The organism is Serratia sp. YC16, assembly GCF_009707615.1.
Lineage (GTDB): Bacteria > Pseudomonadota > Gammaproteobacteria > Enterobacterales > Enterobacteriaceae > Serratia > Serratia surfactantfaciens.
On sequence record NZ_WLYN01000013.1, the window covers coordinates 53732 to 103378 of the forward strand.

At 59.9% G+C, this 49647-nt stretch carries 50 protein-coding genes and 1 tRNA gene (1 of these 51 running past the window's edge); 14 read left to right on the top strand and 37 right to left on the bottom strand.

What is annotated here, in order from left to right:
* The 4 genes from proB to gpt form a co-directional block, all read right to left on the bottom strand.
* Positions 1–838: the 5' portion of a glutamate 5-kinase gene (gene proB, locus GKN89_RS22215; RefSeq protein ID WP_033634090.1), read on the bottom strand. 266 nt of this gene lie to the left of the window's left edge; only the first 838 of its 1104 coding nucleotides appear in the window; the start codon lies at positions 836–838; its stop codon lies beyond the left edge, outside the window.
* Positions 839–954: 116 nt separating this feature from the next.
* Positions 955–1356, bottom strand: a complete 402-nt coding sequence (gene crl / locus GKN89_RS22220) for a sigma factor-binding protein Crl (RefSeq protein WP_025160082.1) — start codon at positions 1354–1356, stop codon at positions 955–957.
* Between the two features lie 60 nt (positions 1357–1416).
* The gene (gene frsA / locus GKN89_RS22225; RefSeq protein ID WP_019454299.1) at positions 1417–2664 is read right to left on the bottom strand and encodes an esterase FrsA; all 1248 of its coding nucleotides are present in this window, start codon (positions 2662–2664) and stop codon (positions 1417–1419) included.
* 302 nt (positions 2665–2966) lie between these two features.
* The gene (gene gpt / locus GKN89_RS22230) at positions 2967–3425 is read right to left on the bottom strand and encodes a xanthine phosphoribosyltransferase (protein ID WP_019454300.1); all 459 of its coding nucleotides are present in this window, start codon (positions 3423–3425) and stop codon (positions 2967–2969) included.
* 339 nt (positions 3426–3764) lie between these two features.
* On the opposite strand from gpt, the gene pepD reads away from it, so the two are divergent.
* On the top strand, positions 3765–5225 hold the full coding sequence (gene pepD / locus GKN89_RS22235; RefSeq protein WP_019454301.1) for a beta-Ala-His dipeptidase: 1461 nt from the start codon (positions 3765–3767) through the stop codon (positions 5223–5225).
* A gap of 42 nt (positions 5226–5267) precedes the next feature.
* Here pepD and dinB read toward each other — a convergent pair whose 3' ends face one another.
* A complete protein-coding gene (dinB, locus tag GKN89_RS22240; protein WP_154747790.1) occupies positions 5268–6329 on the bottom strand; it encodes a DNA polymerase IV in 1062 nt (353 codons plus the stop codon).
* Positions 6330–6512: 183 nt separating this feature from the next.
* Here dinB and GKN89_RS22245 point away from each other — a divergent pair, with 183 nt between their 5' ends.
* The gene (locus tag GKN89_RS22245; RefSeq protein ID WP_154747791.1) at positions 6513–7409 is read left to right on the top strand and encodes a glycerophosphodiester phosphodiesterase family protein; all 897 of its coding nucleotides are present in this window, start codon (positions 6513–6515) and stop codon (positions 7407–7409) included.
* A 109-nt stretch (positions 7410–7518) separates the two neighbouring features.
* On the opposite strand, the gene nqrM is transcribed toward GKN89_RS22245, so the two are convergent.
* Genes nqrM through GKN89_RS22285 form a run of 8 tightly spaced genes read right to left on the bottom strand, consistent with a single transcriptional unit; the run spans position 7519 to position 14628 of the window.
* Positions 7519–7746, bottom strand: coding sequence for a (Na+)-NQR maturation NqrM (nqrM, locus tag GKN89_RS22250; protein WP_004930244.1), 228 nt, complete (start codon positions 7744–7746; stop codon positions 7519–7521).
* Positions 7747–7753: 7 nt separating this feature from the next.
* On the bottom strand, positions 7754–8785 hold the full coding sequence (locus GKN89_RS22255; RefSeq protein WP_019454304.1) for an FAD:protein FMN transferase: 1032 nt from the start codon (positions 8783–8785) through the stop codon (positions 7754–7756).
* On the bottom strand, positions 8786–10009 hold the full coding sequence (gene nqrF / locus GKN89_RS22260) for an NADH:ubiquinone reductase (Na(+)-transporting) subunit F (protein ID WP_154747792.1): 1224 nt from the start codon (positions 10007–10009) through the stop codon (positions 8786–8788). It lies immediately after the preceding gene.
* Positions 10010–10024: 15 nt separating this feature from the next.
* Positions 10025–10621: an NADH:ubiquinone reductase (Na(+)-transporting) subunit E gene (gene nqrE, locus GKN89_RS22265; protein ID WP_015376732.1), complete on the bottom strand. Its 597-nt coding sequence runs from the start codon at positions 10619–10621 to the stop codon at positions 10025–10027.
* A 6-nt stretch (positions 10622–10627) separates the two neighbouring features.
* Entirely contained in the window at positions 10628–11257 is a 630-nt protein-coding gene (locus GKN89_RS22270; protein WP_004930232.1) for an NADH:ubiquinone reductase (Na(+)-transporting) subunit D, read from the bottom strand.
* Complete coding sequence (locus tag GKN89_RS22275; RefSeq protein WP_019454306.1) at positions 11250–12044, bottom strand: Na(+)-translocating NADH-quinone reductase subunit C; 795 nt, start codon at positions 12042–12044, stop codon at positions 11250–11252. The genes GKN89_RS22270 and GKN89_RS22275 overlap by 8 nt, the downstream gene beginning before the upstream one ends.
* A complete protein-coding gene (locus tag GKN89_RS22280) occupies positions 12034–13275 on the bottom strand; it encodes an NADH:ubiquinone reductase (Na(+)-transporting) subunit B (protein WP_154747793.1) in 1242 nt (413 codons plus the stop codon). The genes GKN89_RS22275 and GKN89_RS22280 overlap by 11 nt, the downstream gene beginning before the upstream one ends.
* A 3-nt stretch (positions 13276–13278) precedes the next feature.
* Positions 13279–14628 (bottom strand): Na(+)-translocating NADH-quinone reductase subunit A, encoded by a 1350-nt coding sequence (locus GKN89_RS22285; protein WP_074053627.1) that lies wholly within the window; start codon positions 14626–14628, stop codon positions 13279–13281.
* A 553-nt stretch (positions 14629–15181) separates the two neighbouring features.
* On the opposite strand from GKN89_RS22285, the gene dpaA reads away from it, so the two are divergent.
* A complete protein-coding gene (dpaA, locus tag GKN89_RS22290; RefSeq protein ID WP_019454309.1) occupies positions 15182–15949 on the top strand; it encodes a peptidoglycan meso-diaminopimelic acid protein amidase in 768 nt (255 codons plus the stop codon).
* Here dpaA and GKN89_RS22295 read toward each other — a convergent pair.
* The gene (locus GKN89_RS22295; RefSeq protein WP_019454310.1) at positions 15884–16687 is read right to left on the bottom strand and encodes a class II glutamine amidotransferase; all 804 of its coding nucleotides are present in this window, start codon (positions 16685–16687) and stop codon (positions 15884–15886) included. The genes dpaA and GKN89_RS22295 overlap by 66 nt on opposite strands.
* Positions 16688–16784: 97 nt before the next feature.
* Complete coding sequence (lpcA, locus tag GKN89_RS22300) at positions 16785–17366, bottom strand: D-sedoheptulose 7-phosphate isomerase (protein WP_004930220.1); 582 nt, start codon at positions 17364–17366, stop codon at positions 16785–16787.
* Positions 17367–17612: 246 nt separating this feature from the next.
* Here lpcA and fadE point away from each other — a divergent pair, with 246 nt between their 5' ends.
* Together fadE and GKN89_RS22310 are read left to right on the top strand one after the other, a co-directional pair.
* Positions 17613–20069 carry an acyl-CoA dehydrogenase FadE gene (gene fadE / locus GKN89_RS22305; protein WP_154747794.1) on the top strand — a complete coding sequence of 819 codons (2457 nt, stop codon included), beginning with the start codon at positions 17613–17615 and terminating at the stop codon, positions 20067–20069.
* Between the two features lie 289 nt (positions 20070–20358).
* Positions 20359–20511, top strand: coding sequence for a Hok/Gef family protein (locus GKN89_RS22310; protein ID WP_004930217.1), 153 nt, complete (start codon positions 20359–20361; stop codon positions 20509–20511).
* Positions 20512–20584: 73 nt separating this feature from the next.
* Here the strand turns inward: GKN89_RS22310 and GKN89_RS22315 are convergent, their stop codons facing one another.
* From GKN89_RS22315 to mtnK, 10 genes are all read right to left on the bottom strand, one after another.
* Complete coding sequence (locus tag GKN89_RS22315) at positions 20585–21628, bottom strand: HoxN/HupN/NixA family nickel/cobalt transporter (RefSeq protein WP_019454313.1); 1044 nt, start codon at positions 21626–21628, stop codon at positions 20585–20587.
* 40 nt (positions 21629–21668) lie between these two features.
* Positions 21669–22646, bottom strand: coding sequence for an urea transporter (yut, locus tag GKN89_RS22320; RefSeq protein ID WP_154747795.1), 978 nt, complete (start codon positions 22644–22646; stop codon positions 21669–21671).
* A gap of 19 nt (positions 22647–22665) precedes the next feature.
* Positions 22666–23613, bottom strand: coding sequence for an urease accessory protein UreD (locus GKN89_RS22325; RefSeq protein ID WP_154747796.1), 948 nt, complete (start codon positions 23611–23613; stop codon positions 22666–22668).
* A complete protein-coding gene (ureG, locus tag GKN89_RS22330; RefSeq protein ID WP_370520285.1) occupies positions 23610–24251 on the bottom strand; it encodes an urease accessory protein UreG in 642 nt (213 codons plus the stop codon). Before ureG ends, GKN89_RS22325 begins: the two co-directional genes overlap by 4 nt.
* Positions 24252–24264: 13 nt before the next feature.
* Positions 24265–24951, bottom strand: coding sequence for an urease accessory protein UreF (locus tag GKN89_RS22335; RefSeq protein WP_063918766.1), 687 nt, complete (start codon positions 24949–24951; stop codon positions 24265–24267).
* Positions 24948–25544 carry an urease accessory protein UreE gene (gene ureE, locus GKN89_RS22340; protein ID WP_154747797.1) on the bottom strand — a complete coding sequence of 199 codons (597 nt, stop codon included), beginning with the start codon at positions 25542–25544 and terminating at the stop codon, positions 24948–24950. Before ureE ends, GKN89_RS22335 begins: the two co-directional genes overlap by 4 nt.
* 12 nt (positions 25545–25556) lie before the next feature.
* Positions 25557–27272 carry an urease subunit alpha gene (locus GKN89_RS22345; protein ID WP_154747798.1) on the bottom strand — a complete coding sequence of 572 codons (1716 nt, stop codon included), beginning with the start codon at positions 27270–27272 and terminating at the stop codon, positions 25557–25559.
* 3 nt (positions 27273–27275) lie between these two features.
* Positions 27276–27722, bottom strand: a complete 447-nt coding sequence (locus GKN89_RS22350; protein ID WP_154747799.1) for an urease subunit beta — start codon at positions 27720–27722, stop codon at positions 27276–27278.
* A 50-nt stretch (positions 27723–27772) separates the two neighbouring features.
* A complete protein-coding gene (locus GKN89_RS22355; RefSeq protein WP_025160087.1) occupies positions 27773–28075 on the bottom strand; it encodes an urease subunit gamma in 303 nt (100 codons plus the stop codon).
* A gap of 509 nt (positions 28076–28584) precedes the next feature.
* Positions 28585–29784: an S-methyl-5-thioribose kinase gene (gene mtnK, locus GKN89_RS22360; RefSeq protein WP_063918764.1), complete on the bottom strand. Its 1200-nt coding sequence runs from the start codon at positions 29782–29784 to the stop codon at positions 28585–28587.
* A gap of 146 nt (positions 29785–29930) precedes the next feature.
* On the opposite strand from mtnK, the gene mtnA reads away from it, so the two are divergent.
* Entirely contained in the window at positions 29931–30959 is a 1029-nt protein-coding gene (gene mtnA, locus GKN89_RS22365; RefSeq protein ID WP_154747800.1) for an S-methyl-5-thioribose-1-phosphate isomerase, read from the top strand.
* A gap of 17 nt (positions 30960–30976) precedes the next feature.
* Here the strand turns inward: mtnA and GKN89_RS22370 are convergent, their stop codons facing one another.
* From GKN89_RS22370 to GKN89_RS22380, 3 genes are read right to left on the bottom strand one after another with little or no spacing between them, the layout of a single operon-like run.
* A complete protein-coding gene (locus tag GKN89_RS22370; protein WP_063918763.1) occupies positions 30977–31519 on the bottom strand; it encodes an acireductone dioxygenase in 543 nt (180 codons plus the stop codon).
* The gene (mtnC, locus tag GKN89_RS22375) at positions 31516–32205 is read right to left on the bottom strand and encodes an acireductone synthase (protein ID WP_063918762.1); all 690 of its coding nucleotides are present in this window, start codon (positions 32203–32205) and stop codon (positions 31516–31518) included. The genes GKN89_RS22370 and mtnC overlap by 4 nt, the downstream gene beginning before the upstream one ends.
* On the bottom strand, positions 32202–32816 hold the full coding sequence (locus GKN89_RS22380; RefSeq protein ID WP_063918761.1) for a methylthioribulose 1-phosphate dehydratase: 615 nt from the start codon (positions 32814–32816) through the stop codon (positions 32202–32204). Before GKN89_RS22380 ends, mtnC begins: the two co-directional genes overlap by 4 nt.
* Before the next feature lie 142 nt (positions 32817–32958).
* Between GKN89_RS22380 and GKN89_RS22385 the strand changes: the two genes are divergently transcribed.
* Both GKN89_RS22385 and GKN89_RS22390 read left to right on the top strand, forming a co-directional pair.
* Complete coding sequence (locus tag GKN89_RS22385) at positions 32959–34119, top strand: pyridoxal phosphate-dependent aminotransferase (RefSeq protein WP_154747801.1); 1161 nt, start codon at positions 32959–32961, stop codon at positions 34117–34119.
* Positions 34107–34880 (top strand): amidohydrolase, encoded by a 774-nt coding sequence (locus GKN89_RS22390; protein WP_154747802.1) that lies wholly within the window; start codon positions 34107–34109, stop codon positions 34878–34880. The genes GKN89_RS22385 and GKN89_RS22390 overlap by 13 nt, the downstream gene beginning before the upstream one ends.
* On the opposite strand, the gene hpxK is transcribed toward GKN89_RS22390, so the two are convergent.
* The 4 genes from hpxK to GKN89_RS22410 all read right to left on the bottom strand — a co-directional run bounded on the left by hpxK (position 34881) and on the right by GKN89_RS22410 (position 39430).
* Positions 34881–36125, bottom strand: a complete 1245-nt coding sequence (gene hpxK, locus GKN89_RS22395) for an allantoate amidohydrolase (RefSeq protein ID WP_154747803.1) — start codon at positions 36123–36125, stop codon at positions 34881–34883. It abuts the gene before it with no gap.
* Complete coding sequence (locus tag GKN89_RS22400) at positions 36122–37366, bottom strand: alanine--glyoxylate aminotransferase family protein (RefSeq protein WP_025160089.1); 1245 nt, start codon at positions 37364–37366, stop codon at positions 36122–36124. The genes hpxK and GKN89_RS22400 overlap by 4 nt, the downstream gene beginning before the upstream one ends.
* Before the next feature lie 209 nt (positions 37367–37575).
* A complete protein-coding gene (locus GKN89_RS22405; protein WP_019454331.1) occupies positions 37576–38415 on the bottom strand; it encodes a MurR/RpiR family transcriptional regulator in 840 nt (279 codons plus the stop codon).
* Between the two features lie 136 nt (positions 38416–38551).
* Positions 38552–39430 (bottom strand): siderophore-interacting protein, encoded by an 879-nt coding sequence (locus tag GKN89_RS22410; protein WP_019454332.1) that lies wholly within the window; start codon positions 39428–39430, stop codon positions 38552–38554.
* Between the two features lie 234 nt (positions 39431–39664).
* Between GKN89_RS22410 and GKN89_RS22415 the strand changes: the two genes are divergently transcribed.
* Positions 39665–41905 carry a TonB-dependent siderophore receptor gene (locus GKN89_RS22415; RefSeq protein WP_154747804.1) on the top strand — a complete coding sequence of 747 codons (2241 nt, stop codon included), beginning with the start codon at positions 39665–39667 and terminating at the stop codon, positions 41903–41905.
* A gap of 105 nt (positions 41906–42010) precedes the next feature.
* Here the strand turns inward: GKN89_RS22415 and GKN89_RS22420 are convergent.
* Together GKN89_RS22420 and dnaQ are read right to left on the bottom strand one after the other, a co-directional pair.
* Positions 42011–42087: transfer RNA gene (locus GKN89_RS22420), tRNA-Asp, on the bottom strand.
* Between the two features lie 144 nt (positions 42088–42231).
* Complete coding sequence (gene dnaQ, locus GKN89_RS22425) at positions 42232–42975, bottom strand: DNA polymerase III subunit epsilon (RefSeq protein WP_025160090.1); 744 nt, start codon at positions 42973–42975, stop codon at positions 42232–42234.
* Positions 42976–43047: 72 nt separating this feature from the next.
* On the opposite strand from dnaQ, the gene rnhA reads away from it, so the two are divergent.
* Positions 43048–43515 carry a ribonuclease HI gene (gene rnhA / locus GKN89_RS22430; protein WP_019454335.1) on the top strand — a complete coding sequence of 156 codons (468 nt, stop codon included), beginning with the start codon at positions 43048–43050 and terminating at the stop codon, positions 43513–43515.
* Here rnhA and GKN89_RS22435 read toward each other — a convergent pair.
* Positions 43512–44231: a class I SAM-dependent methyltransferase gene (locus tag GKN89_RS22435; protein ID WP_019454336.1), complete on the bottom strand. Its 720-nt coding sequence runs from the start codon at positions 44229–44231 to the stop codon at positions 43512–43514. The genes rnhA and GKN89_RS22435 overlap by 4 nt on opposite strands.
* 44 nt (positions 44232–44275) lie before the next feature.
* On the opposite strand from GKN89_RS22435, the gene gloB reads away from it, so the two are divergent.
* Positions 44276–45031, top strand: coding sequence for a hydroxyacylglutathione hydrolase (gene gloB, locus GKN89_RS22440; RefSeq protein ID WP_019454337.1), 756 nt, complete (start codon positions 44276–44278; stop codon positions 45029–45031).
* 71 nt (positions 45032–45102) lie between these two features.
* A complete protein-coding gene (gene mltD / locus GKN89_RS22445; protein ID WP_139285506.1) occupies positions 45103–46485 on the top strand; it encodes a murein transglycosylase D in 1383 nt (460 codons plus the stop codon).
* Between the two features lie 52 nt (positions 46486–46537).
* On the opposite strand, the gene GKN89_RS22450 is transcribed toward mltD, so the two are convergent.
* A complete protein-coding gene (locus GKN89_RS22450; RefSeq protein WP_025160092.1) occupies positions 46538–47332 on the bottom strand; it encodes an endonuclease/exonuclease/phosphatase family protein in 795 nt (264 codons plus the stop codon).
* 347 nt (positions 47333–47679) lie between these two features.
* Here GKN89_RS22450 and yafC point away from each other — a divergent pair, with 347 nt between their 5' ends.
* Positions 47680–48567 carry a DNA-binding transcriptional regulator YafC gene (gene yafC / locus GKN89_RS22455; RefSeq protein ID WP_019454339.1) on the top strand — a complete coding sequence of 296 codons (888 nt, stop codon included), beginning with the start codon at positions 47680–47682 and terminating at the stop codon, positions 48565–48567.
* 46 nt (positions 48568–48613) lie between these two features.
* On the opposite strand, the gene dkgB is transcribed toward yafC, so the two are convergent.
* A complete protein-coding gene (dkgB, locus tag GKN89_RS22460) occupies positions 48614–49417 on the bottom strand; it encodes a 2,5-didehydrogluconate reductase DkgB (protein WP_154747805.1) in 804 nt (267 codons plus the stop codon).
* A gap of 25 nt (positions 49418–49442) precedes the next feature.
* On the opposite strand from dkgB, the gene GKN89_RS24430 reads away from it, so the two are divergent.
* On the top strand, positions 49443–49647 hold a 205-nt coding region (locus tag GKN89_RS24430), incomplete at its 3' end, for a hypothetical protein (protein ID WP_230329025.1).

A 49647-nucleotide genomic window follows, 5' to 3' on the forward strand; every position in this document is an offset into this window, starting at 1 on the left:
CGGTGATCTCACCGGCCGGCGGCGCGCCGAAGATCCAGCGCTTGCGGTTTTCCAGCGGGGTTTCCAGCGCGTGGAAACGGGTGCCCACCGGCTTGCCTTCGATCACGTCCGCCACCACGCCCGGCTTGCTGCCGGCGGCGATCACGACGTCGATGCCGGCGCGGCAGGCCACGTCGGCCGCCTGCAGTTTGGTGCCCATGCCGCCAGTGCCCAGACCGGAAACGCTGTCGCCGGCGATGGCGCGCAGCGCGTCGTCGATGCCGTGCACTTCACGGATCAGTTCGGCCTGCGGGTTGTTGCGCGGATCGGCGGTGTAGAGGCCCTGCTGATCGGTCAGCAGCAACAGTTTGTCGGCCCCGGCCAAAATGGCCGCCAGCGCCGACAGGTTATCGTTGTCGCCCACCTTGATTTCGGCGGTGGCGACGGCGTCGTTCTCATTGATTACCGGCACGATGCGGTTGTCCAGCAGCGCCGTCATGGTGTCGCGCGCGTTGAGGAAGCGCTCGCGGTCTTCCAGATCGGCGCGCGTCAGCAGCATCTGCCCGACGTGGATGCCGTAAATGGAGAACAGCTGTTCCCACAGCTGGATCAGTCGGCTCTGCCCCACCGCCGCCAGCAGCTGCTTGGAAGCGATGGTGGCGGGCAGCTCGGGGTAGCCCAGGTGCTCGCGCCCGGCGGCGATCGCGCCGGAGGTGACGATGACGATGCGGTGGCCCGCGGCGTGTTGCTGCGCGCACTGGCGCACCAATTCGACGATGTGGGCGCGGTTCAGACGCAGCGATCCGCCGGTCAACACGCTGGTGCCCAATTTCACAACCAATGTCTGGCTGCCGTTCATAGTATTTCTGCCGTGTGTAATGATGAGAAGAAGAGTGCAAAGGTCTTTGTAACAGGAGAGACGCGTTATGCCAACAGGCACAACGCGAAATCAGCACAATACGTGGTCAAACGGGGTCAGGCGGAGAGTTTGATCAGTTTTTCTTTGAAATCGTCGGCGGGTTCCAGCCCCAGATCCATGGTCGCCAGCAGCTCGCCCAGGCGGCGATGGAAGTCGCGCAGAGTGTCTTCCAGCTTGGCGCTCACTTCATCATCCTTAATGTTTTGCGCCGTCCAGTCGCCTTCTTTGTCGAACAGGCCGAATTGGTAAGAATAGGTGAAGCGCGCCTCTTCCGCCTGCAGCTCCATCCACCAGCCCCAGAACTCACGCTTCTCCGGAGCGGGCTTTACATTGACGCAGACGGCCAAACAATCAAAGAAAAAACGGTCGTTTTCACATTGCCCTTCACGCAGGTACGGCCCCAAGCTGGCAAAACGTTTCATTAGTCGGCTTTTAGGGTGACCACTCGGTAACGTCATTCTCTAACCTCCTCAATGTAGACCACTCTTTTTAACAAACTGTTAAAATTTAGCAACTAATTAACGCATTTTGTCCTTCAGCCAGCCGGACATCTGCAGCAACGCCCGGTGGAAGCTGTCGTAGACCGGGGTGCGCGGGATGGCGATCAGCTTGCCGCTCACCGAGGAGGTGACGATCAGCTGCGACTCCTCTTTCGGGCTGAGCGTATCGCGCTCCCAGTAGCCGGAGATCATCGGCGTCGGGCAACGGCGCCCCAACAGCCCCTGCATTTTCAGCGAGTAGCTGTTCAGCTCCACCTTCAGCACGTTGTCGGAAGCGTTAGCCATGCCCATGCGGCTGGCCAGCACATCCATATACATGTCCGGCACGTTCAGCTGGGTGCTGCCGTCGCACAGCAGGCGATGCACCACCGGGCCCAGGCAGGCCACGCCGCGCAGCCGCTGCGGCTCCAGATAGGCCAGTCGCACCGCCACGTTAGCGCCGAAGCGGAAGCCGAAAGCGCTCACCCGCTGATGATCCACCCACGGCACCGAGGCCAGCTGGATCAGCACCTGCTGATGCAGGTAGCTGGAATCCTGCGTCAGCTTCCATTTGCAGGAGGAGCCGATCGACGGCATGTCGAGCGTCAGCATGGCGATGCCGTGCGGCGCCAGGTAGTCGCGGAACAGGCGGTGGTAGTCGGTCTGCAGCGTATCGAGGCTGCCGCACATCAGCACCGTCGGGAACGGCGCCTCGCCCTTCTCCGGCATGTGCAGGAAACCGGTGACGCTGCCGCCGCCTTCGATGCGAAACTCCAGCTCTTTCAGCTGATACGGCAGCAGCAGCGCCGCCTCTTCGTAAGCGCGGTTAGCCAGCATCTCCGCCTGTTCGGCCAGCTCGTCGCCCTTCAGGTGCGGGTAACCGGCGATGCTGTACAGGCTCGCGGCCTTCAGCCAGTACTCGCCGCCGAGCAGCGGATCCTGCTGCTCCGTCGCCCGCTGCTGCCACTGCATGCCCTGATGGATCCACTCGTAGATCCAGTTGCCGTTGCGGTAGCCCACCACGGTATCCAGCCGTTGCGGATTGCTGCGCTCGGCGTCCGAGGCGGCGATGCGCGCCAGCACTTCGTGGATTTCGATCGGGCTGACGCCGCGCCAGGCCCACAGCAGCGGATTCAGCATGCGGTACCAGCTGCCGGTGGTGTCGCCTTCCAATGCGGAATGCATGGCGGCGCTCACTTTGTTGCGCGCGCGCAGCACCAGCGTCGAGGTTTCAGGGTGTTTGAATTTAGGCTTGAAAAGAATTTCAGAAAGGTTGGCCTGTGCCATGGTAACAACAGCCTCCGTAAATCTGGCGATAGGCCGCAACAGGCCTACTTAACTGGAGGTAGTGTACCTAACTCTGGCGGGATAAACCAAGATAACGCAAACGCCCGGCATAACCGGGCGTCAGGCGGCTGACAAAGAAGGAAACGCGTGGTTTTTCCTCCTTTGTGGACAACGGCCGAAAATCAATAAATTGATTTCCCTTATTTTTTATATTTTGCCTTCGGCAAGCCTGACAACGCCATCACGTTTATCATTAAACAAACGCCCGGCATAACCGGGCGTTGATTTGGAACTGGCTGGGCTTAGCGACCGCCGATAGGGGGAACGAAGCTGACGCCCATGTCCCACGGCTGCTCGATCCAGGTGTCCTGCGGGATGTCGACCACATAGTCGTCCACCAGTGGACGGCCCGCCGGCTTGGCGAAGATGGTGACGAAATGCGCTTTCGGGTACATATCGCGGATCGCTTTTGCGGTACCGCCGGTATCCACCAGATCGTCTACTACGATGAAGCCTTCACCGTCGCCTTCGGCGCGCTTGAGCACTTTCATTTCGCGCTGGTTGTCATGGTCGTAGCTGGAAATGCAGACGGTATCCACATAGCGAATTCCCAGTTCGCGCGCCAGCAGGCCCGCCGGCACCAGACCGCCGCGGCTTACGGCAATGATGCCGGTCCATTTGTCGGCAGGCAGCAGGCGGTGCGCCAGCTTGCGTGCATGTATTTGCAGCATATCCCAGGTAACAACGTATTTTTCGCTCATAGAATCGTGTCCCAGCCGGCTGGTGAAGCGGCTTACTTTATAGTTCAGGGGAAAAAAGGTTGCGCGAGATTATAGAGACTGGCCGCGTTGAATTCCAGCTGTACCGAGGAAAACCTCACGATTTCCGCCGCGCGGCTTTTCGGTGATTGATGCTGAAAAAGCGAACGTTCCCGCCGCGAAGCCGTGTGATCAAGCGCTTAAACCGCACAATACGGGGCGCGCGCCGCCGGAAATAAAGTGATATTCTCTGATGATCGTGCCACGACGCACAGATACCCGCTCACCTCAACCGCGCGGCACGCCCGTCCTGTCGGAGCCTGCCGTCACAGGAGACTTATAGTGTCTGAATTGTCTCAGCTTTCGCCACAGCCGCTGTGGGATATTTTCGCCAAGATCTGTTCTATCCCGCACCCTTCTTATCATGAAGAAGCGCTGGCGCAGCACATCCTCACCTGGGCCAAAGAGAAGAACCTGCACGCCGAGCGTGATCAGGTCGGCAATATCCTGCTGCGCAAGCCGGCCACCAAAGGCATGGAAAACCGCAAGCCGGTCGCGCTGCAGGCGCACCTGGACATGGTGCCGCAAAAGAATAACGACACCGTGCACGACTTCGCCAAGGATCCGATCCAGCCTTATATCGCCGGCGAGTGGGTGAAAGCGCGCGGCACCACGCTGGGCGCCGACAACGGCATCGGCATGGCCTCCGCCCTGGCGGTGCTGGCCGACGACAGCGTTGAGCACGGCCCGCTGGAAGTGCTGCTGACCATGACAGAAGAAGCCGGCATGGACGGCGCCTTCGGGCTGCAGCCGAACTGGCTGCAGGCGGACATCCTGATCAATACCGATTCCGAAGAAGAAGGCGAAATCTACATGGGTTGCGCCGGCGGTATCGACTTCATCACCACCCTGCCGCTACAGCGCGAAGCGGTGCCGGCCGGTTACCAAACCCTGAAGCTGACCCTCAAGGGCCTGAAAGGCGGCCACTCCGGCGCCGAGATCCACGTCGGGCTGGGCAACGCCAACAAACTGCTGGCGCGCTTCCTGTTCGCCCATGCGGCGGCGCTGAACCTGCGCGTGCTGGATCTGAACGGCGGCACCCTGCGCAACGCCATTCCGCGTGAAGCCTCTGCGGTGGTTGCGGTGCCGGCGGACAAAGCCGACGCGCTGAAAGCGCTTAGCCAGGAGTTCCTGGCGGTGCTGCAGAACGAACTCTCCGCCAAAGAGAAGAACATCACCGTGCTGCTGGAGCCGACCACCAGCGCTTCGCAGGCGCTGAGCGCCGACAGCCAGCAGCGCTTCCTCGCGCTGCTGAACGGCACGCCGAACGGCGTGATCCGCATGAGCGACGCGGTAAAAGGCGTAGTGGAAACCTCGCTGAACGTCGGCGTGGTCACCACCAGCGAAAACGAAGCGGAAATCATCTGCCTGATCCGCTCTCTGATCGACAGCGGCAAAGACTACGTGGTCGAAATGCTGACCGCGCTGGGCCAGCTGGCCGGCGCCAAAGTGGCGCCGAAGGGCGGCTACCCGGGCTGGCAGCCGGACGCCGATTCACCGGTGATGCACCTGGTGCGCGAGCTGTATCAGGATCTGTTCGACAAGACGCCGAACATCATGGTGATCCACGCCGGCCTGGAATGCGGCCTGTTCAAAAAACCGTACCCAAACATGGATATGGTATCGATCGGGCCAACCATCACCGGCCCGCACTCGCCGGATGAGCAGGTGCATATCGAAAGCGTCGGTCTGTACTGGAAGCTGCTGACCTCGCTGCTGAAAGCGATCCCTGAGCGCGCGTAATCTGCGCGCTTAACGCAAAAAGCCGGCGATCGCCGGCTTTTTTTATTCCCACGACAGCGCCAGCTGCCGTTCCAGCTGCGGATCGAGCAGCGTCACGTGCAGCCCCACCAGCCGCACGCCGCGCCCTTCACGCCGATCGCGCCACGCCTGCCGCGCCACCGCCAGCAAATCCTGCTGGTTCAGCACCGGGAACACGTGCTCCTGGGTGGTTTGCTGAAAATCCTGAAACTTCAGCTTCACGCCCTGCCGGGCGATGTGCAGATCCGGCTTCACCTTACGCAGCCGCATCTCCAGCTCAGGGTAGAGTTTGTCGATAATCAGCGTTTCGCAATCTTCCCAGTCGTGAATGTCTTCCGCCAGCGTGCGCTCCACCCCCACCGATTTGCGCAGCCGCTCAGGAGAGATTTCGCGCCGATCGATGCCCTGACAGCGCTCCCACAGCACCCGGCCGAACTTGCCGAAGCGCTTGAGCAGCTGCGCCAAATCGTATTGCTGCACGTCGGCGCAGGTGATAAGCCCCACTTCCTCCAGCCGTTTGGCGGTCACCTTGCCGACGCCGGGGATCTTGCTGAGCGGCAGCTGCTGCAAAAACGCCGGCACCTGCGCCGGGGTGATCACGTATTGCCCATTCGGCTTGTTCATCTCGGAAGCGATTTTGGCAAGAAACTTGATCGGCGCGACACCGGCCGACGCGGTGAGATTCAGCTCGTCGGCGATCGCCTGACGGATCTCCTGGGCGATCAGCGTCGCCGAGCCGTTGCATTGCGGGCTGTCGGTCACGTCGAGATAGGCTTCATCGAGCGACAGCGGCTCGATCAACGGGGTATAGCGGGCGAAGATTTCACGGATATGCAGCGAAGCCTCTTTGTAGGCCGCCATGCGCCCCGGCAGCAGGGTGAGATGCGGGCACAGCTTTAGCGCCATCGCCGTGGACATGGCGCTGTGTACGCCGTAGCGCCGCGCCGGGTAGTTGGCGGTGCTGATCACCCCGCGCCGATCGGCGCTGCCGCCAATCGCCAATGGGATATCGCGCAGGCTGGGATCGTCGCGCATTTCCACCGCCGCGAAGAAGCAGTCCATATCGACATGAATGATTTTACGCATCGCACCCTCCAGTAACACTGTATAAGTATACAGTCAGATACCGAAAGCTCAAGGCCGCAGGCTTCGATGAAAGCACCGCTTCCGTCAGATATTTCCGCGTTGTTAAAAAAGCTTAATTTTTCAATAGTATGATCTCCGCTATCCCGTGCGGCTCACCACAACGATAACGACAAGGTACTCTACATGATCAGATTTTCTCATTGGCTGCTGGCTTCCGCGCTGTCGCTGAGCGCGCTGGCAGCCAGCGCCGCCGCCGGTCACGCGCCGGCGCTCGTCGCCCATCGCGGCGGCACCGCCGATGCGCCGGAAAACACCCGCATCGCCATCGAAACCGCGCTGAAAAACGGTGCCGACGCCGTTTGGATCACCCTGCAAGAATCCAAAGACGGCGTCATCGTGCTGTATCGCCCCTCGGATCTGACGGCGCTGACCAACCGGCAGGGCCCGGTCTCTGCGTATACCGCCGCACAATTGGCCGAGACCGATGCCGGCTGGGCGTTCGCCAAAGGCGATGCGCATCCGTTCCGCGGCCAGGGCATCGGCATTCCGCGGCTGGACGAGGTGCTAAAAGCGTTTCCGCACGTCACCTTCTATCTGGACATCAAATCCCCGGACGCCGATCCGGCGCAGTTTGGCCAGGCGCTGCTGGCGACGCTGGAAAGCACCGACAGCCTGAACCGCACCCGCGTCTACTCTACCGACGCCAAATACCTGCAGGCGCTGCCGCCGGCCATCCCGCGCTTCGAAAGCCGCGACGAGACCCGCACGCTGCTGGCCAACGTCACCATGGCGCACCAGTGCGATGTCAAACCGGACAACCGACAGCCGCGCTGGTACGGGCTGGAGCTGAAGCGCGAGGTGGAAGTGGTAGAGAAGTACACCCTCGGCGAAGGGCGCTCGAAGGCGTTTCTGACCTGGGATAAAGAATCGATGGACTGTTTCCGCTCGCAGGGCCTGGCACACATCATTCTGTTCGGCGTCAACACGCCGCAGGAGTATCAGCAGGCGCTGGCGCTGGGCGCCGACGGCGTGATGGTCAACTCGCCGGCCGAGGCGAAAAGCTTCCGCAAGGCAAAATAAAAAACCCGGCCAAGGCCGGGTTTTCGCTTCGCTACAGAATGCGGTGCTTGTCCAACTGCTCGCGCCGCTGCGCCGCTTTGGCTTCGCGCTTTTTGCGCGCANCGCTTCGCTACAGAATGCGGTGCTTGTCCAACTGCTCGCGCCGCTGCGCCGCTTTGGCTTCGCGCTTTTTGCGCGCATCGCAGGGTTCCGGGCAGTCGCAGACTTTCTCCATCCCCAGCGCAGTGATGCCGCCGCAGCTGCCCTGCAGGCTTTTGCGTTTAAACACATAGCCCAGCGACATGCCGCCGACGATCAGCAGGAACAACACGAAGGTGGCGGCGAATACCGTCAACATAACAACCTCACGAACTCTTTTTCAGATAGGGTTTGAACGCATCCGAATAACGCTCCTCAAACCCGTCGGCGGTTTTCACGATCATGAACACCGGGATACCGAGCAGGTTGGCCAGCGCCATCCCGCGCTCCGGCCCCATTACGTTCAGGCCGGTGGACAGGCCGTCGGCGGTCATGCAGGTCGGGCTCAGCACGGTAATCGACACCAAACGGTGATGAATGGGCCGGCCGGTGACCGGATCGATAGTGTGCGAATAGCGCACCCCGTCCTGCTCGAAGTAGTTGCGATAGTCACCCGAGGTGGCGATCGACATCTCTCCCGGCTGGATCACCAGCTGCGCCTGCTGCTGCGCGCCGGCGGTCGGGCGTTCGATGGCAATACGCCACGGCTTTTGCTCGCCGTTGCGCCCGCGGGTGCGCACTTCGCCGCCAATATCCACCATGTAGTTTTGCACGTGCTGCGATTGCAGGTATTCCGCCACCACGTCTACGCCATACCCTTTGGCGATCGACGACAGGTCGACATACAGCTCGGGGATGCTTTTCACCAGCGCGCTGCCCTGCACCGACAGCTTGTCGGCGCCGGTCCAGGCGCGACGGTGCTCCAGCTCCGCCTCGCTCGGCACTTTATCCGGCCGCCCTTCCGGGCCGAAGCCCCACAGATTGACCAGCGGCCCGACGGTCACGTCCAGCGCGCCGTCGGTGACACGGTTGATGCGCAGCGCTTCGCGCACCACCTCGGCGGTCGCCGGTGAAACCGGGAACGGCCGCTCAATGTCGCGGCTGGCGTTGAAGCGGCTCAGCTCGGAATCCGGCCGGTAGGTGGACATTTGGTCGTTCACCTGCTCCAGCCGTTTGTCGATCTCCGCCTGCATCTCGCGCGCCGACGGCGTATCGTCGCCGGTCACATAACGGATCGAATACGAGGTGCCCATGGTTTTACCCGCCAGGTTCACCTGTTCCGGCCCGCAGCCGGTCAGCAGCAGGGTGGCGCTCAGCGCCACGCCCGTCAGCCAGTTCTTCATCGCCAATGCGCGCATTTAGCCACCAAAGTCATCCAGCATGATGTTTTCGTCTTCGACGCCCAGATCTTTCAGCATCTTGATCACCGCGGCGTTCATCATCGGCGGCCCGCACATGTAAAACTCGCAGTCCTCCGGCGCCGGGTGGTTCTTCAGATAGTTCTCCAGCAGAACATTATGGATAAAGCCGGTGTAGCCGGTCCAGTTATCTTCCGGCTGCGGATCCGACAGCGCCACGTGCCAGGTGAAGTTGTCGTTCTCCGCCTGCAGCTGGTTGAAGTCGTCTTCATAGAACATCTCGCGCAGCGAACGCGCGCCGTACCAGAAGGTGATCTTGCGCTTCGAGTTCAGGCGCTTGAGCTGATCGAAGATATGCGAGCGCATCGGCGCCATGCCCGCGCCGCCGCCGATAAAGATCATTTCGGCATCGGTGTCCTTGGCGAAGAACTCGCCGAACGGCCCGGAGATGGTCACCTTGTCGCCGGCCTTCAGCGACCAGATATAGGAAGACATGATGCCCGGCGGCACCTCCGGATTGTTCGGTGGCGGCGTGGCGATACGCACGTTGAGCATGATGATGCCCTTCTCTTCCGGGTAGTTGGCCATCGAGTAGGCGCGCACCGTGGTGTCGTTTACCGTCGAGCGGTAGCGGAACAGGTTGAACTTGTCCCAGTCGCCGCGATATTCCTGCGGCACGTCGAAGTCGGCGTAGCTGATGTCGTGCGCCGGCGCTTCGATCTGGATGAAGCCGCCCGCGCGGAACGGCACGTCTTCGCCATCGGGGATCTTCAGCTTCAGCTCTTTGATAAAGGTGGCTTTGTTATCGTTGGAGATAACCTCGCACTCCCATTTCTTCACGCCGAAGATCTCTTCCGGCAGCTCGATCTTCAGGTTCTGCTTCACGTTCACCTGGCACGCCAGGCGGCAACCCTCTTTCGCTTCGCGCTTGTTAATGTGCGAGAGCTCGGTCGGCAGGATATCGCCGCCGCCCTCTTTGATCACCACCCGGCACTGGCCGCAGGAACCGCCGCCGCCGCAGGCCGAGGAGACGAAGATCCCCTGGCTGGAGAGCACGTTGAGCAGCTTGTCGCCCGCCGGCGCTTGGAAGCTCTTATCCAAATCGCCGTTGATCTCCACCGCGATGTCGCCGGTATTCACCAGCTTCGATTTGGCAAACAGGATCAGCAACACCAGCACCATCACGATGGTGGTGAACATTGCTACGCCTAAAATAATTTCCATAAATTCTTCCCGCCTTTACAACTGAACACCGGAGAAGGACATGAAGCCCAGCGCCATCAGTCCGGTGGTGATAAAGGTAATGCCCAGGCCGCGCAGTCCCGCCGGCACGTTGGCATATTTGAGTTTTTCGCGGATCCCCGCCATGGCGACGATCGCCAGCATCCAGCCGGTGCCGGAGCCGATGCCGTACACCACCGATTCGGCGAAGTTGTAGTCGCGCTGCACCATGAAGGACACGCCGCCAAAGATGGCGCAGTTCACGGTGATGAGCGGCAGGAAGATGCCGAGCGCGTTATACAGCGATGGGAAGAAGCGATCGAGGATCATCTCCAGAATCTGCACCAGTGCCGCGATCACGCCGATGAAGGTGATGAAGTTGAGGAAGCTCAGATCGACGCCTTCCACCAGCGCGCCGTCGCGCAGGATCAGGTTGTAGACCAGGTTGTTCACCGGCACCGAAATGCCGAGCACGATGGTCACCGCGATGCCCAGGCCAAAGGCGGTCGACACCTTCTTCGACACCGCCAGGAAGGTACACATCCCGAGGAAGAACGCCAGCGCCATGTTCTCAACGAACACCGCGCGCACAAACAGGCTGATATAGTGTTCCATCGGCCTTTACTCCTTTTCGATCTGCGCCGGCTTCAGGGTGCGCAGCACCCAGATCAGCAGGCCGATGATGAAGAACGCGCTCGGCGCCAGCAGGAACAGGCCGTTCGGCTGGTACCAGCCGCCGTTCTGCACCGTTTCCAGCACCGGCACGCCGAACAGCTTGCCGGAGCCGATCAGCTCGCGCAGGAAACCGACCAGCACCAGGATCACCCCGTAGCCCAGCCCGTTGCCGATGCCGTCCATAAAGCTCTCGATCGGCGGCGATTTCATGGCGTAGGCCTCGGCGCGTCCCATCACGATACAGTTGGTGATGATAAGGCCAACGAACACCGACAGCTGCTTGGAGATCTCGAACGCATAGGCACGCAGCAGCTGATCGACCACGATCACCAGCGAAGCGATAATCGCCATCTGCACGATAATGCGCACGCTGTTGGGAATGTGATGACGGATCAGCGAGATGAAGAAGCTGGAGAACGCCGTCACCAGCGTCACCGCAATGGTCATCACCACCGCCGTCTCCAGCTTGGTGGTCACCGCCAGCGCGGAGCAAACGCCCAGCACCTGCAGGGCGATCGGGTTATTGTCGAACAGCGGCCCCAGCAGGACCCGCTTTATCTCTTTGGAATCAGCCATTTTTCAGCGCTCCTTCACGAACTTTTTTCAGGAACGGGCCGAAGCCGTGCTCGCCCAACCAGAAATCAAACGTATGCTGCACGCCGTTGGAGGTCAGCGTGGCGCCGGACAGGCCGTCCACCCCGTGCACATCTCCCTGGCGCGCGCCGCCTTTCACCACGCGGATCGCCGGCTGGCCGTTGTCGTCGAACAGTTGCTTGCCGACCCACTGCTGGCGCCAGGACGGGTTCTCGACCTCACCGCCCAGCCCCGGGGTTTCCCCCTGGTCGTAGTAGGTGATGCCCTTGACCGTGTTGCCATCGTTATCCAGCGCCACGAAGGCGTACATCATCGACCACAGACCGGTGCCGTATACCGGCAGCACAATCTTGTTCACCTGGCCGCTTTCATTGCGCACCAGATAGATTTCCGCCTGGTTGCTGCGGCGCTTGATGCCGGCTGGATCGTCGCCCGCCGCCAGCGCCACGCTTTTGGCGTCGTCGCGCAGCGCAGCGCCCAGATCGAACGCCGCCGCCTTGCCGGCGACAAACTCGCCGCTGTTCAGATCCACCAAACGCGGCTCGATGCGCTCGCTGTACAGGCGTTTGACCTGCTCGCTCTCCATTTTCGGCTGCAACAGGCCGGCTACGTCGAGAATATTGCGCTGCTTATCGAGCAGCTTTTGCTCCTGCTGTTTGGACTTCAGGCCGACGGCGGAGCCCGCCACCACCACTGAACACACCAGACACAGCAGCAGCACTACCAGCAGCGTTTTACCGATGCCGTCGTTTTTCGCTTCATTCGCCACGGGCTTTTCTCCGCTTGATGTTGGCCTGCACCACCAGGTAATCGAACAGCGGCGCGAACAGGTTGGCGAACAGGATCGCCAGCATCATGCCTTCCGGATAGGCGGGGTTGACCACCCGGATCAGCACGCACATCACGCCGATCAGAATGCCGTACCACCATTTCCCCTTGTTGGTGAAGGAGGCGGAAACCGGGTCGGTCGCCATAAAGATCATGCCGAAGGCGAAACCGCCCAGCACCAGGTGCCAGTACCACGGCATGGCGAACATCGGGTTGGTGTCGGAACCGATGGCGTTGAACAGCATGGCGGAAGCCACCATGCCGAGCATCACGCCGGCGACGATGCGCCAGGAGGCCACGCGGCCGAACAGGATAATCGCCCCGCCGATCAGGATCATCAGCGTGGACACCTCACCGATCGAGCCGGGAATGTTGCCGAGGAAAGCGTCCATCCAGCTGATGGACTGGCCGGTGGCTACGTTGCTCAGGCTGTGCGCCCCGCCTGCGCTCCACTGCGCCAGCGGCGTCGCGCCGGAGAAACCGTCAGCGGAAGTCCACACCAGATCGCCGGAGATCTGCGCCGGATAGGCGAAGAACAGGAAGGCGCGGCCGGCCAGCGCCGGGTTGAGGAAGTTGCGCCCGGTGCCGCCGAAGATCTCTTTGGCCACTACCACGCCGAAGGTGATACCCAGCGCGGCCTGCCACAGCGGCAGGGTCGGCGGCACGATCAGCGCGAACAGGATAGAGGTGACGAAGAAACCTTCGTTGACCTCATGCTTGCGGATGATGGCGAACAGCACTTCCCAGAAACCGCCGACGATGAACACCACGGCGTAGATCGGCAGGAAGTAACAGGCGCCCAGCACCATTTTGCTGATCCAGCCGGCGTCGGCCGCCAGCGAGGCGCCGAGCCACTGCGCCAGACGATAATGCCAGTCACCCGCCAACACCTGTTGCAGCTCGTCGCCGCTGTACAGATGATGCAGCGCCGGGATCGCCTGCTGGCCGACGTTGTACATGCCCCAGAACATCGCCGGGAACACCGCCAGCCACACCAGGATCATCATGCGTTTCAAATCGATGGCGTCGCGCACGTGCGAAGCGCCGCGCGTCACCGTGCCGGGGGTGTAAAACACCGTGGTGGTCGCTTCATACAGCGGATACCACTTTTCCAATTTGCCGCCCGGCGTGAAGTGATGCTCTATCTTCTCAAAATAATTCTTCAGGCCCATCGGTTATCCTTCCTGCTCAATCTTGGTCAGCACCTCGCGCAGCACCGGCGCGTACTCATATTTGCCGGGGCAAACGAAGGTGCACAGCGCCAGATCTTCCTCGTCCAGCTCCAGACAACCCAGCGCCTGCGCGCTGTCGCTGTCGCCCGCCAGCAGATCGCGCAGCAGCAGCGTCGGCAGAATATCCAGCGGCATCACCCGCTCGTAGTTGCCGATCGGCACCATGGCCCGCTCGCCGCCGTTGGTGGTGGTCGAGAAGGCGAACAGTTTGTTCTTCAGGAAGTGGCCCAGCGTGGTGCGGGTAATGGAGAACTTGTTCGGCGAAGGCACGATCCAACCGAACAGCTCTTTGTCGCGCCCTTCTTCCAGCACCGACACCTGCGAGTGGAAGCGGCCGAGCCAGGCGTTCGGCCCGGCGGCGTGCATGCCGTTCAGCACCGAACCGGAGATCACCCGGTTCTCGCCGCCTTTCAGGCGGCCGGCAGTCAGCTCATCGAGGCTGGCCCCCAGACGAGTGCGCAGCAGCGCCGGCTGCGCCACCTGTGGCCCGGCCAGCGCCACGACCCGGCGGGTGTCGAGCTTGCCGGTAGTGAACAGCGTGCCGATGGCGATCGCATCCTGGTAGCCGATGTGCCAAACGGTTTTCTTCAGGCTGACCGGTTCGAGGAAGTGAATGTGAGTGCCTGCCAACCCGGCAGGATGCGGGCCGGCGAATTCGCTGTAAGCGATCTGCGGGCCGCTCTGCTGGCCAACCGAAGCGCCGGCGGCATGGCACACGTGCACCTTGCCCGCCGTCAGGCGCGCCAGCACCACCAGCCCGGCGTTGAACGCTGCCTGCTGCTCGGCGATGATCACCTGCGGATCGGCGGCCAACGGCTGGGTGTCCATAGCGGTGACGAAAATGGCGCGCGGTTCGCTGCCGGGAGCCGGCGTCTTGCTGAACGGGCGGGTGCGCAGCGCGGTCCACAGGCCGCTGGCGATCAGTTCGCTCTCGACCTGCTCGCGCGGCAGCTGGGCCAGTTCACCCAGCGGGTAGTGCGCGAACTCGAGCTGATCGTCGCCGCCGTTTTCCAGCGCAATCACCACCGATTGCAATACGCGCCGCTCGCCGCGGTTAATCGCGGCGATGCGGCCGCTGGCGGGAGCCGTGAAGAAAACCCCGGGGTTTTTCTTGTCTTCGAACAACGCCTGGCCTTTCTTAACGGTATCGCCTTCCTGCACCAGCATGGAGGGGCGCATTCCGACATACTCTTCCCCAAGCAGGGCGACATGCTGAATGTTCGGGCCGTCTTGGATCGCCTGAACCGGAGCCCCGGCTATCGGCAGATCTAACCCTTTTCTGATCTTAATCATAGGATTTATACGATGTAGTTTGGTTTACACGTCTGCCCGGCCCCAGAGGCGGGTGCGGACGATGCCAGGATTGCCGGGCAGTGCGCACGACGGCACGCCCAACATGAACTTTCTCGCAGTGAATATATGGGGTAACGCGCATTCCTTTGATTCCCCCTTTCCGTTGTTTGCGCGACAGTCGATGTGTTAACGGCCTGTAGCCAAATAACCTTTAAGGCAACCGGGTTATATGCCATAACCCCTGCCGCTCCAATCGCCACAGCGCGTTAAATTGAAGAGGGAATATTAACATTGTTCGCAACATTGTTCTGCGTTCCGTCGTGACTTGGGTCAAGCAAACGCAATTAAATTTCGCCTGTTTTTCACTACTTATCGTTAAAATCTGCCGGTCATTTCACTTTTATCGAGCTTTGTCGTTTTTTTATACATATCACGTATTGCTAAAAATAAACGCGCTGGTAATCTGGCGGTGTTTTGCAGCAGTAAAAACAATAATCAGTGGCATGCTGGCCAGCTTGATTGCGCCGGCAGATAAATATAAGCAGGAATTATAATGAGCAAAATCGCGCTGTTGTTTGCGATGCTTGTTTCTATGCCGATGATCACGGCCTGCAGCGCCAGCGAGCAGGTACCCGAAGCGCCGGTAGTTAAACAGCAATTATTAGGTTCACCAGTCTATATTCAGATCTTCAAAGAGGAACGCAAGCTGGAATTGTATGCCAGAATGGGCAATGAATTCCGTCTGGTCAACACGTTCCCGATCTGTAATTTCTCCGGCGGGCTGGGTCCTAAACGTCGTGAAGGCGACTTTAAAAGTCCTGAAGGCTTTTATAGCGTTGACGCGCGCCATCTGAAACCCGACAGCAAGTATTATCGGGCGATCAATATCGGTTTCCCTAATGATTACGATAAATCGCAGGGCTATTCCGGCGCTTATCTGATGATCCACGGTGAATGCAAATCGATTGGCTGTTACGCGATGACCAACACCTATATGGATGAAATCTATCGCTACGTCGAAGCCGCCTTCGCCTATGGCCAAAGCCGCGTCGACATCAGCATCTACCCGTTCCGCATGACCGATCAGAACCTCAAGCGCCATGCGTCATCCAGCTATATCGCCTTCTGGCGCCAGCTGAAACCGGGTTACGATTACTTCGCCAAGAACCACCAGCCGCCGATGATGACCGTAGACAACGGCCAGTATGTGCTGGGTCAACCGTTGATGAGCAGCGGCCAGATGACGCAGTACGCGTCAGCCAGCCCGACGCCCAACACCAATCCCTTCGCTCAGAACAAGCCGCTCACCGAAGTGAAATAACGCGAACTCGCCTGGCTCAATCTTGTGCCAGGTTTCGTTGGCGGTTAGCGGTTGGGTGGCGATCACCGTGACCACATCGTTTGGTGTGGTCTGCTGCTGAAAATCGATTTCCACGTCCTGGTCGAGCAGCGTCGCCTTGCCGAACGGCGCGCGGCGCGTGATCCAATACAGGTTGGTGGAGCAATAGGCCATCACGAAGCGCCCGTCCGACAACAGCATATTGAACACCCCTTTCTTGCGCAGCTGGCTCGCCAACAGGCCGATATAGCGGAAGACCGCCGGCCACTGGCTCGGGGTGCGCGGGTATTTCAGCGCCAGCTGATGCAGCAGCCAACAGAACGCATATTCGCTGTCGGTCTGACCGACCGGACGAAACGTGCCGGTATCCAGCTGACGATAGCCTTTCAATTGACCGTTGTGCGCGTAGGTCCAGTTGCGGCCCCAAAGTTCGCGGGTGAACGGATGGGTGTTTTCCAGCGCCACTTCACCGCGGTTGGCCTGACGAATATGAGACACCACCGCGCAGGACTTGATCGGATAGTCCTGCACCAGGCGGGCGATCGGCGAGTTGAAGCTCGGCTGCGGATCCTTGAAGGTGCGGCAACCGTTCCCTTCATAGAAGGTAATGCCCCAGCCATCTTTATGCGGCCCGGTACGGCCGCCGCGCTGAACCAAACCGGTAAAGCTGAAGCAGATATCGGTCGGTACGTTTGCGCTCATCCCGAGCAGTTCACACATCGCCAGCACTCCTTAACCACACTGACACACGCCGAGCGGGCGCAACATGCGGCGCCCGCCGTCTTATTCATGGGGAGCCGCGGCCCCCCGAAGGCTATTACGCCTTAACCATCTCTTTTTCGATCAGCTGAATCAAGATGTGGATCGCTTTGATGTGGATTTCCTGAATGCGGTCGGCGTAACCGAAGTGCGGCACGCGAATTTCCACATCGGCGGAACCCGCCATCTTGCCGCCGTCCTTGCCGGTCAGGGTGATCACTTTCATCCCTTTGGCGCGCGCCGCGTCGATGGCCTTGATGATGTTGCCGGAGTTGCCGGAGGTGGAAATGCCCAACAGCACGTCACCTTCGCGGCCCACTGCTTCCACATAGCGGGAGAACACATACTCATAGCCGAAATCGTTGCTGACGCAGGACAGGTGGCTGACGTCCGAGATGGCAATCGCCGGGTAGCCCGGGCGGTTTTCGCGGTAGCGGCCGGTCAGTTCTTCGGCGAAGTGCATCGCGTCGCAATGGGAACCGCCGTTGCCGCAGGAAATCACTTTACCGCCGGCTTTGAAGGAATCAGCCAGCAGCACCGCCGCGCGTTGGATGGCGTCGATGTTGGCGTCGTCATTGATAAATTTCGCCAGGGTATCAGCCGCTTCGTTCAGTTCACTGCGAATAAGGTCGTGGTACATGAGGAACCTCTTGTTATCGTCAAATCTTCCGCTCCGCAGTGTACCGGATCGCGGAAACAGCGAGAAGCATTCTCAGCCAAACAGCGCGCCGGTTAAGGAAGCGGAGAGGTTTTTGATGATTGGTGCTGTCAGTTTGTGACCTGAGTTGTAATTAAACTGTAAACGCATTGATAAAAATTCTGCCTTGTACTAAAACCTATTACATACACACAACAGGTCAGACCTCTTACTACTTCGGAGCTTCTTATGATGGTTCTTAGTATTGTCGTTTTACTGGCTCTCCTCGGCGTGGTGTTCTACCACCGGGTGAACCTTACCCTCAGCAGCCTGATCCTGGTGGCGTACACCGCCGCCATGGGCGCTATCGGCCTGTGGAGCTTCTGGATGTTGCTGCCGTTGGCTATCGTGCTGCTGCCGCTGAACCTTTCCTCCGTGCGCCGTTCCCTGCTTTCCGCGCCGGCGCTGCGCGCATTCCGCAAAGTGATGCCGCCGATGTCCACCACCGAAAAGGAGGCGATCGACGCCGGCACCACCTGGTGGGAAGGCGATCTGTTCCGCGGCGCGCCGGACTGGAACAAGCTGCACAACTACCCGAAACCGCGCCTGACGGCAGAAGAGCAGGCGTTTATCGACGGCCCGGTGGAAGAAGCCTGCCGCATGGCCAACGACTTCCAAATCACCCACGAACTGGCCGATCTGCCGCCTGAACTGTGGGCGTACCTGAAAGAACACCGTTTCTTCGCGATGATCATCAAGAAAGAGTACGGCGGTCTGGAATTCTCGCCTTATGCTCAGGCGCAGGTGCTGCAAAAACTGGCCGGCGTTTCCGGCATCCTGGCGATCACCGTCGGCGTGCCGAACTCCCTCGGCCCGGGCGAACTGCTGCAGCACTACGGCACTGAAGAACAGAAAAATCACTATCTGCCGGGCCTGGCACGCGGCGACGAGATCCCTTGCTTCGCGCTGACCAGCCCGGAAGCGGGTTCCGATGCCGGTGCGATCCCGGACGTCGGCACCGTCTGCATGGGCGAATGGCAAGGCAAACAGGTGCTGGGCATGCGCCTGACCTGGAACAAGCGCTACATCACGCTGGCACCGGTCGCTACCGTACTGGGCCTGGCGTTCAAACTGCATGACCCGAATCGCCTGCTGAGCGACAACGAATCCCCGGGCATCACCTGTGCGCTGATCCCGACCAGCACGCCAGGCGTGGAGATCGGCAACCGCCACTTCCCGCTGAACGTGCCGTTCCAGAACGGCCCGACCCGCGGCACCGACGTATTCGTGCCGATCGATTACATCATCGGCGGCCCGAAAATGGCCGGCCAGGGCTGGCGCATGCTGGTTGAATGTCTGTCGGTCGGTCGCGGCATCACCCTGCCGTCCAACTCCACCGGCAGCCTGAAATCCATTGCCCTGGCGACCGGCGCCTACGCGCACATTCGCCGTCAGTTCAAGATCTCCATCGGCAAGATGGAAGGGATCGAAGAGCCGTTGGCGCGCATTGCCGGCAACACCTATGTGATGGACGCCGCCGCTTCATTGATCACCTATGCGCTGGTGCAGGGCGAGAAGCCGGCCGTACTGTCGGCCATCGTCAAATACCACTGTACGCACCGCGGCCAGCAGTCGATCGTTGACGCCATGGACATCGCCGGCGGTAAAGGCATCATGCTGGGCGAATCCAACTTCCTGGCTCGCGCTTATCAGGGCGCACCGATCGCCATCACGGTGGAAGGCGCGAACATCCTGACTCGCACCATGATGATCTTCGGTCAGGGCGCGATCCGCTGCCATCCTTATGTACTGGATGAAATGGCGGCCGCGCAAAACAACGATCTGAACGCTTTCGATAAATCGCTGTTCGGCCACCTGGGCCACGTCGGCAGCAACAAGGTGCGCAGCTTCTGGCTGGGCCTGACCAATGGCCGCACCAGCGCCACGCCGACCAAGGACGCGACCCGTCGTTACTATCAGCAGTTGAACCGTCTGAGCGCCAACCTGGCGTTGCTGTCGGACGTTTCCATGGGCGTGCTGGGCGGCAGCCTGAAGCGCCGTGAGCGCATCTCCGCTCGCCTGGGGGATATCCTCAGCCAGATGTACCTGGCTTCCGCCGTGCTGAAACGCTTTGACGACGAAGGCCGTCAGAAAGAAGATCTGCCGCTGGTGCATTGGGGCGTGCAAGACAGCCTGCATAAAGCTGAACAGGCACTGGATGACCTGCTGCGCAACTTCCCGAACCGCTTTATCGCCGGCGCGATGCGCTTCGTGGTCTTCCCGCTCGGCCGCGTGCATACCGCACCGTCCGATCGTCTGGACCATCAGCTGGCCAAGATCCTGCAGGTGCCTTCCGCCACCCGCAGCCGTCTGGGGCGCGGTCAGTATCTGACGCCGAGCGAGCATAACCCAATCGGCCTGCTGGAAGCGGCGCTGGCCGACGTGATGGCCGCCGAGCCGATTCACGAACGCCTGTGCAAGGCGGCCGGCAAAAATCTGCCGTTCACCCGTCTGGATCGTTTGGCGGAACGCGCGCTGGAAGAAGGCAAGATCAGCGCCGACGAGGCGAAGATCCTGGTGAAAGCCGAAGAGAGCCGCCTGCGCTCCATCAACGTGGACGACTTCGCGCCGGACGCGCTGGCGGCCGCCAAGCCGGAAAAGCCGGCGGCGCAGTCTAAGCGCCAACAGCAGACCGAAGCGGCTTAACGCCAAGTCCAACTCCACGCATCCAAGGGGCGATCATCATCGCCCCTTTTTCTTTTCTTGCATCACAAACTGCGCACCGCGCCGCAGGTTGGCGCAGCGGCGGATTTCACCGGAAGGAAGTTCGAGTAGACTGCGCGGCGGGTGCTCTGGATCTTTCTGTCCGGAGCCTTGGCAAAGGAAAGAAAGAGAAAGGCCCCGAGTCGATATTATCAACCCGAGGCCACTCTGATGCCTAGCAACATCAGGTTAGCCTCTTACCCGCCGCAAGGCAAGGATAGGGAGGTCAAAAATGCAGCAAAAACGGGTCGTGCTTAAGCTGGTGATCGTCTGTATGACGCTGATCGCGTTCATCTGGCTAACCCGCGGTTCTCTATGCGAACTGCGCATCAGGCTGGGAGACTCGGAGGTTGCGGCCACTTTGGCTTACGAATCCGAACGGTAAGGCAACCCAACGGCGGGGTTCGCCCCGCCCGTTGGCCGATGGTGTCAGGCAGGATCTACGAGCACCCGCCTTTTCAGCCGCTGACCGTCAGTTTGTCATAGCCGCGCAAGCGGTAATTCACCACCGACACCAGCCAGCAGAAGATAAACACGGCAATCACCCAATACCCCATCTCCCCCAGATGATCGTTGAGCCGCGCGACGGCGTCCCACAGCGGGCCGGACAGCGCCAGCTTGTCGGCGATGAGCCCGAGCGCTTCGATGCCGCCGATAAACACCGCGATGAGCACCGATGCCGCCGTGATCGTCATGTTGTAGTACAGCTTGCGGATCGGTTTGGAAAACGCCCAGCCGTAAGCGCCGATCATCACGAAGTTGTCGATGGAGTCGATCAGCGCCATACCGGCGGCGAACAGCGCCGGGAACAGCATAATGCTCCACAGATTCATGCCGTGGCCGGCGCCGGCGGCCGAAATGCCCAGCAACCCAACCTCGGTGGCGGTGTCGAAGCCCAGGCCAAACAAGAAGCCCACCAGGTACATGTGCCAACTCTTATTCACCAGCCTGAACAGCGGGCGGAAACAGCGCGCCAGCGCACCGCCACCACTCATCAGCGCATCCAGCGATTGATGCGCAGGCAGCGCCCCCGCTTTCACCTGCCGGAAAGCGCGCCACACGGAGATCAGCACCAGCAGATTGATAAAGGCCACCGTCAGCAGAAACAGCGCGGATACCAGCGTGCCGATCAAGCCGCCGGTCTCGTGAAACCAGCTCATCTGGCGGCTGAACATCATCGCCGTCGCGGCAATGGCGGCGGAGGCCAGCACCACGATGGTCGAGTGGCCGAGCGAGAAGAAGGTGCCGACCGCTACCGGCGTTTTGCCCTGCTGCATCAGCTTGCGGGTCACGTTGTCGATCGCGGCGATGTGGTCGGCGTCCACCGCATGGCGCAGACCAAAGCTGTAGGCCAGCAAGGCGGTGCCCATCAGCGCGGCGTTGTCTTTGAACACCGCCAGCGCCAGCAGCCAGACGCCGACGTTGACCGCCAACAGCCCCAGCAGCAGATATGCCGCCCGCCGCCGGGCCGCACCGTGCAATCCTTCAGAAACTACCGTCATACCCACACTCCTGTTTTATCGTTATGTTCAAATCGAGGGATTAACGCCGCGCCGCGATTACCGCCGGATTGGCGCTCAAGAACAGCCAGGATGCGATCACGAACGGCATGGTCAGCGACGGCATACCCAGCGGGGCCAGCAAGGTATTGAAAGCCCCCTGCACCAGCACCGTGAAAATCACGCCAAGCAGCGTATAGATCAGCACCCGCCAGCCGGGTGGATTGAAGACGGAGCCCAGCGCCACCGCCGTCAACACTGCGCTGAAGGCGTACAGGCCGGCGAAAACCGCCTGCGGATCGGCGCCGATCGCCAGTGCGGTCGCCACCGCCAGCAAAGCGCCGGAAAAGGCCAGCAGCATCGCGCGCGGCGACGAAACCGCCAGCCCGAGCAGCAGCAGCAGACCACCGCTCACGCTGCTGCACAAAAAAACCTGGGAGACGCCGTGCAACGCGCCGTTCAGCATCTCCATCATCTCGAGATGCGCGTTGAACACCGCGCCATCGGCCGGAATGGTTGCCGGTGGCAGCCGCACATGTCGCAGATGGCTGAACGGATAGCTGGCCAGCAGCACCGTCCAGGTGGTCAGCACGAAAGGCGCGGTCAGCGCGGCGATCTGCCAGGTGCGCAGCAGCCGATTGAGGCCGACGGTGACGATCACCGAGATCGCGCCGCAGAAGATCACGCCGCCCCACAGCCAGGCGGAAGGCAACAAAAAAGTCGGTAGCGCGGCGCCGACCAGGCAGCCGTTATAGCCATACAGGCCGGAACGCAACGCAGCGCGGTCGTCCACCAGCCACGCCGCACTCAGCGTCGCCGCGGCGGTGCCCAACAGGCAGCCGAAGGCCACCTGCGGCAGCCCTTCCTCCCAGGCACCGACGAAAATGGCGATGAAAAACAGCAATCCGGTCAACGGATTATTTTGAAACATCACCTGCGAACAGCCGCGCAGCACCGCATCCGTCGCCGCCACCACCCGGCAGCGAACGCACAGCCCCGCCCAATCCCACTTTGTCGTCATGACCGTTTCCCGCTGCAGATTAGCGCCAGATAAAGGGCTCGGGCAGCGTCACGCCCAGGATCTCTTCCCGCGCGACGCGCCAAAAAACGCGAATGGCCGCCTTCACCTGACGCGCCTCTTTGCCCAATGCCTTAAAGATCAGGCCGCACTCGTTGGGCAATCGGCTGACGCCGCTGGCGATCCCTTCAACCTCGTCATAGCGGGGTGCGATGCGATCGAGGATCCGCTGATGATGCTCGCGCGGCGTCAGCAGGATGACATTGCCGAACACATCGAACGGCCCCATCACGCCAACGCCGTGCAACGGATGCTTATGCGGTTCCAGCACATAACGTTCGACAAACAGCGTCTTGCCATCGGAGCTGCAGGCGCTGATGCGTGAGGAGTAAACGTCGAATCTGAACCCGCGATCCGCCTGATGGTGTTTGCGCCCGGACATCAGGATCTCGCCGTAGAGCAGCGTTGCCGTCGGATGCAGCGTAATGCGGGTATCGGTAATGAAGCGCGAACCGCAGTGGGGGATCACCGGATCGGGCATCATCTCCAGATAGCTGCCGGCTTCCAGCCTCAGCATTTGCATCTGCGCCGCGTAGTTATTTTCCATGGCGTGGATCTTAGTCGCCGACTGGGTGGTGATATGCCCGCAGGCCTGGGGGGCAACCTGCACCTCGAGCGTCAGGCGATCGCCCTGCAAGATGCACCCCGAGGTGGAGATGACGAACACGCACGGCATCTGCGGCAGCGCTTCATCCCAATACAGCGCCCGCTGTACCAGAAAAGGCACCCGCCGCTCCATCCGCCGCAGCACGCTGCGATGCCCGTTCAGTGCAAACTCCAGCCGCAGATAACCGGTTTTGCCTACGCCGCCGCTGGCCATCTGCGGCGGCTCATCCTGATAGTCGGCCAACTCCGGCGCGTCGGCGCCGAGCTGGGCAACGCGCCTCGCCGCTTCGCTGACCGCCGTCATACCGCCGCCGACGGCGCGTGGGTAAACAGAAAATCACGCATGATCATGTCCACCAGTTCATCGATGCCTTCGCCGGTTTTGCAGTTGGTGAGAATATAGGGCCGCTCGCCGCGCACCACGCGGGTGTCGTGCTCCATCACCGCCAGGCTGGCGCCGACGTAGGGGGCCAAATCGATTTTGTTGATCACCAGAATGTCGGCCTGCACCAGACCCGGGCCATTTTTGCGCGGGATCTTTTCCCCTTCGGCGACGTCGATGACATAGATGTAAAAGTCCGCCAGCGCCGGGCTGAAAGTCAGCGTCAGGTTATCGCCGCCGCTCTCGATCATCACCACGTCGCTTTCCGGAAAACGGGCCTCCATCTCCTCCACCGCCGCGATATTCATGCTCGGATCTTCACGCACGGCGGTATGCGGACAGGCGCCGGTTTCTACGCCCAGGATTTTTTCCTCGTCCAGAATCCCCTTGAGCGTGCGCTTGACCTGTTTGGCGTCTTCGGTGGTGACGATATCGTTGGTGATGATCAACGGGCTGACGCCCCGTTCGATCAAGCGCGGCGTGATGACTTCAATGATTGCGGTTTTGCCCGAACCTACCGGGCCGCCGATGCCAATGCGGGTAATTTTTTTCACTCTGATCGTTCCTTATTCATTAGTTGCTGAACAGTCGGGTAAATGCGCCGACGTGCAGCGCGGCCAGGACATCGGTCACCGGCGCGTAAGAGGCCATTTGTTCAACGCCGCCGCGTTCGGCTTCGTCACAAAAAACATCGATGTCGCGGTTGAGTTGAAACAGGATGCGTTGGGTGTCGATATGGGTGATGCGCATCAGGCGCATGGCGGCGCTGAGAATGGTCATCGCCACCCCGTACTGGTGCATCACCGCCACCTCGCGCGGGCCGACGCCCAGCGCCGTCATCACCACCGCCTGCGTCACCGGATAGGTGCCGGCGGCGCGGCCGGTTTTGATCTGCTCAAGCCACCAGAGCACCTGGGGCTCATCGCAGATGGCCGCCGTCATTTCCGCCAGCTTTTTTCCCATTCGCACCACCATGCTGCGCCCTTCTTCGTTCAGCTTGCGGTTGAACAGCGCCCAGTCGTGGCCGAGAGCCGCCTCGCGATCGTCCGCCTGCAGCGCCCGACAGGCCGCCACCACCGCCCTGCCGTCGCCGCCCGCCGCCTGCTGCAAGGCGGTGCGGGTGAACGATTGCAGCGTGTCGGCATCGCGCACGATACCGGCCTGGATCGCCGACTCGACGCCGTTGGAAAAGGCGAACGCCCCCACCGGCAGCACCGAGTCGGCAAATTGCAGGATGCGTATCAACTGAACGGCGTTCATTTCAGTTTGATCACATGCTGACCGAGGAACGGGCTGTCGACATGCACATGGGTGGCGGAATCCTCCGCGCCGCCGAACAGCAGGCGCGCTTCGGGCTGGGTCAAATGGGGTAATATGCTCTCGCCCTTCACGAACGAATAAGGCAGCGCATGGAAACCGTGGGTTTTCATCACCGAATCCATCACCTTGGTCGCCACCGTCAGCGGAATAAAAATGCGGTCCCCCTTGATGACCGATTTCCAGTGCTGGTTGCCCAGCGCATGCCCCAGTTCGAACGCGGTCTTCAGCACCGTCGCCATATCGGTCGCCAGCAGCGACTGCAGATGGATCACCATCACGTCGCGCAGGTTCATCTGCACCACCACCGCGCTGCGGTTCGCTTCGTCCCAGAGCAGTACGTCGCCGTCAGCCAGCACCTGATGACGATCGAGGGAAATGCCGAGGTCCCGACCGTCGCGGGTGGTTTTGCGGCACCGGCTTTTTTGCGCCTCCCACTGCGAGAGCGTCAGCACGTCCAGCGAGGCGTGTTGCAAGCGCTCGCGCCAGTCGGCATCCCGTTTGATATTGCCGAGTATCTTTTCAATCACGATCATGAGCGGCGATCCCTAGCTGAAGAAGTAGCGTTGATTAAGCACGGCGGTGGCGATCGGTTTCACCGTGGCATGTTCGCCGTTAACCTTGACGGCGAAGGTCTCGGGATCCACCTCGATGTGCGGCGTTTCCGCATTGCGCACCATGTCCTGCTTGGAGATCGCCCGGCAGTTATGCACCGCCATCACCTGCCGCTCCAGCCCCAGTTTCTCTTTGATGCCGTCGTGCAACGCAGCGCCGGAGACGAAAGTGACGCAGGTTTCCTGCAGCGATTTGCCCATGGCGCCGAACATCGGGCGGTAGAAGGTAGGCTGCGGCGTCGGCAGCGACGCATTGGGATCGCCCATCACCGCCCAGTTGATCATGCCACCCTTGATCACCAGCTTCGGCTTGGCGCCGAAGAAACGCGGCTCCCACAGCACCAGATCGGCCATCTTGCCGACCTCGACCGAGCCCAGCACATGGCTGATCCCCTGCGCGATCGCCGGGTTGATGGTGATCTTCGCCACGTAACGCAACACGCGGAAGTTATCGTGCTCCGCCGCATCCTCCGGCAGCTTGCCGCGGGCGACTTTCATCGCATGCGCCGTCTGCATCACCCGCAGCCAGTTTTCACCGACCCGCCCCATCGCCTGTGAATCGCTGGAAAACATCGACAGCACGCCCATGTCATGCAGCACGTTTTCCGCAGCGATGGTTTCCGGGCGCACCCGGCTTTCGGAGAACGCCACGTCGGCCGGCACATTGGGATTGAGGTTGTGGCACACCATGATCATGTCGAACAGTTCGGCCTGGCTGTTGATGCCGAACGGCAGCGTGGGGTTGGTAGAACTCGGCAAAACGTTCATCTGCGCGGCGACTTTGATGATATCCGGCGAGTGCCCGCCGCCAGCGCCTTCGGTGTGGAAGGTGTGGATGGTGCGCCCTTCGAAGGCGTCGATGGTGTCCTCGACGTAGCCGCCCTCATTCAGGCTGTCGGTGTGCACCGCCACCTGAATATCCATATCATCGGCCACCCGCAACGCATGGCGCAGTGCGGAATTGGTGGCGCCCCAGTCTTCGTGCACTTTCAATCCGGCCACGCCGGCGGTAATTTGTTCGACCAACGGCGCGGCATGGGAAGCATGCCCTTTGCCGAGCATCCCCACGTTGACCGGCATATTTTCGAAGGCGCGCAGCATGCGATGGATATGCCAGGGGCCGGCGGTCACGGTGGTGCCGTTAGAGCCGTCGGTCGGCCCGACGCCGCCGCCGAAGAAGGTCGTCACGCCGTTGGAGAGCGCGTGTGCGGCCTGCTGCGGCGAAATGAAATGGATATGCGTATCGATGCCGGCGGCGGTCAGGATCAGGTGCTCCCCTGAGATGGCGTCAGTGCTGACGCCCACCACCATGCCAGGCGTGACGCCGTTCATCACCGCCGGGTTGCCGCTTTTGCCGATGCCGGCGATCAGGCCGTTTTTAATGCCGACGTCCGCCTTGATCACCCCTTGCCGGGCATCCAGGATGGTCACGTTGGTAATGACCAGATCCAGAACGTTATCGCTGGTTAATCGGTTATCGGCACCCATGCCGTCACGCAGCGACTTGCCGCCGCCGTAGACCGATTCCTCACCGTAACCGCGCAGGTCTTTTTCTATTTCAATAAACAGCTGCGTGTCGCCCAAGCGAATTTTATCGCCGGTGGTCGGGCCGAACAGCCCGGCATATTCCTGCCTGGAAATGGTTGGCATGCTTTATTCCCCGTTCGTCTTCGTCGGCGTCTGTTCGACATTTTTATAACCCAGTTCAATAGCTCGCATTACATCTACAGTTTTCTTTACTCTTTCACCGGCGGCTACCGGGCTATCCCCCGCCCAGCCGTCCACCAGATTATTAAAGCCATACACCGTTTGTTTACCGCCGATGGCAATAAGCGCCACTTCGATCTCATCGCCGGGTTCAAAACGGATCGCCGTCGTAGCGGTGATATTTAAACGTTTACCAAAGGCGGCAGCACGATCGAACTGCAACGCTTTGTTGGCTTCAAAGAAATGAAAATGCGAGCCGACCTGAATAGGCCTGTCGCCGGTATTACGCACCGTTAAAATAATGGCCTCGCGATCTTCATTGAAGGTGATGGGACTTTCGGACAGGATATAGCCGCCCGGCGGCACGTGCTTTTCTTGGTCATGCTTTTTCATCGAAAATACCTGCGCTGATAAAGTTTATCCGTGGCTCTCAGGGGACGCGCTTATTGGATCGGATCGTGCACCGTCACCAGACGACTGCCGTCGCTGAAAATCGCTTCAACCTGCACGTGCGGGATCAGATCCGCCACGCCATCCATCACGTCGTCGCGGCTTAACACCTGCCGCGTGTCGTTCATGACCTCTTCCAGCGTTTTGCCCTCGCGGGCGCCTTCCAGTGCCGCGGTGGTAATAATCGCCACCGCCTCGGGGTAATTAAGCTTTATCCCTCTGGACTTTCGCTTTAAGGCGACGTCGGCCAGCGTATAGACCATTAGCTTTTCGATTTCTCTAGGCGTTAATTGCATGGAGGACTCCAGTCTTAATAGAAATAATCAGACAAGCCGAGGCCAAAGGTGATTAATAGTTAATAACCTTGCGTTATTTATTTGTGCTTATCTGACCTTCGAACAATCTAGGAGGTAATATTGAGATAATCAAGCCGCAACTTTATTCATGCAAAAACAAGACGCACCCACACCACAAAAAAGTAACGGCGGCGTGATAGATTTTATCTATAAAAAATCTTATTTTCTCTTTGCGCCCCCACAATAAAACGATCAAAAAAAGCACAGGCTACCATTTATTATTTTTACCACCTCAACAGACACCTGGAAAATAACCATCAATGATACGTCTCGCACAATATTAATGACATGTAACCAACGGTCAAAAAATATAATTAAATTTACAAACCAGACGCGAGAAAAATATATTTTTAGTTAAAAAAAATTTATCTATTCTATTGCTGATACCAATAAGTTATTAAAAAATAAAAAACCCGGCCGCAGCCGGGTTTGCCTCATTGCCAAGACTTTCAGCCTTGCTGACGAATACGCGCCAACAGCGCGTCAATATGCTCTATATGTGGCGCATTGACGATCAGCGTACGCCCCAATCCCAGCGCGTGGCGCTGGCAGTCGAGGCGCATATCGGCGTCGGCGATGCTGTCCAGATCGGCGACGTGCGCCAGGCCGATAGTACGCCGAATCAGTTCGGTGCCGCAGTACCCTATCGCGTCGCTCCAGACCTGCTGCAGGAACTGCTCGGCGTAACCCGGCGCCGCCAGCGCCGCATCGCGGCTTTGCTGGTGGCACAGGGCCAGGAAACGATCGGCGAAAATCAACCACAGCTCGCGCACATCCTGCAGCCGCTGCTCGCGCCCGGCGGCGGCGTCGCGCGGCCCGAACAGCCCCGGCAGGCCGCAGTAGTTGAGCAGCAGGTTACCTAGTGCCGTGCCGATATCGAAGCCGATAGGGCCGTAGAAACCGAATTCAGCGTCGATCGCTTTTAACCGTCCTTCCGCCACGAAGATCGAACCGCTGTGAATATCTCCGTGTAGCAGCGCCTCCGCCTTGCTGAGGAAGCGATGTTTCAGGCCGGCGACCGCCAGTCTTAGCGGCGCATCCTCACGCAGCGCCTGCACCTGCGGCAACAGCGCCGCCTCGAACTGATTGCGTTCATGGTCGATGTAAGGGTCGGTAAAGAACAGATCTTCGGTGATCTGGCACAGCTCGGGGTTGGTGAAGCGGCTGACTTCCGCTTTTTTCTGTTGTGCCGATTGATAAAAGTCGGAGGTATGGAACAGCGTCTGCGCCAGGTATTCCGCCAGCTGCCCAGCCGCCAGCGGGTGGTAATGCCCCTGTACCAGCTCGCTGCGCCAAATGCGGTGATCGGAGAGATCTTCCTGCACCATCACCGCCAACTCGGGATCGTGATGCAGCACCTTCACCGTATGTCGCGGACAGAAATCACCGTGGATCAGCAGCGTTTCCGCTTCGATGCGCGCCCGATCCAGCGTCAGCGGCCAGGATTCGCCCACGCAGCGCACGTACGGCAACGCCTGTTTGACGATCACCCGGCTCACGCCTTCGCGATCGCGGATCTTGAACACCAGGTTCAGGTTGCCGTCACCGATCTCGTCGGCGCTCACCAGCGCCTGCGGATCGGCCACCTGTCCGTATTGACGGGCGTATTCAACGGCATCGGCAGCCGTAAACGTACGATAAAGCGACATTCCCCAACCCCTCTGTTCTCTCTCACTGGCCCCAGCGATTTTATCTATTTAGACGTAAAAGCATTTGGACGTCTATACATCTGGAAGTCATGTTGGCAGAATAGCGTTTCAGATGCAATAACCACGCAACAAGGAATTAACCGCCGATGCAAGCGCTTAACACCACCAGTTTGACCCTGCGAGACAACCGCCTTTGGATCCTCGATCAGCAAGCCCTGCCGCAGGAAAAGCGGTGGCGCGCCTGCGACAGCGTGGAGGAGTTGGTGGGCCACATTCACAGCCTGCGGGTACGCGGCGCGCCGCTGATCGGGCTATCCGCCAGCCTGCTGTTGGCGCTGCTCGCGGAACGCGGTCTGCCGCGCGCCGAACTGGAACAGGCGCTGCACACGCTGCGCGCCGCCCGCCCGACGGCGGTCAACCTGATGAACAATCTGGATCGCATGAAACTGGCGCTGGCGGCGCCAGACTGGGCGCCGGCAATGGCGCACGAAGCACTGCGGTTGGTAGAAGAAGATCGTCAGCTTTGCGATCGCATCGCCGAACACGGCGCGGAACTGGTCAAGCCCGACAGCCGCCTGCTGACCCACTGCAATACCGGCGGGTTGGCCACCGCCGGTGTCGGCACCGCCATCGGCGTGCTGTTGCGCGCCCACCAGCAGGGTAAAGTGCAGCAGGTGTGGGTCGATGAAACCCGGCCGCTGCTGCAAGGCGGCCGCCTGACCGCCTGGGAACTGGGCGAGCTGGGCATTCCCTATCGCCTGATCTGCGATTCGATGGCTGCCAGCCTGATGGCGCAGGGCCAGATCGATGCGGTATGGGTCGGCGCGGATCGCATCGCCGCCAACGGCGACGTCGCCAACAAGATCGGCACTTACAGCCTGGCGGTGCTGGCGCACTATCACGGCATCCCGTTCTACGTGGCCGCCCCACACACCACCCACGATCCGCACTGCCCGGACGGCGCCGCCATCCCGATCGAGCAACGCGCCGCGGCCGAGGTGACCGGCGTTTCAGGCAGCTTCGGTGCCTGCCAGTGGGCGCCGACCGATGCGCCGGTCTACAATCCGGCGTTCGACGTCACGCCGGCGGCACTCATCAGCGGGTGGGTATTCGACAGCGGCGTGATTACGCCGCAGCAGGTTAAAGCGGGGATTTTCCAGCGGGCGTTGGGTTAACGCCCGCCCGTCGGCGCTCAGTCCAGGCGCGGATAAGCATCGGCGATCTTGTCACCGGTGAAATGCGCCACCCAGCCTTCCGGGTTATCGAATACCCGGATCGCGGTGAAATGCGGCGCCGATCCCATATCGAACCAGTGGCGGGTATTGGCCGGCACTGAGATCAGATCGTTCTTTTCGCACAGGATCTGGAAGATCTTGCCGTCCAGGTGCAGGCAAAACAGCCCCGCCCCTTCAACGAAAAAGCGTACTTCATCTTCGCCGTGCGTATGTTCGGACAGGAATTTTTCGCGCAGCGCGTGGCGCTGCTCATGGTCCGGCCGCATGCTGATCACATCCCAGCTCTGGTAACCCTTTTCCGCCACCAGCCGGTCTATCTCATGCTGATAGGCGGCGATCACCGCCTCCGGCTGCGGGTTGTCACCCAGCTCGCGATCCGCCTGCCAGCGCTCAAAGCGTACGCCGATCTGCGCCAACTGCTGCTGGATCTCCAGCGCATCGCGGCTCTGCCACAACGGCTGCTGCGGCGCTTTATCGCTGAAAATGGTCAATCCACTCATGAGACGAACTCCCTTAAATCGATGTGATCAAAACGGCCTACTTGCGGGTGCCGGCTCTGCGTATCCCCCTCATCGCGGATCAGCTGGCAGGTATGCCAGCCGGCGGCCTGCGCCGCGTCCAGTTCCTGGCGGATGTCGGACAGGAACAGCAGCTCGTCAGGCGCGGTGCCGATAGCCTGCGCGATGTTGCGGTACGACGCAGTTTCACGCTTGGCGCCGACGTGCGTATCGAAATAGCCGCTGAACAGCGGCTGCAGATCGCCGGCGTCGCTGTAGCCAAACAGCAGCTTCTGCGCCTCCACCGAACCGGAAGAGTAGACGTAGAGCTTCAGCCCCTGCCGCTGCCAGGCGGCCAATTGCCCGGCGACCTCCGGATAAAGATGCCCGCGGAAGTCGCCCTCGTGATAACCGCTGCGCCAGATGATGCCTTGCAGCGCCTTGAGCGCGGTGGATTTGCGGTCTTCATCCATAAAGCGGTACAGCGCGGCGATCAGTGCATCGAGATCCGCCTGCGGCTCGCCAATTTCAGCGCGCAGCGCGGCCAGCGGCGCGGCGACTTCGTCCTCTGAGGCATGACGGCGTACAAAATCCGCCAGCCGTTCACGGGCATAGGGAAACAGCACCTGATGCACAAAGCGAATATCGCTGGTGGTGCCTTCAATATCGGTCACGATAGCGCGGATCATTTCGCCTCCAGTAAGCGACGTTGCAGTTCACACTGGAACAGGAATTCCAGCCCTTCGAGATGGCGGCGGGCTTCCGCCACCTGACTTCCCCAGCAATAGAGACCGTGCCCGCGCACCAGAAAACCGTACCGCAGCGGCGTAGCCTCGGCATAGGCCGCCACCCGCGCCGCCAGCCGGGGAATGTCCTGATCGTTGTCGAAAATGGGGATCGCCACGCTGTCCAGGTGGCTGCATTGGCCGGCCAGCGACTTTTGCATTTCGTACCCCTGCAGCACCAGCGCATCGCCGCGTTCCACCCGCGACAGGACGGTAGCGTTAACGGAATGGGTATGCAGCACCGCGCCGATGTGCGCAGACAGGCGGTAGAGCAGCGTGTGCAGCCCGGTTTCCGCCGATGGCGTGCGGCCGCTCGGCACGTGATTGTCGGCGATATTCACCCGCAGAAAATCGGCGGCGCTCAGGCTGCCCTTGTCTTTGCCGGACTCGGTAACCAGGCATTGACGTTCGTCGAGGCGCAGCGACATGTTGCCGCCGGTCGCCGGACACCAGCCTTTGTCGCCAATCCAGTGGCAGGCCGCCAGTAACGCGGCAAGTTGCGGATTCTCCGTCATTATTATCGTTTCCCGTTCGCTAAAGCAGTCAGCAGGCAGGCTAAGCACTTTTTCGCATTTAGCCATCTAAGCGTCTTGATTGCCAAATACTAGCATCGTGTTATATTGACGGCAATATAAGCGCCTGGAGTATTCACCTGCTATGAGCACTTCCGCATTGATTCCCGACAGTAAGCTGCCCGCTCTGGGCACCACCATTTTCACCCAGATGAGCGCACTGGCGCAGCAGCACCAGGCGATCAATCTGTCGCAGGGCTTCCCCGATTTCGACGGGCCGGACTATCTGAAAGAACGTCTGGCCTGGCACGTCGCCCAGGGCGCCAACCAATATGCGCCGATGACCGGCGTGGCGCCGCTGCGTGAAGCCATCGCCGACAAAACCGCCGAGCTGTATGGCTGGCAGCCGGACGCCAACAGCGAAGTGACCATCACCGCCGGCGCCACCGAAGCGCTGTTCGCTGCCATCAGTGCACTGGTGCGCCCCGGCGATGAGGTGGTCTGTTTTGATCCCAGCTACGACAGCTATGCGCCGGCGGTAACGCTGGCCGGCGGCGTCCTCAAACGCATCGCCCTGCAGCCGCCGGCCTTTGCCGTCGATTGGCAACGGTTCGCCGCCGCGCTGTCGCCGCGCACTCGTCTGGTGATCGTCAACACGCCGCACAATCCGTCCGCCACCGCCTGGCAGGCGGAAGACCTGCAGCAGCTGTGGCACGCCATTGCCGAACGCGAAATCTACGTGCTCAGCGACGAGGTTTACGAACACATCTGCTTCGCCAAAGGCGGCCACGCCAGCGTGCTGGCCCACCCGCAGCTGCGCCAGCGCGCGATCGCGGTGTCCTCCTTCGGCAAAACCTTCCACATGACCGGCTGGAAAGTGGGTTACTGCGTGGCGCCCGCCGCGCTGAGCGCCGAAGTGCGCAAGGTGCACCAATACCTAACCTTTTCGGTCAATACCCCGGCGCAGCTGGCCCTGGCGGATAGCCTGCGCGCCGAGCAGGAGCACTGGCGACAGCTGCCGGCGTTCTATCGCGCCAAGCGCGATCGCTTTGTGCAGGCGCTGGCGAGCAGCCGACTGGAAATTTTACCCTGCGCGGGTACATACTTCTTGCTGGCGGACTACAGCGCCATCTCCGATCTGGACGATGTGGCGTTCTGCCATTGGTTAACCGAGCACGTGGGCGTGGCGGCCATTCCGCTGTCGGTCTTCTGTGCCGATCCTTTCCCCCATAAATTGATCCGGCTGTGCTTCGCTAAACAGGACGCCACGCTGGATGCAGCTGCGGAGCGGTTATGTCGACTTTAAAAATTACCCTGTTGCAGCAACCGCTGGTCTGGTGCGACGGCATCGCTAACCTGGCCGCCTTCGACGCGTTGCTGGCACCGATCGTCGGGCGCGATCTCATCGTCTTGCCGGAAATGTTCACCACCGGTTTTGCCATGGATGCCGGCGAGAGCGCCCTGCCCGAACAGCAGGTGATCGACTGGCTGCACGGTTGGGCGGTGAAAAGCCATGCGTTAATCGGCGGCAGCGTGGCGCTGAAAACTGACGAGGGGGCGGTCAACCGCTTCCTGTTGGTGGAACCGGGCGGCCAGGTACACGCCTATGACAAACGCCACCTGTTCCGCATGGCCGGCGAACATCTGCACTACCAGGCCGGCAACCGGCGTGAAATCTTCGAGTGGCGCGGCTGGCGCATCCTGCCGCAGATCTGTTACGACCTGCGTTTCCCGGTCTGGGCGCGCTATCAGCAGGATTACGATCTGGCGCTGTACGTTGCCAACTGGCCGACGCCGCGCAGCAACCATTGGCAAACGCTGCTGGCGGCGCGGGCGATTGAAAATCAGGTGTATGTGGCGGGCTGCAACCGGGTGGGCGAAGATGCCAACGGCCTAAACTACAGCGGAGACAGCCTGATCATCAGCCCACAGGGCGAGATCCTGGCAGATGCGGAGCCCGGCGCAGCCGCGCGGCTGGACGCCGAGCTGTCGCTGGAAAGTCTGCAGAGTTACCGCAGCGCCTTCCCGGCCTGGCGCGACGCCGACAGTTTTCTGCGCCTGGACTGATCAACCGCTCTCCCAGCCGGCGATCATCAGGCAATAGGCCTGGATCGCCAGCGCCACGTCCGCCTGCCGCACCGCTTCGGCCGGATGATGGCTGACGCCGCCGGCGCAACGCACAAACAGCATGCCGACCGGCCAGTGCGCCGCCATGGCGATGGCGTCGTGCCCGGCGCCGCTCGGCAGCGTCAGGCTGCGGCCCTGTACTTGTGCGACGGCCGCCAGCCAACGATGCTGCAGGTCCACGTCGCAGGCGGTGGCGTCGATGCGATAAAACTCCTCGCTGGCGAAGCGCAATCCGCGCCGCGCACAGATCGCCTGCGCCTGCGCCAGCAACGTCGCCAATAGCGCCGTCAGCGGCGCATCCTGCGGGCCGCGCACGTCGAGCGTCAACCGCACCTCGCCGGGGATCACGTTGACCGCGCCCGGCAGGCTCTCGATGCAGCCCACGGTGGCCACCAGGTGCGGATCGGCGTTGCAGGTCAAAGTTTCCAGCGCCGTGATCCATTCCGCCGCGGCCATCAGCGCATCTTTGCGCTGCCCCATCGGCACCGTGCCTGCGTGGCCCGCCTCCCCGCTAAAGATACAGTTGAGGCGACGCGCGCCGTTGATCGCCGTCACCACGCCCAGCGCCAAATCGGCCGCCTCCAGGCACGGGCCCTGTTCGATATGCAGCTCGAGATAGGCGCAGATTTCCTGCGGCGCACGGTGCGCCTGTGCAATCGCCGCCGGATCCAGCCCGAATTCGCGCATTGCCTGGGCGATGCTGACGCCGTCGGCATCGGTGCGCGCCAGCCACTCTGCGGGCCACTGGCCGGTCAGGCCGCGGCTGCCCAGCAGCGTGACGCCGAAGCGCGCGCCCTCTTCGTCGGCAAAACCGATCACCTCCAGCGCCAGCGGCAATCGGCGCCCCTGGCGGTGATAGCGCGCCACCACTTCCAGCGCCGTAAGCACGCCGAGCATACCGTCATAGCGCCCGGCGTTACGCACCGTGTCCAGATGCGAGCCGAGCAGCAGCGCCGGAGCGCCGGGCATGAGCCCTTCATAGCGGCCGCAGATATTGCCGACGCTGTCCTGCCAAACCGCCATGCCGCTCTCGCGCATCCACTCGCCAACCAGGCGGTTGGCGCGCCGATGTTCCGCAGAAAGATAAAGGCGCGTGAGCCGATCGGGCTCCGCGCTGATCGCCGCCAGCTCGTCACAGCGCGCCATCACCCGCGCGGCGGCCTGTTGCGCCTCCAGTGGCGTCATCCATGATGTCCTGCATCATAAACGTTCCAGGCGGCCTGCAATGCCTCGCCCTGCTTGCTGACGAAACCGAGGCGGTTCAACACCGCCTCCAGCGCCGCCAGCGTTTGCAACACGCAATCCTTGCGCGCGTTGTAGCCCATGGTGCCGATGCGCCAGATTTTTCCCTGTAGCGGGCCGAACGAGGTGCCGATTTCGATGGCGAAGTCGTTCAGCATCATCTGCCGCACCTGTTCGCCATGCACCTGCGGCGGGATCATCACGCCGAGCACGTTATTCATGCGGTGTTCAAGATCCCCGAACACCGCCAGCCCCATGCCCAGGATGCCCGCCAGCAGCGCCGCGCCGTGCAGCCGGTGGCGGGCGATGGCGCGATCCAGCCCTTCTTCGAGGATCACCCGTGCGCATTCTCGCGCCGCGAACAGCATGCTGGTGGCTTCGGTGTGGTGATTCAGGCGTTCCGGCCCCCAATAATCCATGATCATGCCGATATCGAAATAGTTGGAGTAGATCATCTCGTCGTCGCCGTCGGCGTGCTCGGCGGTGCGGATCCCCTGCTCCACGCATTTACGGCGGCGCACGATTTCTTCAAACTGCGGGCTGAGGGTGACCGGTGAACTGCCGGAGGGGCCGCCCAGACACTTCTGCAGCCCGGCAGAGACCGCATCCAGCCCCCAGGCATCGGTCTCCAGCGGGTTGCCGCCGAAGGAAGCGGTCGCATCAGTGTAGAACAGCACGCCGTGACGGCGGCAGATATCGCCCAGCTCATGCAGCGGCTGCAGCATGGTGGTGGAGGTGTCGCCCTGCACCGTCAGCAGCAGGCGCGGACGAACCCGCTTAATCGCGTCTTCGATGCGATCGGCACTGAACACCTCACCCCACGGCACCTCGATCGTATGCACCTCGGCACGGCAACGGCGAGCGATCTCGCACAGCAGATGTCCGAAGCGGCCGAATACCGGCACCAGCACCTTATCGCCCGGGCGAATGGCGGAAACCAGCAGCGCTTCGATACCGGCGCGCGAGGTGCCGTCCACCAGCATCGTCCAGCGGTTTTCGGTGCGGAACAGCGCGCGATACAGCGCCATGACCTGATTCATGTAGCCGGTCATCGCCGGATCGTACTGGCCGATCAGCTGGCTCGACATGGCACGCAGCACGCGCGGATCGGCGTTGATCGGCCCCGGCCCCATCAGCAGGCGCGCCGGCGGGTTAATCTGATCGAATTGCGAGATATCCAACATGTTCATTCCCTGTCAGCTTAGTAAGTTATTGAGTTATGCCTTCAGCGTCGACATGACGTTTGTTTGCTGCCCAACAGCCTACTCCCGATAGGGATTCAGTTGAAACAAAAGATTCTTATGATCAATTAATGAAACCAAAGTAACACAATGAGATGACCGATCCGCCTTAAACGGCGGAGGGGGGAAGGAAGGGAAATGATCTGCCGTGCTTAACGCAGCTCCAGTTCGTCCAGCGTCTGGAACAGTTCAGCGACGTGATGAATGCGCTGCCGCCCCTGCGCCAGCCTCTCATGCAGCAACGCATTGCTGAGCAAACTGGCCAGGCTCATGGCGGCGGCATAGCTGTCGAAGGCCGACACGCTGTCGAGCGGCACGGTCAATTGCCAGTCGGCCAACGAAAACAACGCCTGCGCCTGCGGCTCGCAGATCAGCAGCGTCGGTACCCCGCGGCTTTGCAACAGCGTCAGCACCGCCTTTATCTGGCGCGGCCGGCGGCGGAACGCCACCACCACCGCCATGTCCTGCGGTGTCAGGCCCGCCAGATCTTCCGCCAGCGTCTGCCCCGGCTGCGGCGCCAGCAGCACCTGTTCACGCACCTGCATCAGTTGTTGACGCAGGTGCATCGCCACCGGATAGCTGTTGCGCAGCCCCAACAGCATCACGCCGCGCGCTCGCGCCAGCGCGGCGATTGTCGCACTGAACTGTTCGGCATCGATATGTTTTACCCAGCGGGTGAGATTGGCCATTTCCTGCTTATAGTGCCGCGCCAGCAGCGTATCGCCCTGCACCGCATCGCGGCTATCGGTCAGCGGCATGCCGCTCTGGCGCAAGGTACGCAGCTCATCGCGCATGGCGCGATAGTTGGGGTAGCCCAGCCGTTTGAACAAGCGGCTGACCGTGGCTTTGGAAACGCCGCTCAGGCGCGCCAGCTCGGCGCTGTTGTAGCCGATCAAATCGTCATAGTGATCGAAGATGAAGTCGGCCACCCGCTGCTCCTGCGGCGTCAGCTGTGGGTAGTCGCGGCGCAGGCGTTCGTCGAACCGTTGCATTATCGTTCTCGCTGTAACCTTTGTTTCAGCGGAACATAGCACGGCCGAACTACCCGCTGGCAAGCGATTCTTCGTTGATGGGAAATAACAGCGGCCTGCCCCTCTCCGGCAGCGTCGCCGGAAAAGGGCGGCGCGTTCAGCACCAGTAGGCCATAAAGTTAACGGTAGCGCGGTCCAGATCGCGTTCGCCGATCAGATAACGGCGCAGGGTTTTCACCGCCGAAGACTCGGCCGCCACCCAGGCATAAAAAGCGTTGCCGCCCGCTGCCCGCTCCCACAAGACTTCATCGCTCAGGCTGCTTTCCGCCAAAGACTGCGCTTGCGCGCACGCCGAAGCGGGAATATCCACCCGCTGCCGCACCGCTTCCACCAGCAACGTGCCGTGCGCCAGCTGGCGGCCCACGTCGCGCGGCAGCCAGTAAACCTCGGCGAACGGGAAACGGACCAAATCCAGACAATCCCCCGCCTGCGGCACTTCGAAGAACGCCTGCACGCGCGGCGGATTGGCCTGCTGCGCCAATTGCTCCAGAATGCCCATCGCCGCCGGCACCGCCGTTTCATCGGCGATCAACAGCGCCTGCTGCAACTGCGCCGGCGGCGCCCATTCGTAGCCGCCGCTATCGCCATCGAAGTCAGCGTTGGGGGCGACCGTCTGGATGGCATCGCCCGGCTCGGCGTGAGTCGCCCAGGCGGAGGCCGGGCCGTTCACACCATGCAGCACGAACTCGACGTCCATCTGATTCTGTTCGCGGCGCAGCGCACGCAGCGTATAGGTGCGCATCACCGGGCGCCGCTCTTTGGGGATCGCCATGTAATCGCCGTACCAGTCCGGGCTATTGGCCAACTGCGGGATCTGGCCGTCCGCCGCCGGGAACAGCAGTTTGATGCGCTGATCCGGCGCTTCCAACTTCATCCGATGAATATCCGCACCTTCAAACACGCAGCGCACCAGCGAAGGTGAAATCAGCGTTTTGCTTTTCAAGGTGATATCAAAAATTCTATAGCTGGCGGACATGTTCTCGATTCTCCGGCAACGGCTGTCGCTTGCACCTATGGCCGATCGGCTGCCGTGTTGACGGCGTGGGTTGCTCGATCGCGCAGCGGGTAAAATGTTAATAAAACTAATTAATTACGTTAATGTATCGCAAAAAATCATATCACGATTTTATTGATAACAAGAAACGTTATTGATAAAAGAATCATTCTCAAAAATAACGCAATAACAATATCACCTGGGAAATAAATAACGATGAAACGCAAACACCTTTGGGTTTTGAACCCTTGTCTGCTGGCGATGCTTGCGCCGACGGCTTGGGCAGAAGATCAGAAAGCCGGCGCCGAAGAGCAGATGGTGGTCTCCGCCAGCCGTTCACACCGCAGCACGGCGGAAATGGCGCAGACCACCTGGGTGATCGAAAGCCAGGAGATCGAACAGCAGGTTCAGGGCGGCAAAGAGATCAAGGACATGTTGGCGCAGCTGATCCCCGGCATGGACGTCAGTGGCCAGGGCCGCACCAACTATGGCATGAATATGCGCGGCCGTTCGATGATGGTGATGATCGACGGCGTACGTCTGAACTCATCGCGCAGCGACAGCCGCCAACTGGATTCGATCGATCCGTTCAATATCGATCATATTGAGGTGATCTCCGGCGCCACCGCACTCTATGGTGGCGGCAGCACCGGCGGCCTGATCAACATCGTGACCAAAAAAGGGCAGAAAGAGCAGCAGGTCGAATTGCAGGTCGGCGGCAAAACCGGCTTTGGCGGCCATAGCGATCACGACGAGAACGTCGCGGCGGCGGTCAGCGGCGGCAACGACAACGCCTCGGGACGCCTGTCCGTTTCTTACCAGCGCTATGGCGGCTGGTACGACGGCAAAGGCAACGAGGTGCTGATCGACAATACCCAAACCGGCCTGCAGTATTCCGATCGCCTTGACGTCATGGGCACCGGCACCCTCAACATCGACGACCACCAACAGCTGCAACTGACCACCCAATATTACAAAAGCCAGTCCGACGGCGATCATGGCCTGTTCCTGGGGGAAAACTTCGCAGCGGTGACCGGCAACGCCAAGGCTTACAACAGCGGCAACTTAAACTCCGACCGCATCCCCGGCACCGAACGCCACCTGATCAACCTGCAGTACTCCAACACCGATTTCCTCGGCCAGGATCTGGTGGCTCAGGTCTATTACCGTGACGAAACCTTGACCTTCTATCCGTTCCCGACGCTGGCGGGCAAAGCGCCGAACTATTACGTCAGCAGCATTGGCGCTTCACAGCAAAAAACCGATTTCTACGGCGGCAAACTGACGCTGAACAGCAAACCGCTCGACGCGCTGACGCTGACTTACGGCATCGACGCCGAGCATGAGAGCTTCAACGCCAACCAACAGTTCTTCAACCTGGCGAAGGCCCAACAGTCCGGCGGCATGACGCTGGAGAACGCTTACAACACCGGCCGTTACCCCAGCTATACCACCAGCAACCTGGCGTCGTTCCTGCAGGCCAGCTACGACATCAACCCGATCTTCACCCTGAGCGGCGGCGTGCGTTATCAGTACACCGAAAACAAGATCGACGACTTTATCGGCTACAATCAACAGCAGGCGATCGCCACCGGCGCCGCCGCCTCCGCCGACGCTATACCGGGAGGGAAAACCGACTACAACAATGCGTTGTTCAACGCCGGCCTGCTGGCGCACCTGACCGAGCGCCAGCAAACCTGGTTCAACTTCTCTCAGGGTTTCGAGATCCCGGATCCGGGCAAGTATTACGGCAACGGCACCTACGCGCTGAACGGCGGCCACTACCGGCTGCTGAAGAGCGTTAACGTCGGCGATTCCAAACTGGAAGGCATCAAAGTCAATTCCTACGAACTGGGCTGGCGCTATACCGGCGATAACCTGCGCACGCAGATCGCCGCCTACTATTCGTTGTCCGACAAGAGCATCGCCATCAATAAAACCGACATGACCATCAACGTCAATGCGGATAAGCGCCGTATCTACGGGCTGGAAGGCGCGGTGGATTATTTCTTTGAAGACAGCGACTGGAGCGCCGGCACCAACTTCAACTTCATCCGCTCCGAAACCAAGGTCAATGGCGAATGGAAGAAACTGGTGGTCGATACCGCCAGCCCATCCAAAGTTACCGCCTATGTCGCCTGGGCGCCGGGCGACTGGAATCTGCGCTTACAATCTCAGCAAACTTTCGACGTGTCGGACGATGGCGATTACACCAAGGCCAACGCCACCCAGGGCCGCAAGATCGAGGGCTACAACACCCTCGACTTCCTCGGCAGCTATGCCCTGCCGGTAGGGAAAATCAGCTTCAGCGTGGAAAACCTGCTGGACAAGGAGTACACCACCGTTTGGGGCCAGCGCGCGCCGATCCTGTACAGCCCGACTTACGGTTCGCCTGAGCTGTACAGCTATAAGGGCCGCGGACGCACTTTCGGTTTGAACTACTCGGTGTTGTTCTGAGAATAAGGGGCCGGCCTGCCGGCCCCGTTGATTGGGCCGCGCCGTTTTGCCGAGCGCAGAAACGACGAAGCCCTGAGTTATCGCTAACTCAGGGCTTCTGAATAGTGGCGGAACGGACGGGGCTCGAACCCGCGACCCCCTGCGTGACAGGCAGGTATTCTAACCAACTGAACTACCGCTCCGCGCCATTCCCTCTTGCGGGGGAACGAGGCGCATATTACGGACGCCTCTCGGTTCCGTCAACGCCTTTTTCTCCGCAAATGAACCGTTTGCACAGTTTTTCAACGAAGCATCACCCGATGAGGTTTTTTCGCGCAAAAACGCCGTTATTCGGCCGACGCCCCGCGCCACAGGCAGCTGCCGCCCTTCTTTGCCACCAGATCCAGACGCGCTTCGTGCGCCTTCACTTCTTCATCGCTGGCATAGACCACTTTCATCGCCGTCGCCGGGCGGACAATGCGCTGGATTTCTTGCGCATCGTCGTTTTGCTGAGAGTCGCCTTCCATCTGGAACGCTATCGAGGTCTGACCGCCGGTCATCGCCAGATAGACTTCAGCCAGGATCTCGGCATCGAGCAATGCGCCGTGCAGCGTACGCTTGCTGTTGTCTATCTCATAGCGGCTGCACAAGGCATCGAGATTGTTGCGCTTGCCCGGGAACAGGCGACGCGCCATCAACAGGCTGTCGGTAATGGTGCAGAAGGTCTCGGTTTTCGGGATCCCCTGCTGCAGCATGCGGAATTCGTGATCCATAAAGCCGATATCGAACGCCGCGTTATGGATCACCAGCTCGCCGCCGCGGATAAACTCGAGGAATTCGTCGGCAACCTGATCGAAGGTCGGTTTGTCGGCCAGGAAGTCGTCGCTGATGCCGTGTACGCCGTACGCTTCCGGATCCACCAGCCGATCCGGCTTGATGTAAACGTGGAAGTTGCGCCCGGTCAGGCGGCGGTTAATCACTTCCACCGCACCGATTTCGATGATGCGGTGCCCTTCGTAGTGCACCCCAAGCTTGTTCATACCGGTGGTTTCGGTATCGAGGACAATCTGTCTGGTGGTTGTAGAGATCATATTGCAGTGCTCACAGCGCTCGTTTATGTCAGACTTGGCTTTTGTAAAACTAATAGGAAGAGTCTACCAGAGATGCTCAAACAGGTAGAAATTTTCACCGACGGCTCCTGCCTTGGCAACCCCGGCCCCGGTGGCTACGGCGCGATATTACGCTATAAGCAGACGGAAAAAACCTTCAGCGAGGGTTTTCGTCTGACCACCAATAACCGCATGGAAATGATGGCGGCGATCGTGGCGCTGGAAGCGCTGACCGTGCCTTGCGCCGTGACGCTCAGCACCGACAGCCAGTATGTGCGCCAGGGCATCACCAGCTGGATCCATAACTGGAAAAAGCGCGGCTGGAAAACCGCCGACAAAAAGCCGGTCAAGAATGTCGATCTGTGGCAGCGCCTGGATCTGGCCATTCAACGCCACGACGTGAAATGGGAATGGGTCAAGGGCCACGCCGGCCACCCGGAGAACGAACGTTGCGACGTGTTGGCGCGCGAAGCGGCCGGTAAGCCGACGCAGGAAGACGTCGGTTACCAACCGGAAGCCTAAGGCAGCTTGCGATAGCTCTTGGTCGCGCCCACCGCGCGGCTGAGAGACGGTTTTCTCGCCCCCAATTTCATCGGCGTGGGCGTCAACGGCAGGGTGCGCTTGCGCGCCACAATCACGCTCATACAGCCCAACGCCGGCAAATGGGTGCATAAAAATTTGCCGCCCTTGCGGTGCCACGGCAGCACGTGAAAACGCGCCTGGTACAACACCTCGTAATTCAGCAGGCTAAGCCAGTCCAGCAGTCGCATTTGGGTAAACATGCGGCTGACATAGGGCTGGCGATGGCGTAATCCGGGCACCAACTTGCCCAGTCCCAACAGGCTGAACGGGTTGAAACTGCTGATCACCAGCCAGCCGTCGTCGATCAACACCCTGTCCACTTCACGCAGCATGCGGTGCGGATCGTCCGCGTAGGACAACGTGTGCGCCAGCAGGCAGGCATCCACCGACTTGGCGGCAAACGGCAGTTGATAGGCATCGGCGATCACCTGCAGCCCTTCCCCCTCCAGCCCGACGTTGACCTGGTGGGAAATCGCGCATTTGTCCGTGGCCAGCTCGGCGCTAAGCATCCCCATCTTCAGCAGATGAAAACCAAACAGCTTCGGCCACCAGGGTTGCAACTGCCGTTCGAGCGCTTCACGATAGTACTCCCCCCACGGCAGCTCAGCCCAGGACTGCGGGCCGGTAAGCTTTTGTAGAGTATGGGCTGGTTTCATGATTTATTATCTTCTTTCAAGCCGTTGCCAACGAGAGGTACACCATGAATCTTATCAGCATTCCCGCCTTCCAGGACAATTACATTTGGTTATTGGATGACCGGCAGGGGCGCTGCGTTATTGTCGATCCGGGTGAGGCGCGGCCGGTGCTCGAGGCGCTGCAGCGCCTGCAGCTGGCACCTTCGGCGATCCTGTTGACCCACCACCACCACGATCACGTCGGCGGCGTGGCCCAAATCGTAGCGCAATACCCGGATCTTGCGGTCTACGGACCGCAGGAAACCGCGGATAAAGGCGCTAACCACATCGTCCGTGACGGCGACACCTTTAACATCGATGGCCGTCAGTACCGGACCATCGCCGTTCCCGGCCATACGCTGGGCCACGTAGCATTCTATAGCGCCCCTTATCTGTTCTGCGGCGACACAATTTTCTCCGCCGGCTGCGGCAGGCTGTTTGAAGGCACCGCCAAACAAATGTACGACTCATTTCAACAACTCGCGCAACTTCCCGATAACACTTTAATTTGCTGCGCGCATGAATATACTCTTTCAAATCTTAAGTTTGCGCGGGCTATTTTGCCGGAAGATCGAGAGATTGAAACATATCAACAACATGTTGAAGCGTTAAGGGCAAAAGGCCAAGCCAGCGTGCCGACCACGTTGCAATTAGAGCGTAAAATTAACCTGTTTTTACGTTGCCATGACGCTGATTTACAAAAGAAATTAGGCTTTAATTCACCACCGGAAAGCCTTCATTCAGTTTTTTCCGAATTACGCCTGCGGAAAGATAACTTCTAAGCTTTTAGTTGTGTTATTTGGCGAAGCAAAGTATTATTGCTCGTCTTTTAAGCAACTACATTGACACACACATGAAGGCTAAAGCGATATTTCTCGCCTCAGTCTTGCTAGTGGGTTGCCAGTCGTCCAGGCAGGACGCACCGGCGCCAGAACAGCATGCACAGAGTTTGTCTTCGGCTGGTCAAGATGGTGAAGCAGGAGAGTACACAGCAAATGGCCGAGCGAGCTCGGCGCGGTGGCTAGATAACAATAGTCCCGCCGCGCAACAGGACCTGTGGAACTTCATTAGCGACGAGCTGAAGATGGAGGTTCCGGAAAATTCCCGGATCCGTGATCAGAAAAGAAAGTACTTAAAAAGTAAGAGCTATCTCCACGATGTAACATTACGGGCAGAGCCGTACATGTACTGGATAGTCGGGCAGATTAAGAAACGTAATATGCCGATGGAACTGGTACTGCTACCCATAGTGGAGAGCGCTTTTGACCCACACGCCACGTCAAGTGCCAACGCCGCAGGGCTATGGCAAATCGTGCCGCAAACGGGTCGCAATTATGGTTTGAAAAACAATCAGTGGTATGACGGTCGACGTGATGTCGTCGCTTCGACAACCGCTGCGCTTAACATGATGCAACGCTTGAACCGCATGTTTAACGGCGACTGGTTACTGACCGTAGCCGCCTATAACAGTGGTGAAGGCCGCGTGATGCAAGCGGTGAAGGCAAACAAACGTCAGGGTAAGCCAACCAATTTCTGGGCATTGTCGCTTCCGCGTGAAACGTCAATCTATGTCCCGAAAATGCTGGCGCTGAGCGACATCATCAAGAACAGCAAGAAGTACGGCGTGAAACTCCCGAAAACGGATGAAACCCGTGCGCTGGCTCGTATCGATGTTGGGCAGCAGATCCAGCTGACTCAGGCGGCTGAGATGGCAGGGCTTTCGGTCACCAAGATGAAAGCGTATAACCCAGGCTACAAGAAAGGCGTTACGGCACCCAACGGGCCCCATTACATTATGGTTCCCAAAGGTCATGCCGATCAGCTGAAAGACTCGCTGGCCGATGGCCAGATCGCCGTGACTCAGCCAACGACGCAGTTGGCGAAGAACAGCGGTTTGTCCGGCGGCAGTTCGTATAAAGTGCGCTCAGGCGACACCTTATCGGGCATTGCCAAGCGGCTGAACGTTAAGACCAGCGATTTGCAGAGTTGGAACAACTTACGCGCCAAGAGCGCTCTGAAAGTTGGGCAAACCCTGCAAGTGGCCAGCAATACTGGCAGTAACAGCAGTATCACCTATCAGGTTCGTAAAGGTGATTCGCTCGCCAGTATCGCACGTCGTCACGGCGTCGATATTAACGACGTGATGCGTTGGAATTCAACGCTCGCCAAAGGCAACCTGCAACCTGGTCTGAAGCTGACCCTGTTTGTCGGCAACAAGCTCACGCCGGACACCTAAGTTTCCGGCACAAAAAAAGCACCCCTCGGGGTGCTTTTTTATTATCTGCGATTCACCAGACGGGCGAGTCTTTTTCCGGATGAAACTCCACCAACAACGGATTGTGATCCGACGCGCTGGTCACCAGCACCGAAGCCTCCACGACGCCCAGGTTACGGTAAAACACGAAGTCCAACGGGCGGCCAAAGGCCTTGCGGCGATGATCATCGGTGAAGCTCACCTCACGTAACGCCATCTCGCCGGCAAAGTCATACAGCGCATTGATGCGCTTGCGGCTCCAGGCGTTGAAATCCCCCGCCATGATCACCGGCCCCCGATGGCTGGCGATCTGTTCGCCGATCGGCCCCAGCTGCTTGCTGTAGACGTCGACTCCAAGACTAAAGTTCACCGCATGGATATTCACCACCATCAACAGTTCGCCATTGTACAGCGGATAAACGGTGATCAAGGCCGACTTGGACAACCGCAGCAACGGCTCACGCTCGCGTAACGGGCAACAGTAAACCGGGTGAGCGGCCGCCAGCGTCATCACGCCGGAAGGATGCTGCGGCAAGACAAAGGCCGGCACCTGATCGGCCGCCAGATAGTTGGCGGTCGCATAGCTCACCAGCTCCGGCGTGGTTTGCGCCTCTTGCAACAATACCAACTGTGCGTCTTTGCCATGATTTTTCAGCACCGAAAGCCAGTCGGCTCGCTGCTGCTTGAAGATATTCCATACCATGACGCGCAAGGCGCCGGTCGTCGGCAGCGCCGCCCCAGGCGGCAGCGGCTGGTTAACGGCGCCTGGAAAGATTCGCTCAACTGGCTGACCTGCAACATACCTCATTGCATAAGTTCGTTTCGGCACGCGATTCGCCTATTACCCATTAACATGAAACTGGCGATGAATACTCGCCAACGATGAATTGATTATACGCCTGAGCCATGCGGAGGGCATGGCTTTTACAGGCATAACCTTTTCAGTTATAGGGGCCGCCTGCGGCGATTTCAATCTTCTGACGGTATAGCTGTGTAAAGGTTGGGCATGGAGGATGAAAAATGCGAAAAGGGCCGCAAAACCTGCGCGTAAACGCATGGTGTGTGCCCCAGCGTTTTACAGTCTGTTGTATTCAAGTGAATAGCGGCCCTGCGCCTATCGTGTTTAAATGACAGGATCGCGAATAATCGAAAATAGAGTTTGCCTGCGGAGCAAAAATGAAAGCGAATTCTGATGAACTTATCACTTTCGTCACGGTAGTGGAGAGCGGCAGCTTCAGCCGGGCGGCGGAGCGCCTGGAACAAGCGAACTCCGTGGTCAGCAGAACGGTGAAAAAGCTGGAAAGCAAACTGGGCGTGACGTTGCTCAACCGAACCACGCGCCAAATCAGTCTGACCCAAGAAGGGGAAAATTACTTTCGCCAGGTGCAGAAGGTACTGAACGATATGGCCGCGGCAGAAAATGCGCTATTGGAAAGCCGTCAGCGCCCGCAAGGCCTGCTGCGTGTCGATGCGGCAACACCGGTGGTGCTGCACTTGCTGACACCGTTAGTCGCGGAGTTCCGCGAGCGTTATCCTGAAATGTCGTTATCACTGGTGTCTTCGGAAAACTTTATCAACTTGATCGAGCGAAAAGTGGATATCGCAATCCGCGTCGGCGAACTGACCGATTCCACGCTGAAAGCGCGCAAACTGATGACCAGCTACCGGCATGTGCTCGCCTCCCCCGCCTATCTGGCCCAATACGGCACGCCACAAACGGTGGAAGATCTTGAACATCACTGCTGCATAGGCTTCAACGACCTGCCCAGCCTGAACCGCTGGCCGCTGGCTTGTTCAGACGGCAGCCAGCTGGAAATCACCCCGGGATTGACCACCAACAGCGGAGAGACCCAGCGTCATCTCTGCCTGCATGGCAACGGCATCGCCTGCCTGTCGGACTTTATGAGCGACGAAGATATCAAACGTGGAGATTTAGTCCCGATTCTGGTGGAAGCGACACTGCCGGTCGCTATGCCGATCAACGCGGTGTATTACAGCGACAGCGCCGTCAGCAACCGCCTGCGCAGCTTCATTGATTTTGTGAGCGAATACCTCAAACGATAAAAAGGCGCCCCCGAGGGACGCCTTAAGCTGATGCCGTGAGGAATGATTAATCCCAGTTTGGCGCCAGACCTTCCGGGCTCACCAGACGGCCGTTGCACTCCAGTGCGGCGATCTGCGCCATATCTTCGTCGGTCAGCGTCAGTTGCTGCGCCAACAGGTTGCTCGCCAGGTTTTCACGCTTGGTCGAAGACGGGATCACCGCATAACCCAGCTTCAGCGCCCAGGCCAGGACTACCTGTGCAGGGGTCGCCTTGTGACGTGCGGCGATGCTTTTGATCGTTTTATCCTGCAGCGCTTTGCCGTAGGCCAACGTCATGTAAGAGGTGATGGCGATGCCGTGCTGCTGTGCGAATTCTACCACCTTGCGGTTCTGCAAGAACGGTGACAACTCGATTTGGTTGGTGGCGATTTCATCTGCGCCAATCGCGTCAATCGCTTGCTGCATCAAATCGATGGTGAAGTTAGATACACCGATTTGACGAGTCAGCCCCAGCTTTTTCGCTTCCAACAACTCAGCCATAAATTCGGCAACCGGCACTTCATCGTTTGGCGATGGCCAGTGGATCAGCGTCAGATCGACGTAGGACGTCTGCAGTTTTTTCAGACTTTCTTGCAGGCTTGGGATCAGCGCGCCCTTCGCCAGGTTCGCGATCCAAATCTTGGTGGTGATGAACAGGTCTTCGCGTTTCACGCCGCTGGCAGCGATAGCCTGACCAACAGCCGCTTCGTTTTCATAGATCTGTGCGGTATCGATAGTACGATAACCCAGCTCAAGTGCGGTGCTTACGGAATCGATAACAACCTGATCCTGAAGGCGGAAAGTACCTAAACCAAATGCAGGGATGCTCATAATATTTTCTCTCATTAGCGGGTAGATGCGGTATGCGGAAGATTATGGCAACTTTTTTATTGATCAGAAACGCCTGGTTCGGCATAAGACTTTTGATTTTCCAGCAACAATATGGGGAAATAAGACGGTAAAGGAGAAGGATTTCGGCCTGAAAAGCGCAAAATGCAGATATGAAAAAGCCCTGAGTCAGAGACTCAGGGCTTATCAATTAAGTGGCGGAACGGACGGGG

Bases quoted from the DNA above. Each gene is read 5' to 3' on its own strand.
- crl (WP_025160082.1), bottom strand. From the start codon at position 1,356: ATGACGTTACCGAGTGGTCACCCTAAAAGCCGACTAATGAAACGTTTT.
- frsA (WP_019454299.1), bottom strand. From the start codon at position 2,664: ATGGCACAGGCCAACCTTTCTGAAATTCTTTTCAAGCCTAAATTCAAA.
- gpt (WP_019454300.1), bottom strand. From the start codon at position 3,425: ATGAGCGAAAAATACGTTGTTACCTGGGATATGCTGCAAATACATGCA.
- dinB (WP_154747790.1), bottom strand. From the start codon at position 6,329: ATGCGTAAAATCATTCATGTCGATATGGACTGCTTCTTCGCGGCGGTG.
- GKN89_RS22245 (WP_154747791.1), top strand. From the start codon at position 6,513: ATGATCAGATTTTCTCATTGGCTGCTGGCTTCCGCGCTGTCGCTGAGC.
- nqrM (WP_004930244.1), bottom strand. From the start codon at position 7,746: ATGTTGACGGTATTCGCCGCCACCTTCGTGTTGTTCCTGCTGATCGTC.
- GKN89_RS22255 (WP_019454304.1), bottom strand. From the start codon at position 8,785: ATGCGCGCATTGGCGATGAAGAACTGGCTGACGGGCGTGGCGCTGAGC.
- nqrF (WP_154747792.1), bottom strand. From the start codon at position 10,009: ATGGAAATTATTTTAGGCGTAGCAATGTTCACCACCATCGTGATGGTG.
- nqrE (WP_015376732.1), bottom strand. From the start codon at position 10,621: ATGGAACACTATATCAGCCTGTTTGTGCGCGCGGTGTTCGTTGAGAAC.
- GKN89_RS22270 (WP_004930232.1), bottom strand. From the start codon at position 11,257: ATGGCTGATTCCAAAGAGATAAAGCGGGTCCTGCTGGGGCCGCTGTTC.
- GKN89_RS22280 (WP_154747793.1), bottom strand. From the start codon at position 13,275: ATGGGCCTGAAGAATTATTTTGAGAAGATAGAGCATCACTTCACGCCG.
- GKN89_RS22285 (WP_074053627.1), bottom strand. From the start codon at position 14,628: ATGATTAAGATCAGAAAAGGGTTAGATCTGCCGATAGCCGGGGCTCCG.
- dpaA (WP_019454309.1), top strand. From the start codon at position 15,182: ATGAGCAAAATCGCGCTGTTGTTTGCGATGCTTGTTTCTATGCCGATG.
- GKN89_RS22295 (WP_019454310.1), bottom strand. From the start codon at position 16,687: ATGTGTGAACTGCTCGGGATGAGCGCAAACGTACCGACCGATATCTGC.
- lpcA (WP_004930220.1), bottom strand. From the start codon at position 17,366: ATGTACCACGACCTTATTCGCAGTGAACTGAACGAAGCGGCTGATACC.
- fadE (WP_154747794.1), top strand. From the start codon at position 17,613: ATGATGGTTCTTAGTATTGTCGTTTTACTGGCTCTCCTCGGCGTGGTG.
- GKN89_RS22310 (WP_004930217.1), top strand. From the start codon at position 20,359: ATGCAGCAAAAACGGGTCGTGCTTAAGCTGGTGATCGTCTGTATGACG.
- GKN89_RS22315 (WP_019454313.1), bottom strand. From the start codon at position 21,628: ATGACGGTAGTTTCTGAAGGATTGCACGGTGCGGCCCGGCGGCGGGCG.
- yut (WP_154747795.1), bottom strand. From the start codon at position 22,646: ATGACGACAAAGTGGGATTGGGCGGGGCTGTGCGTTCGCTGCCGGGTG.
- GKN89_RS22325 (WP_154747796.1), bottom strand. From the start codon at position 23,613: ATGACGGCGGTCAGCGAAGCGGCGAGGCGCGTTGCCCAGCTCGGCGCC.
- GKN89_RS22335 (WP_063918766.1), bottom strand. From the start codon at position 24,951: ATGAACGCCGTTCAGTTGATACGCATCCTGCAATTTGCCGACTCGGTG.
- ureE (WP_154747797.1), bottom strand. From the start codon at position 25,544: ATGATCGTGATTGAAAAGATACTCGGCAATATCAAACGGGATGCCGAC.
- GKN89_RS22345 (WP_154747798.1), bottom strand. From the start codon at position 27,272: ATGCCAACCATTTCCAGGCAGGAATATGCCGGGCTGTTCGGCCCGACC.
- GKN89_RS22350 (WP_154747799.1), bottom strand. From the start codon at position 27,722: ATGAAAAAGCATGACCAAGAAAAGCACGTGCCGCCGGGCGGCTATATC.
- GKN89_RS22355 (WP_025160087.1), bottom strand. From the start codon at position 28,075: ATGCAATTAACGCCTAGAGAAATCGAAAAGCTAATGGTCTATACGCTG.
- mtnK (WP_063918764.1), bottom strand. From the start codon at position 29,784: ATGTCGCTTTATCGTACGTTTACGGCTGCCGATGCCGTTGAATACGCC.
- mtnA (WP_154747800.1), top strand. From the start codon at position 29,931: ATGCAAGCGCTTAACACCACCAGTTTGACCCTGCGAGACAACCGCCTT.
- GKN89_RS22370 (WP_063918763.1), bottom strand. From the start codon at position 31,519: ATGAGTGGATTGACCATTTTCAGCGATAAAGCGCCGCAGCAGCCGTTG.
- mtnC (WP_063918762.1), bottom strand. From the start codon at position 32,205: ATGATCCGCGCTATCGTGACCGATATTGAAGGCACCACCAGCGATATT.
- GKN89_RS22380 (WP_063918761.1), bottom strand. From the start codon at position 32,816: ATGACGGAGAATCCGCAACTTGCCGCGTTACTGGCGGCCTGCCACTGG.
- GKN89_RS22385 (WP_154747801.1), top strand. From the start codon at position 32,959: ATGAGCACTTCCGCATTGATTCCCGACAGTAAGCTGCCCGCTCTGGGC.
- GKN89_RS22390 (WP_154747802.1), top strand. From the start codon at position 34,107: ATGTCGACTTTAAAAATTACCCTGTTGCAGCAACCGCTGGTCTGGTGC.
- hpxK (WP_154747803.1), bottom strand. From the start codon at position 36,125: ATGACGCCACTGGAGGCGCAACAGGCCGCCGCGCGGGTGATGGCGCGC.
- GKN89_RS22400 (WP_025160089.1), bottom strand. From the start codon at position 37,366: ATGTTGGATATCTCGCAATTCGATCAGATTAACCCGCCGGCGCGCCTG.
- GKN89_RS22405 (WP_019454331.1), bottom strand. From the start codon at position 38,415: ATGCAACGGTTCGACGAACGCCTGCGCCGCGACTACCCACAGCTGACG.
- GKN89_RS22410 (WP_019454332.1), bottom strand. From the start codon at position 39,430: ATGTCCGCCAGCTATAGAATTTTTGATATCACCTTGAAAAGCAAAACG.
- GKN89_RS22415 (WP_154747804.1), top strand. From the start codon at position 39,665: ATGAAACGCAAACACCTTTGGGTTTTGAACCCTTGTCTGCTGGCGATG.
- dnaQ (WP_025160090.1), bottom strand. From the start codon at position 42,975: ATGATCTCTACAACCACCAGACAGATTGTCCTCGATACCGAAACCACC.
- rnhA (WP_019454335.1), top strand. From the start codon at position 43,048: ATGCTCAAACAGGTAGAAATTTTCACCGACGGCTCCTGCCTTGGCAAC.
- GKN89_RS22435 (WP_019454336.1), bottom strand. From the start codon at position 44,231: ATGAAACCAGCCCATACTCTACAAAAGCTTACCGGCCCGCAGTCCTGG.
- gloB (WP_019454337.1), top strand. From the start codon at position 44,276: ATGAATCTTATCAGCATTCCCGCCTTCCAGGACAATTACATTTGGTTA.
- mltD (WP_139285506.1), top strand. From the start codon at position 45,103: ATGAAGGCTAAAGCGATATTTCTCGCCTCAGTCTTGCTAGTGGGTTGC.
- yafC (WP_019454339.1), top strand. From the start codon at position 47,680: ATGAAAGCGAATTCTGATGAACTTATCACTTTCGTCACGGTAGTGGAG.
- dkgB (WP_154747805.1), bottom strand. From the start codon at position 49,417: ATGAGCATCCCTGCATTTGGTTTAGGTACTTTCCGCCTTCAGGATCAG.